This window comes from Streptomyces sp. NPDC002328 (genome assembly GCF_042890065.1).
Taxonomy (GTDB): domain Bacteria; phylum Actinomycetota; class Actinomycetes; order Streptomycetales; family Streptomycetaceae; genus Streptomyces.
Window position 1 is genome coordinate 134,571 of sequence record NZ_JBIARQ010000018.1, and the last position, 44,250, is coordinate 178,820.

Annotated in this window: 38 protein-coding genes and 5 pseudogenes; 19 read left to right on the forward strand and 24 right to left on the reverse strand. The window is 70.4% G+C overall.

What is annotated here, in order from left to right; translation table 11 throughout:
- Window positions 1-221: 221 nt before the first annotated feature.
- On the forward strand, window positions 222-1,019 hold the full coding sequence (locus ACFYX4_RS33185) for an IclR family transcriptional regulator (protein ID WP_389341196.1): 798 nt from the start codon (window positions 222-224) through the stop codon (window positions 1,017-1,019).
- A gap of 191 nt (window positions 1,020-1,210) precedes the next feature.
- Here the strand turns inward: ACFYX4_RS33185 and ACFYX4_RS33190 are convergent.
- The 8 genes and pseudogenes from ACFYX4_RS33190 to ACFYX4_RS33225 form a co-directional block, all read right to left on the reverse strand.
- Window positions 1,211-1,390: pseudogene (locus ACFYX4_RS33190) on the reverse strand (hypothetical protein); the annotation flags it as partial.
- Between the two features lie 2 nt (window positions 1,391-1,392).
- Window positions 1,393-2,054, reverse strand: a pseudogene (locus ACFYX4_RS33195) (FAD binding domain-containing protein); the annotation flags it as partial.
- On the reverse strand, window positions 2,051-2,542 hold the full coding sequence (locus ACFYX4_RS33200; protein ID WP_389341321.1) for a (2Fe-2S)-binding protein: 492 nt from the start codon (window positions 2,540-2,542) through the stop codon (window positions 2,051-2,053). The pseudogene ACFYX4_RS33195 and the gene ACFYX4_RS33200, both read right to left, overlap by 4 nt.
- On the reverse strand, window positions 2,485-3,441 hold the full coding sequence (rbsK, locus tag ACFYX4_RS33205) for a ribokinase (RefSeq protein WP_389341199.1): 957 nt from the start codon (window positions 3,439-3,441) through the stop codon (window positions 2,485-2,487). Before rbsK ends, ACFYX4_RS33200 begins: the two co-directional genes overlap by 58 nt.
- A gap of 98 nt (window positions 3,442-3,539) precedes the next feature.
- Window positions 3,540-3,896, reverse strand: a complete 357-nt coding sequence (locus tag ACFYX4_RS33210) for a cupin domain-containing protein (RefSeq protein ID WP_269248822.1) — start codon at window positions 3,894-3,896, stop codon at window positions 3,540-3,542.
- A complete protein-coding gene (locus ACFYX4_RS33215; RefSeq protein ID WP_389341202.1) occupies window positions 3,893-4,666 on the reverse strand; it encodes an HpcH/HpaI aldolase/citrate lyase family protein in 774 nt (257 codons plus the stop codon). The genes ACFYX4_RS33210 and ACFYX4_RS33215 overlap by 4 nt, the downstream gene beginning before the upstream one ends.
- Window positions 4,667-4,691: 25 nt before the next feature.
- Complete coding sequence (locus ACFYX4_RS33220; RefSeq protein WP_389341205.1) at window positions 4,692-5,855, reverse strand: amidohydrolase family protein; 1,164 nt, start codon at window positions 5,853-5,855, stop codon at window positions 4,692-4,694.
- 27 nt (window positions 5,856-5,882) lie between these two features.
- Window positions 5,883-6,743 (reverse strand): fumarylacetoacetate hydrolase family protein, encoded by an 861-nt coding sequence (locus ACFYX4_RS33225; RefSeq protein ID WP_389341208.1) that lies wholly within the window; start codon window positions 6,741-6,743, stop codon window positions 5,883-5,885.
- A 537-nt stretch (window positions 6,744-7,280) separates the two neighbouring features.
- Between ACFYX4_RS33225 and ACFYX4_RS33230 the strand changes: the two genes are divergently transcribed.
- From ACFYX4_RS33230 to ACFYX4_RS33250, 5 genes are all read left to right on the forward strand, one after another.
- Window positions 7,281-8,387: a sugar ABC transporter substrate-binding protein gene (locus ACFYX4_RS33230; protein ID WP_389341211.1), complete on the forward strand. Its 1,107-nt coding sequence runs from the start codon at window positions 7,281-7,283 to the stop codon at window positions 8,385-8,387.
- A 253-nt stretch (window positions 8,388-8,640) separates the two neighbouring features.
- Window positions 8,641-9,144, forward strand: a complete 504-nt coding sequence (locus ACFYX4_RS33235) for a hypothetical protein (protein ID WP_389341214.1) — start codon at window positions 8,641-8,643, stop codon at window positions 9,142-9,144.
- A 291-nt stretch (window positions 9,145-9,435) separates the two neighbouring features.
- Entirely contained in the window at window positions 9,436-10,101 is a 666-nt protein-coding gene (gene pnuC / locus ACFYX4_RS33240; RefSeq protein WP_389341217.1) for a nicotinamide riboside transporter PnuC, read from the forward strand.
- Between the two features lie 394 nt (window positions 10,102-10,495).
- The gene (locus ACFYX4_RS33245) at window positions 10,496-10,678 is read left to right on the forward strand and encodes a hypothetical protein (RefSeq protein WP_389341220.1); all 183 of its coding nucleotides are present in this window, start codon (window positions 10,496-10,498) and stop codon (window positions 10,676-10,678) included.
- Between the two features lies 1 nt (window position 10,679).
- Entirely contained in the window at window positions 10,680-11,240 is a 561-nt protein-coding gene (locus ACFYX4_RS33250; RefSeq protein ID WP_389341223.1) for a flavin reductase family protein, read from the forward strand.
- 993 nt (window positions 11,241-12,233) lie between these two features.
- On the opposite strand, the gene ACFYX4_RS33255 is transcribed toward ACFYX4_RS33250, so the two are convergent.
- Window positions 12,234-12,629 carry a nuclear transport factor 2 family protein gene (locus ACFYX4_RS33255; RefSeq protein WP_389341226.1) on the reverse strand — a complete coding sequence of 132 codons (396 nt, stop codon included), beginning with the start codon at window positions 12,627-12,629 and terminating at the stop codon, window positions 12,234-12,236.
- Complete coding sequence (locus ACFYX4_RS33260) at window positions 12,614-13,066, reverse strand: VOC family protein (protein ID WP_389341229.1); 453 nt, start codon at window positions 13,064-13,066, stop codon at window positions 12,614-12,616. Before ACFYX4_RS33260 ends, ACFYX4_RS33255 begins: the two co-directional genes overlap by 16 nt.
- A gap of 188 nt (window positions 13,067-13,254) precedes the next feature.
- Here ACFYX4_RS33260 and ACFYX4_RS33265 point away from each other — a divergent pair, with 188 nt between their 5' ends.
- Window positions 13,255-14,289: an aldo/keto reductase gene (locus ACFYX4_RS33265; protein WP_389341232.1), complete on the forward strand. Its 1,035-nt coding sequence runs from the start codon at window positions 13,255-13,257 to the stop codon at window positions 14,287-14,289.
- An 80-nt stretch (window positions 14,290-14,369) separates the two neighbouring features.
- On the opposite strand, the gene ACFYX4_RS33270 is transcribed toward ACFYX4_RS33265, so the two are convergent.
- The 9 genes from ACFYX4_RS33270 to ACFYX4_RS33310 all read right to left on the reverse strand — a co-directional run bounded on the left by ACFYX4_RS33270 (window position 14,370) and on the right by ACFYX4_RS33310 (window position 25,214).
- Window positions 14,370-15,284 (reverse strand): ABC transporter permease, encoded by a 915-nt coding sequence (locus ACFYX4_RS33270; protein ID WP_389341235.1) that lies wholly within the window; start codon window positions 15,282-15,284, stop codon window positions 14,370-14,372.
- Window positions 15,281-16,462 (reverse strand): ABC transporter permease, encoded by a 1,182-nt coding sequence (locus ACFYX4_RS33275; RefSeq protein ID WP_389341238.1) that lies wholly within the window; start codon window positions 16,460-16,462, stop codon window positions 15,281-15,283. The genes ACFYX4_RS33270 and ACFYX4_RS33275 overlap by 4 nt, the downstream gene beginning before the upstream one ends.
- Entirely contained in the window at window positions 16,459-18,015 is a 1,557-nt protein-coding gene (locus ACFYX4_RS33280) for an ABC transporter ATP-binding protein (RefSeq protein WP_389341241.1), read from the reverse strand. The genes ACFYX4_RS33275 and ACFYX4_RS33280 overlap by 4 nt, the downstream gene beginning before the upstream one ends.
- Before the next feature lie 40 nt (window positions 18,016-18,055).
- Window positions 18,056-19,141, reverse strand: coding sequence for a BMP family ABC transporter substrate-binding protein (locus tag ACFYX4_RS33285; protein WP_389341244.1), 1,086 nt, complete (start codon window positions 19,139-19,141; stop codon window positions 18,056-18,058).
- A gap of 77 nt (window positions 19,142-19,218) precedes the next feature.
- Window positions 19,219-19,887: a flavin reductase family protein gene (locus ACFYX4_RS33290; RefSeq protein ID WP_389341247.1), complete on the reverse strand. Its 669-nt coding sequence runs from the start codon at window positions 19,885-19,887 to the stop codon at window positions 19,219-19,221.
- Between the two features lie 13 nt (window positions 19,888-19,900).
- Window positions 19,901-21,280 (reverse strand): amidohydrolase family protein, encoded by a 1,380-nt coding sequence (locus ACFYX4_RS33295; RefSeq protein WP_389341250.1) that lies wholly within the window; start codon window positions 21,278-21,280, stop codon window positions 19,901-19,903.
- On the reverse strand, window positions 21,277-22,266 hold the full coding sequence (locus ACFYX4_RS33300) for an alcohol dehydrogenase catalytic domain-containing protein (protein WP_389341253.1): 990 nt from the start codon (window positions 22,264-22,266) through the stop codon (window positions 21,277-21,279). Before ACFYX4_RS33300 ends, ACFYX4_RS33295 begins: the two co-directional genes overlap by 4 nt.
- 285 nt (window positions 22,267-22,551) lie before the next feature.
- Window positions 22,552-23,757 (reverse strand): PucR family transcriptional regulator, encoded by a 1,206-nt coding sequence (locus ACFYX4_RS33305; RefSeq protein ID WP_389341256.1) that lies wholly within the window; start codon window positions 23,755-23,757, stop codon window positions 22,552-22,554.
- Between the two features lie 11 nt (window positions 23,758-23,768).
- Window positions 23,769-25,214 carry an aldehyde dehydrogenase family protein gene (locus ACFYX4_RS33310; RefSeq protein WP_389341259.1) on the reverse strand — a complete coding sequence of 482 codons (1,446 nt, stop codon included), beginning with the start codon at window positions 25,212-25,214 and terminating at the stop codon, window positions 23,769-23,771.
- A gap of 72 nt (window positions 25,215-25,286) precedes the next feature.
- Between ACFYX4_RS33310 and ACFYX4_RS33315 the strand changes: the two genes are divergently transcribed.
- Together ACFYX4_RS33315 and ACFYX4_RS33320 are read left to right on the forward strand one after the other, a co-directional pair.
- Complete coding sequence (locus ACFYX4_RS33315; RefSeq protein ID WP_389341262.1) at window positions 25,287-26,369, forward strand: NAD(P)-dependent alcohol dehydrogenase; 1,083 nt, start codon at window positions 25,287-25,289, stop codon at window positions 26,367-26,369.
- A 132-nt stretch (window positions 26,370-26,501) separates the two neighbouring features.
- Window positions 26,502-28,703, forward strand: a complete 2,202-nt coding sequence (locus tag ACFYX4_RS33320) for a cytochrome P450 (protein WP_389341265.1) — start codon at window positions 26,502-26,504, stop codon at window positions 28,701-28,703.
- A gap of 148 nt (window positions 28,704-28,851) precedes the next feature.
- Here the strand turns inward: ACFYX4_RS33320 and ACFYX4_RS33325 are convergent, their stop codons facing one another.
- Window positions 28,852-29,577 (reverse strand): sulfite exporter TauE/SafE family protein, encoded by a 726-nt coding sequence (locus tag ACFYX4_RS33325; protein WP_389341268.1) that lies wholly within the window; start codon window positions 29,575-29,577, stop codon window positions 28,852-28,854.
- Window positions 29,578-29,719: 142 nt separating this feature from the next.
- Here ACFYX4_RS33325 and ACFYX4_RS33330 point away from each other — a divergent pair, with 142 nt between their 5' ends.
- Window positions 29,720-30,862 (forward strand): acetamidase/formamidase family protein, encoded by a 1,143-nt coding sequence (locus ACFYX4_RS33330; protein ID WP_389341271.1) that lies wholly within the window; start codon window positions 29,720-29,722, stop codon window positions 30,860-30,862.
- Window positions 30,863-30,916: 54 nt separating this feature from the next.
- Here ACFYX4_RS33330 and ACFYX4_RS33335 read toward each other — a convergent pair whose 3' ends face one another.
- The 4 genes and pseudogenes from ACFYX4_RS33335 to ACFYX4_RS33350 form a co-directional block, all read right to left on the reverse strand.
- The gene (locus ACFYX4_RS33335; RefSeq protein ID WP_389341274.1) at window positions 30,917-31,537 is read right to left on the reverse strand and encodes a GPP34 family phosphoprotein; all 621 of its coding nucleotides are present in this window, start codon (window positions 31,535-31,537) and stop codon (window positions 30,917-30,919) included.
- 669 nt (window positions 31,538-32,206) lie between these two features.
- Window positions 32,207-33,091: a transposase gene (locus ACFYX4_RS33340; RefSeq protein ID WP_389341277.1), complete on the reverse strand. Its 885-nt coding sequence runs from the start codon at window positions 33,089-33,091 to the stop codon at window positions 32,207-32,209.
- Window positions 33,092-33,329: 238 nt separating this feature from the next.
- Window positions 33,330-33,488: pseudogene (locus ACFYX4_RS33345) on the reverse strand (transposase); the annotation flags it as partial.
- 252 nt (window positions 33,489-33,740) lie between these two features.
- Window positions 33,741-34,318 (reverse strand): annotated as a pseudogene (locus ACFYX4_RS33350) (transposase); the annotation flags it as partial.
- Between ACFYX4_RS33350 and ACFYX4_RS33355 the strand changes: the two are divergent.
- From ACFYX4_RS33355 to ACFYX4_RS33395, 9 genes and pseudogenes are all read left to right on the forward strand, one after another.
- Window positions 34,230-34,709, forward strand: a complete 480-nt coding sequence (locus tag ACFYX4_RS33355) for a hypothetical protein (RefSeq protein WP_389341280.1) — start codon at window positions 34,230-34,232, stop codon at window positions 34,707-34,709. The pseudogene ACFYX4_RS33350 and the gene ACFYX4_RS33355 overlap by 89 nt on opposite strands.
- A 224-nt stretch (window positions 34,710-34,933) precedes the next feature.
- Window positions 34,934-35,659 (forward strand): response regulator transcription factor, encoded by a 726-nt coding sequence (locus ACFYX4_RS33360; protein WP_389341283.1) that lies wholly within the window; start codon window positions 34,934-34,936, stop codon window positions 35,657-35,659.
- A gap of 217 nt (window positions 35,660-35,876) precedes the next feature.
- A complete protein-coding gene (locus ACFYX4_RS33365; protein ID WP_389341287.1) occupies window positions 35,877-37,109 on the forward strand; it encodes a cytochrome P450 in 1,233 nt (410 codons plus the stop codon).
- A gap of 58 nt (window positions 37,110-37,167) precedes the next feature.
- Window positions 37,168-37,362: a ferredoxin gene (locus tag ACFYX4_RS33370; RefSeq protein ID WP_328370297.1), complete on the forward strand. Its 195-nt coding sequence runs from the start codon at window positions 37,168-37,170 to the stop codon at window positions 37,360-37,362.
- Window positions 37,359-38,546: an NAD(P)/FAD-dependent oxidoreductase gene (locus ACFYX4_RS33375; RefSeq protein ID WP_389341291.1), complete on the forward strand. Its 1,188-nt coding sequence runs from the start codon at window positions 37,359-37,361 to the stop codon at window positions 38,544-38,546. Before ACFYX4_RS33370 ends, ACFYX4_RS33375 begins: the two co-directional genes overlap by 4 nt.
- A 183-nt stretch (window positions 38,547-38,729) precedes the next feature.
- Window positions 38,730-40,235 carry an aldehyde dehydrogenase family protein gene (locus ACFYX4_RS33380; RefSeq protein WP_389341294.1) on the forward strand — a complete coding sequence of 502 codons (1,506 nt, stop codon included), beginning with the start codon at window positions 38,730-38,732 and terminating at the stop codon, window positions 40,233-40,235.
- A 67-nt stretch (window positions 40,236-40,302) separates the two neighbouring features.
- Window positions 40,303-41,163: an SDR family oxidoreductase gene (locus ACFYX4_RS33385; RefSeq protein ID WP_389341297.1), complete on the forward strand. Its 861-nt coding sequence runs from the start codon at window positions 40,303-40,305 to the stop codon at window positions 41,161-41,163.
- 185 nt (window positions 41,164-41,348) lie between these two features.
- Entirely contained in the window at window positions 41,349-42,914 is a 1,566-nt protein-coding gene (locus ACFYX4_RS33390) for an MFS transporter (RefSeq protein WP_389341300.1), read from the forward strand.
- A gap of 343 nt (window positions 42,915-43,257) precedes the next feature.
- A pseudogene (locus ACFYX4_RS33395) lies at window positions 43,258-44,151 on the forward strand (epoxide hydrolase family protein); the annotation flags it as partial.
- Window positions 44,152-44,250 lie beyond the last annotated feature (99 nt).

Below are 44,250 nucleotides of genomic sequence, written 5' to 3' on the forward strand. Positions count from 1 at the left end.
CACCTATTTTTGGGGCCCACCCCCCCCCCGCCCCCCCGCCCCCGGGGCGCGGGGGGGGGCGCCCCCCCCCCCCGCCCGGTTCCGACGGCTCAGCTCGCGGTGGCGGAGCACCTCAGCCCTTCCCGCACATTTCCCCGACTCCCGCCGTTACGCTATTCGATACGGCGTTCCATTCAACGTCTTACCCTCTTATTGAGTACGGGACACAGGAGTAGGATTTCATGGCCACGAAGGCGCAGCCCGGCACCGGCGAACGAAGCGGTCCCGACACGACCGCGCCGACCATCCAGACGGTGCAGCGTGCGGCGCTGATCCTCGGCTCGTTCACGGTCGGCAAGCCGCACATGAGTCTCAACGAGATCACCGCACGTCTCGGGGCGAGCAAAGCGACCGCGCACCGCTACACGAAGGCACTGCGGGCGGCGAACCTGCTGCGGTACGACGAGCGCACCTCGCTCTACTCCCTCGGTTCCCAGGTGCTCACGCTCGCTGCGGCCGCGCGGGCCGGCCTGCCGATCGTCGCCGCCGCCGAGCCATACATGGAGGAGCTGGTCCGGCGTATCGACGAGACGATCGTGCTGTCGGTCTGGGACGGGGAGTCGGCGACCGTGGTGCGCTCGGTGGACAACACCGATCACATGGTGCGCATCAGCGTCCGGGTCGGCTCGCGTCTCGACCTCACGTCCTCGGCACAGGGGCGGATCTTCCTCACCTTCCTGCCCGCGGACCAGGTACCGCCGCTGCCGCGCTCGGTCCGCATGTCGGCCGAGCTCGCCGAGGAACTCGCCGCCATCCGGCACCACGGGCTGTCGGTCAACTCCCCCGCAGTCAACGGGGTCCGCACCATCGCGGCACCGATCTTCGAAGGCGACAAGATCAGCGGAACGCTCGCGGTCGTCGGCACGACGGCGACGGTCTCCGACGACGTCAAGGCGCCGATGGCCCAGGCATTGCTGGAAACCGCCCGCGCGCTGTCGCAGCGGCTTGGCCCCTCGGACGGCGAACCCAACGGCGGCTGACCCACTCACCGGAGCGACCTGGCGGCCCACCGCGGAGGGCGCGGCGGGCCGCCAGGTCGCGGCCCGCACACCACTGACGGTGCGGCACATGGCGGGGCCCTGGTCGGACCCGCCTCGTACGAACCCTCGGGGCGCCCGACCAGGGCGGCCGCGCCCACGAATGCGGCCGGCGGCTCAGTTCCTCGGCGAGGTCAAGCATCCGTGGCTCCGGGGAGGATCACGCGGTCGGGCCGAATGGGCAGATGGCGGTGGCGTACGCCGGTCGCGTGCCACACCGCGTTGGCGATCGCCGCCACCGGGTCGTCCGGGTCGGGGTCGTCCACCCAGTCCACCTCCATGAGCGGGACGTCGGCGTTGGCCGCGAAGTCGTAGGGGGTGTCGGCGGCAGGGTGACACCGGTGATCAGCCCCCCGGCGGCAGCGAGGTCTCCAGGTGCGCGGTGCCGCCCACCGGCAGATAGAACTCGGCAAGCGGCAACTCCCCCTGCCCGTCGGTCGTTTCGTACGACACCACGGCGTCGAAGGCCGTCAACGCTACGCCCATGTCCGAGGGGTGGACGGCCGCGCAGTGGCCGGAGGCGCCGAGGACCGCGTGGTTGTGGTGCTCGCCGGCGATGGCGGGGCAACCGCTGCCGGGGACGCGCTTGTCGCAGGGTGCGGTCACTTCGCCGAAGTAGCCGCAGCGGGTGCGCTGGAGGAGGTTGCCACCGACCGTGGCCATGTTGCGCAACTGCCCGGAGGCACCCGCCAGTACCGCCTGCGTCAACGCCGGGTAGCGGCGGCGGACTTCGGGGTGCGCGGCGAGGTCGCTGTTGGTCACGGTCGCGCCTATGCGCAGGCACCCCTCTTCGGTCGACTCGACCCGGTCAAGGGGCAGCGCGCGTACGTCGACGAGCCGGCCGGGCCGTTCCACACCGGTCTTCATCAGGTCGACGAGGTTGGTGCCGCCCCCGAGGAAGCGGGCGTCCGGGTCGGCGTCGAGCAGGGCGAGAACGCCAAAGACGTCGTACGCGCGCTGGTATCCGAACTCCTTCATACGGCCGTCTCCCCTCGCTCACCCTGGGCAGCGCGGACGGCCACCCGGACGATTGTCACGTACGCGCCGCAGCGGCACAGGTTGCCGCTCATCCGCTCCCGGATCTCCTCCGCGGTCAGCGGCGGCGGCCCCGATTCGGGGCGGATGTCGCCGGTGACGGCGCTGGGCCAGCCCGCCGCGTGTTCCTCGATCATCGCGACGGCCGAGCAGATCTGCCCGAGAGTGCAGTAGCCGCACTGGAAGCCGTCGAAATCGAGGAACGCCTGCTGCACCGGATGCAGTCGGTCGCCGTCCGCGAGACCTTCGACGGTGGTGATCTCGCGGCCCTGCGCCGCAACCACGAGCTGGAGGCAGGCCACGGCCCGGCGACCGTCGAGCAGAACGGTGCAGGCACCGCACTGCCCCTGGTCGCAGCCCTTCTTGGTGCCGGTCAGACCGAGACGCTCACGCAGGACGTCGAGCACGGTGGTGCGGTGGCCGACGCGCAGTGCGTTGCCCGCGCGGCGAGTTCGTCGATCTCGGTGCGGTACGGCATGGCGGCCGAGGCGCCCGGCCTCTGCACGGAGAGCGCCGCCGCGGCCGAAGCCCAGGCGAGCGCCTCCGGCATCGGCCGGCCCTCGCCGAGCGCCACGGAAAGGGCGCCCACGAACGTGTCACCCGCGCCGGTCGAGTCCACGGCGGTCACCCGCGGCGCGGGGACGGTGATCTTCCCGGTGCCCCGGGCGGCGTGGACACTGCCCGCCGAGCCCAGCGTGATCACCACCTCGGGCACCTGCTCCAGCAGGGCGTCGGCCGCCTCGTACGGGTCGGTGATGCCGGTGAGCGCGGCGGCCTCGTGCTCGTTCGGTATGAGGAGGTCGGTGGCGGCGAGGAGATCGGCGGGCAGGCGCCGGGCGGGCGCCGGGGTCAGGACGGTGCGTACGCCATGCCGGCGCGCGGCCTCCGCGGCGGCCAGGACGCCCTCCAGCGGAACCTCCAGCTGGAGCAGCAGACAGTCCGCGAGCGCGATGAGAGCCTCGTCGCCGGGGGTGAGGGCGGTGACGGTGCCGTTGGCGCCGGGGACGACGACGATCGCGTTGCCGCCCTCGTCGTCCACAACGATGTGCGCGGTACCGGAGGCGCCTTCCGTGGTGCGCAGCAGCCCGGTGCCCACGCCCGACTCGTCGAGCGCGGTCCGCAACTGAGCGCCGAAGGTGTCGGCGCCCACCGCGCCGATCATCGACACCGTGCCGCCCGCGCGGGCCGCGGCCACCGCCTGGTTGGCGCCCTTGCCGCCGGGGAACGTACGGAACTCGCGTCCGTTGACGGTCTCTCCGCGCTGCGGGGCCTTCGCGACGTACGCGACGAGGTCCATGTTCGTGCTTCCGAGCACGACGATGTGGGTCATGTGACACGCCTCCCGGCGGTGACTCGGGTGTGGGTGGGCTGAGTCAGTCCCGGCACCGGTTACCGCACGCCCCGGGTGCCGCGGCGAGCCGGCCTCGGTCAGGGAAGCAGGTCGGCACGCGGCGGGACGAAGAAGTCGATGTTCACGCAGGGGGCCTCCGTCGGCTCCACATAGTGCTCGCTGCCTCGGGGGACCAGCAGGAACGAGCCCGCGCGCATGTCGTGCGCGACACCGTCCACGTAGTAGTTCGCTCGCCCCTGGGCGATATGGACCAGCTGGTCGAACTCCTCGTGGCGGTGCGGGTTGAGCGTCATGCCGACCTCGAGCTCGTGGTGGCAGATCATCATCTCGTCCGTCGCGTAGACACGACGGCGCACCCCCGGCCGCACCTGGGTCACCGGCAGCTCGTCCCAGTTCAGGACGGTGCTGAACAATGCCGCGTTGCGTGTGGTCACTGGTTCTCCTCTCCGGTGGCGGCGCGCAGGGCTGCCGCCAGCATTTGCAGGTCCGAGCCGACGACCAGGTAGTCGGCGTCACTCAGGCCCAGGTGTCCCGCCGCGCCCCGGGTCGGCGCCCAGCCGCCGAACGCCACCGCCGCCGAGCGGGCGGCCTCGCGCGCCCGGTCCACCGCGGCGCGCAGCACCCCGGGGTCGGCCGGCAGGCCCAGGTCGACCGCGAGGTCGGTGCTGCCGACGAAGCACACGTCGAGGGGGGCGAGCAGATCCGGCAGGGGATCGGTGCGGGCCGTCTCGATCTGGCCGACCAGCACCGGCGGGTCGTCCTGCTCGGCGCCCAGGAAGGCGGCCAGCGGGAGCGCGCCGAACCGGGCGGCCCTGTTGGCCAGGCTGACCGAGCGGCGGCCGGCGGGCGCGAACCGCGTCGCGGCCACGAGTGCCTCTGCCTGGTCGACGCGGGTGAGCATGGAGAGCTGGATCCCCGCCGCCCCGGCCTCCAGCAGCCGGTTGACGGCGGCGGCGTCCACCTCGGGCACGCGGACCAGGGCCGGCAGGCCGCAGGCGTGGGCGTGGCGGACCAGGTCGACGGCGTTCTGTTCGGTGAGGGTGGAGTGTTCGAGGTCGACGACCACGAACGCGAACCCGGCCGCCTCGGCCAGTTCCACCACGTCGGGCGAGGCCAGTTTGACGAACGTCCCGACCGCGGGTCGCCCCGCCGTCAGGGCCGCGCGCAACCGGCGCCGCAGCAGGTGGACATCGCCGACGATCATCGCGTCCTCCCCGGGGGCGGGCGTCTCATGCCGACGGCAGACCGCGCCACGGCACGATGTCGACCTCGGCGCCGTTGTGCAGCACGACGGTCGGCTCCAGGCGCGGCGCGAGGATGGTGTTGCCCGCGGCGTCGGGCAGGGTGACCTCGTCGGTCCAGTCGACGACCGTGACGTCGGCCCGCCCGCCGACCGCCAGGCGCCCGTAGCCCTCGGTGTCGAGGCCGAGCAGCTGTGCGGGGGCGACGGTGGCCCGCCGTATGCACTCCCCCAGCGGCGCGCCGAGCGCGACCAGCTTGGAGACACTGGTGAGCAGGTCGAACACCGGGCCGCGCCAGTTGCGGGCGCTGGTGTCGGAGCTGAGGATGTCGGGCAGGAATCCGTCGGCGATCGCCCGGCGCGCCACCTCGAAGCTGAGGTTGCTCTTGCCGTGGGCGGAGTCGAACAGCACGCCCCGCTCGCGGGCCGCCGTGACCGCGGGGTGCACCTGGTCGCCGTCGAGGATGCCGTTCGGCTTGCCGGTGTAGCAGTGCGCGACGATGTCTCCAGGGCGCAGGTAATCCAGGACGACGGGCACCGGCTCCTCGGTTTCCCCGATGTGCACCATCAGCGGGAGTCGGGTCTGCTCGGCCAGCGCCACGGACTTCTTCAGCAGCGACTCCCAGTGCTCGCCGACGACGTCCTCGGACAGCCGGATCTTGAAGCCGCGCACGATGTCGGGGTGGGCCTCGGCGGTCGCGAGCGCGTCCTCGGGGACCAGGGTGTCGGGGTTGAGCAGCTCGCCGAACCTGAAGTCGATCAGGCCGAGCACCGAGACGTTGAGGAAGTTGACGATGCGCAGCGGGTTCGCCTCGACCACCAGCTTGCGGAAGGCCGCGAACGTCGAGGCGCCGGCGGTTCCGGCGTCCGCCGCGGCGACGACGCCACGGCGCAGGTGGGCCTCCTCGGCGGGGGCGCCGACGGCGGAGACGTACTGGAAGATGTGGGTGTGGCCCTCGACGAGGCCCGGCAGCACGGTGGAACCGGTGACGTCGATCGTGCGGGCCGCGCCCGCCGCCAGCCCTTCCCCGATCGCGGCGATACGGTCACCTGTGACCGCAACGTCGAGCCGGGCGTTGGTGTTCGACGCCGGGTCGATGACGGTGCCGCCGGCCAGGACGAGGTCGTAGGACGACGGGGAGGAGATGGGCATCGGTGTGTGCTCCAGTGTGAGGGGCGGTCAGCTGACCGGTTCGGTCAGCCGGTGGTCGTGCGGTGAGGCGCCCGAGGGACGCACGACGCGGGTGACGAGGGGCAGTACACCGTCCACCTCGACCCGTATCTCGTCGCCGTCGGCGAGGAAGCAGCCGCGGTCCTGGCCGGTGCCCGCCGGGGTTCCGGTGAGGACGACGTCGCCGGGTTCGAGTGCGGTGAACCACGAGAGCCGGCTGAGCAGATCGGTGACCGCGAAGATCATCCCGGCGCTCGTGTCGTCCTGCACGAGTTCGCCGTTGACCCGGGTCCGTACACGGATCGCGTCGCGGTCGGCGAGGTCGTCGGGGGTGCAGACGGACGCGCCGAGCGGCGTGAACCCCGGGAAGCTCTTGGCGAGGGCCGGCACCGCCGTGGTGCGCATGACGTCGCGCGCCGTCATGTCGTTGGCCGCGGTGATGCCGGCGATCGCGGGCCAGATCTGCGACTCGGACGCCTGGTACAGCGGGCGCCCGACGACGATCGCGATCTCCCCTTCGTAGTCGGGTTCGGTCGCGGCCCGTGGGATCACCACCTGTGCGCCCGGTGCCAGGACGCCGGACGACGCGGCCAGGTACAGGATCGGCTGTTCGGGCAGCCCCCGGCCGGCCCGGGCCGCCTTCGACATGTAGTTGAGGCCGATGCCCCACACCGCCCGGGGGCGGCCCAACGGCGCCACGAGCGTGGCTTCGTCGAGCGGGATCCGTCGGCGCACCGCGCTCGACTCCAGGCACCGCAGCGATCCGTGCTGTTCGAGGACCCCGCCGACGTGCGGAAAAGCCGTGTCCAGCAGGGCGATAGCCCCGTCCTCGATCCGGCCCAGGCCGGCGTCCGTCGTCACTACTCGCATGGCGGGCATCTTTCAATGCGAGATAGCATCATGTCAAGCGATACAGATATGCGAGATGCAGGCAGGCCGACATCCCGCCCGGACTAGAGATGACGGGTAGTCAGGTGCGAGATCGGAGCGCCACTTCCACGATGTCGGCCACGGCGGCACGCGAGCTGCCACCTCACCTTGCCGCCGCCCCAGCGGTCCGTGCGGCGCGTACGACACGGCCGCTGGCGGGGAACCACGGACCCCGCGGACGCGCTCGGCACCGCCACTCCGAGCGCAATACCTGGCATCGCGGGGTGGCAGGCCAAGCACGCCGACGGCCCGGTTACGCCCTTTCGCCGGCCACCCGTCGACCCCGCGGAGCAGGTACCCGCCGGGGGCGGTCCGATGGTGCAGTGCGACTGTCAGGAGTGGACATATTGCGAGATGCCATCTCTCATATCGTATGGTAGTCCCGCTCGATACCGAGGGGGCCGCCCTTCGGCCTTTCAGTCAGGTGGGCCGCAATGCAGGTACCCACGTCCGGATCGCGCCTGAAGTGAGCTCCCGATGCGTCGTATCGCCATGTCCGTAGCCACCACAACGCTCTCTGCCTCGCTCGTCAGCTGCGGCGCGCTCAACACGGCGAGGAGCAGCGGCGACGCGAGCCCGACCAAGGGCGACGACATCACCGTGGGGCTGCTGCTGCCCGAAAAGTCGAACCCCCAGTACGAGCAGTTCCACTACCCCGTGATCAAGGCGAAGGTCGCGTCCCTCACTCACGGCCAGGGCCGGGTCGAGTACGCCAACGCCGATGCGGACGCGGGCGAGCAGTCACGGCAACTGCAGCAGATGATCAACGCACAGGTCGACGTGATCCTGCTGGACCCGGTCGACACGCACGCCATCGCCAGCGGGGTGAGGAAGGCCAAGAAGGCCGGTATCGCGGTCATCGCCTACGACCGGCTGGCCGAGGGCCCGCTCGACGCGTACATCACCTTCGACAACGAGCTCGTCGGCGAGATACAGGGCCGTTCGCTGCTGGAAGCCCTCGGTGACGACGCCAGCATCTCCGACAAGATAGTCATGATGAACGGCTCGCCCACCGACCCGAACGCCGAGCAGTTCAAGGCGGGCGCGCTCCTCGCGCTCGACGGCGAGGTGACGATCGCCAAGTCGTTCGACACCGTGGACTGGAAGCCGCAGACCGCCGAGAAGAACATGACCGAGGCGATCAACGAAATCGGCAAGAACGACATCAAGGCCGTCTACGCCGCCAACGACGGTCTGGCGGGCGGCGTCATCGAAGCGCTGAAGGCCGCAGGCGTAACCGACCTGCCGCCGGTCACCGGACAGGACGCCGAGCTCTCGGCGGTGCGGCGGATCGTCGCCGGCGAGCAGTACATGAGCGCGTACAAACCGTACCCGCAGGAGGCCGAACACGCCGCGGAGATGGCCGTGGCCAAGGCACAGGGCAAAAACATACGGTTTGACGCCCTCACGCGTGACAAGGTCGACAGCCCCACTCACAAGGGCGTCCCCGCCCATCTCGTGCCCGTTGTCGCCCTGACGAAGGACAACATCAAGGACACGGTCATCAGGGACGGCATGTACACACCGTCCGACATATGCGTGCCCCAACTCGCGGCCGACTGCACGGCGGCAGGCCTGAAGTAGACCCCCGGGAACAACACCGAAGGCAGCCACGGCTCGTCCCCGCGAAATGACCATCCGCTTCGCCGTCCGGGACGACGCCACCAGCACGCCGACCAGGCTCGTCTTCGACAATGCTCGAGGAGCAGGCCGGCCAGGACCCCAAACCATGACGCCGGGAACCCCCGGTAGGCCATGACCGCATTTCATGTGCGAGCCGTCTGCGGTCACGGCCCGACACTGGACACACTGCTTCAGTCGGAGCACTCTTGAGCACATGCCACGTTTCAGGACCTTCTGGCAGATAGCCGACACGCTTCCGGACTCGCGCCTCGTGCAAGCCCGCTGGACTCCTGTGCCGAATGGCATCCGCAGCGATCACCTCTTCCTCGCGAGGCACGTGCACCCCACACTGCTGCGGGAGTTGGACGAGTTCTGTCGGCACCTGGCGCACTCGAACCTGTACGTGCTGCAACCCGAGCTGGCGGCCACCCCGCCGGAATTCCGCGGCCACTACGAGCGCGTCGACTCCGACCGGTTGCCGCTCCGCACCTTCGGCATCAGGATCAGCCGGGACCGCAAGGACTACACGTTCTGCGTCCGTGCCGACATGATGTCAGCGGCCCTGGTCCGGGAGATCAACACGGACTTCCTGCCGGCCCAGCAGGGCGCACTGCGCCTGCGGGGCAGTGTCCCCGAGACCGCCGAGCCGATCGATCTCGAGGTCCTCGGCGCGTTCTCCGGGCGGCACCGGACGGTGCACTGGGTCGCCGGAACCTGACGACGCGCCGAACGCGGCCATCTCGCCCTCCGTGGCCTGGTCAGACGCCCCGGGGCGCCCTGTCGGGCACTGCCTCGCCCAGCCTGGTCCGAGGGGGAGGCGCCGTCAGGCCGCAGGATCGTCGACCTGCCTGCCAGCCAAGGGTGACGATTTGGATCTTATTAGGTATAGACAAAACGGCCATCGGGGGTCGAAGCTCTGGCATATGCATCGCTTCCGTAGCCCGATATCCGACGACCTGCCGGACGACAGGTTCGCGCTTGACCCGTCTGAAGCCAGCCTGTCCGCCCTGTGAACGGGCTGAACTCCGAGGCGTTCGTCCTGTTCGACCAGCGCATCCTGTGGTCGGACATGACGGGCAACATCCTCGGCCTGGCCGCCCTCGCCCTCGGCTGGCGCCGCTCCCTGTGGAGCTGGCCCGTGCAGTTCCTGTCCGGCCTCATCCTCTTCGGGGCCTTCTTCGGCCACCTGGCCGGCAGCGCCGGTAAGCAGGCCGTCGTCACGACCGTGGCCCTGTACGGCTGGTGGCGATGGACCCGCGACAGAGGTCGGTCCGGAAACGGCCAGATCACCCCCCGGTTCGCCACCTGGCGCGAGCGTGCGGCGATGGTCGGCGCCGTCACCGTCTGCACGGTCGCGGTGGCCCTGCTGTTCAAGGCCTACCCGACGCTGTCCTGGGCCCCCTGGCCGGACGCCTACGTCTTCGTCGGCACGGTCGTCGCGATGTACGCCCAGGCGCGCGGCATGGTCGAGTTCTGGATCGCCTGGCTCCTGGTCGACCTGGTCGGCGTCCCGCTGGCCTTCGCCAACGGCTACGCCTTCTCCGGCTTCGTCTACGTCATCTACGGCGTGCTTGTCCTGTGGGGCATGCGCGACTGGTGGCTGCGCTCCCGCAGCGGACCGCGGGCCGCCCTGAAGCTGCCCGGTGCGCACGACCCCAGGAGAGTGTCGCAGTAGCGGGTGGTCGAGACTCGCGGTGCGGGAGCCACTCTCCACCCGCGCGGGCGGAGGCCGACGCCGTGGACGCCTCGCTGACAGCCCCAAGGTTCCACGCATGACCCAGCGACTGATCGACGTGGCCTTCTTGCGCTCGGCGAAACGACCGGCAGTGCCCGGCGCCCCTCGGCACCCGCACAACACACCGGCATGCAGGAGCCGTTGATCTTCTGGCGCGAGCCCGCCACATGGTGACCTTCCGGCCCGTTCGCACCACCGGCGGGCCGACGCCGCCGATGAGAACAACCTTGCCGAGCCCTCACGCCTGACTTACAGGACTCCATGCAAGATGGCATGTTGACATACGAGACACCTCATCTTAGCGTCGGTGCATCCCTAGCAAAGGCAAGACAAGATGAGATCCGCTTTCTCCCCGCCGGCCTCCCCGTCGGCCTCCCTGCCGAATCCCGCGACACGACGACCGTCCCGGATCACCGGCGGCGGCGGTGCCTGCGGAGCACCCGGCCGCATCCACCGAGCCACCGAGTCGACGGCCTGCGGCGCGCCGGAGTGCGCCGGCGAGATGGCGGTGGTCTGACATGTCCACCCCCTCCATGGATCACGCCGTCAAGCGCCGGCCGGTCATCCGCCAAGACCCGCAGGCGTACCGCGACGGACTGTCCTCGATGGTCACGTCTGTCTGTGTAGTAACCACCGAAGTGGACGGGCAGCGGTACGGTTTCACCGCCAACTCGGTGACCAGCGTGTCGATGGACCCGCCGCTGATTTCGGTCTGCCTGGCCGACACCGCAGACGTCCACCCGGCCTTCAGCCAGGCCGAGTCGGTCGCCGTCAACGTCCTGGCGGCCGACCAGCACCCGGTGGCGCAGACGTTCGCGACGGCCGGCGTCGACAGGTTCGCTGCGGCGCGCTTCAGTTCGGGTGAGCTCGGTCCACCCCTGCTCGACGGCGCCATCCTGTCGCTCGAGGGTGTCGTGCACCAGCGCCTCACCGCCGGCGACCACACGATCATCCTGATCGAGGTGGCCGGTGTGGTGGTCGGCGGAGGGGAGCCGCTCACCTATCAGGGTCGCCGGTTCCACACTCTGAACCCGCTGGAGCCGGCCGCCCTGCAGCCGACCGGAAAGGATCCGTCATGACCACCTGGACGACCTCGCTCCCCTCGGCCGCCCCCGGCCCCGTCGAAGACCTCGCGGGACGTTCATCGGCCTGTGGGCCTTCGCCTGAATCGGCGCGTACAGCAGCGGCAGCCTGACGCTCTCGGGACGACTCCGGCGCAGGGCTTGCGCGCTGAAGGCGATCGGAACGGTCCCCCAGGCCCCCGCCCTGCTGCCATGGTCGACGCTACGAAAGGACGTCGCCCTGCCGGCCGGTATCAACCAGCCGGTGGGTCGGTCCCGCGACCGTCGGCGCGGCGCGGACCGAGTCTCTCCACGGGAGATCCGGACGAGCTGCTGACGCCGGTCGGCCTCAGTGACTATGCCGGCAAGCACCCCGCAGAGCTGTCCGGGGGCATGCGACAGCGGTGGCCTTCGTCCGCGCCCCCGGTCTGCGGCCGGACCTTTCGCGCTCGTGGACGAGCCCTTCTCCGCAGCACCGAGTACGACACTCCCGCCGCACCGGCGCAGTGCGGACCGGGCCGCGCCGTCCGCGGGCAGGCCCGGCCGGTCCGGCGGGCGTGGCCCGTCCGGCTCAGACCAGGATCTGCCCCGCGATCATGGCGGGCTCCACTGGCAGGTCACCGTCCCTTTGACGGCGGCTTCTCTGTCGCGACAAGGCTGCCTACGGTCGAGGGCACGCCCGAGGCCCCCCGTATGCGCGGCCGGAGAGGGAGACGGTCGGCCAGGGCTGGGCACAGACGTCGACTGACAGGGGCGCCCTCGTTCTACACAGGCGCCGCAGCCCGGGTCACCCACAACCGCGCACCCCGTCGTACGGTCTCCCGATTTCCGAGGGGACGCAGGCGGGGTGCCCAGCGGTGTCTCCAGCGGTCTGCTCGCATGGCGAGCGTCTCTCATTCGAGACAGCGTCACGCTCAGAGAACTGCCAGTCAGGGAAGGCACGGACACCCCGTCCGCACGAGGGGCGGACGGGGTGTCAGGGGGCCCGGTCGCGGGCAGCGGGAAGGGGCGTCAGGCGAGCTGCCGCTGCACCTCGCCGCTGTCCCAGTAGTCCGTGCGACGCGTGATGAGGCCGCCGGCGACAGTGAACACGAAAACCCCGCGCACTCGTACGGGGCGGTCGCCCGCCGACCGCATCAGAAACGTCATGACGTACGGCACCGCGGCCGACTCGGCGTCGACGAGGACGCCCTCGGGCGCGTAGTGCAGGTCCCCGAAGTTCTCGAGGAACCCGGTCAGCGCGGCGCGGTACTCGGCGCGGCCCCTGCGGCTGTGTCCCAGCGACGACGTGTGCTCGTTGACGAAGTCCTCGGCCACGCAAGCGGCCACGGCGTCGGCGTCGTGCGCGTTCAACGCCGCGAGGTACGCCTCGACGGCGGCGCGGGTGTCCTTCAGGAGGAACCCCACTTCTCGCGGACCGAGTCGAACACCCGCTGGTCGTGGGAGATCTCGACGACGTTGCCGTCGGGATCCTTCAGAGCACAGATGTAGCCGATGGGATCGGGCATCTGCCTCGGCTCCCAGTGCAGGCAGCCGAGCTCACGGGCCCGGTCCGCGAGTGCGTCGACGTCCCCGCGCGCCGGCACCTCGATGCCGAGGTGCGCGAACGGGTGCAGCAGCCCCTGCGGGTTGCCCTTGTCCTTGTTGAACGACACCAGGACGAGCACGAACGGCGTCTCGGCCTGCTGGTCGTTGGAGAGCCAGACGCTCTCGCCGTCGGCGTCCTTGAAACGCTCGACCACGACCAGCGGAGTCAGGGTGGTGTAGAACGCGATCGCCTTGTCGAGATCGCCGGTCGGCAGCGCGACGTGAGTCCAGCGTGCCGAGGTGAGACCGGTGGCCACGGTACCTCCATCGTGAGTGGTTCGGATTTCTTCGAGACTAGGCGCGCACGCGCCCGGGGGTCGATGTGCTGCGGACACAACACGCAGGCCAGGGATGCTGGCCCCGCGCGACATCGGTTTGCGGCCTGCCGCTGTGCCAGCCTGCGAGAGGACAGCGACAGGGCGTCGGCTGGGAATACGAGGGCAGCGTGCACTACCGGATTCTGGGTGGGACGGGCATCGAGGTGAGTGAGCTCTGCCTCGGGTCGATGATGTTCGGCGCCTGGGGCAACACCGACGAGGCGGAATGCCACCGCATGGTGGCGACGGCGCTGGACGCCGGGGTCAACGTCGTCGACACCGCCGACGTGTACGCGTTCGGAGAGTCGGAGGAGATCGTCGGCCGGGCGCTGAAGGGACGTCGCGACGACGTCGTCCTGGTGTCGAAGGTCGCGAGCCGGATGCCCGCGGGCCCGCTCGACCGCAACCGGGGCGGCACCTCCCGGCTGTGGATCACACGTGCCGTGGAGGACAGCCTGCGCCGGCTGGGGACGGACCACCTGGACGTGTACCTCGTCCACCGTCCGGATCCCCACACCGACGTCGAGGAGACCCTCGGTGCGCTCAGCGACCTGGTGCGGGCGGGCAAGGTACGGGCGATCGGCTCGTCGAGCTTCCCGGCCGAGGACATCGTGGAGGCCCAGTGGGCGGCGCGGCGCGGTGGCCGTGAGCGGTTCACCGTGGAGCAGCTGTCGTACTCGGTCCTGGCCCGGCACGCGGAGGCCGCTGCCCTGCCCACCGCGCAGCGGCACCGTATGGGCGTCATGGTCTGGAGCCCTCTCAACGGAGGCTGGCTGACGGGCAAGTACCGGGCCGGCGCCGAACCGGCGGGCGACTCGCGCGCGCTGCGCAACAGCGAGCACTTCGACTTCGCCGACGAGCAGGTGCGGACGCGCAAGCTCGCCGTCGTCGAGGAGCTTGTCCGCGTGGCCGCCGAGGAGGGCTGCACGCTCGTCGAACTGGCGCTGCGCTTCGTGCTCGCCCATCCCGGCGTCACCACGGCCGTCATGGGCGCGCGCACCCACGACCAGCTCCTGTCGCAGCTCACCGCCGTGGACCGGCCGCTGTCGGCCGAGGCACTGGACCGGATCGACGAACTCGTCGCGCCAGGCAGCGTCCTCAACCCACTGGACGTCGGCCACACGCCACCGGCGCTGGAGACCGCGGCGCTGCGCCGACGCTGACTGCGATGCCGCACACCCACGGCGGACACCGGCCCCGTGCCTTCGCGGGGCCGGCATCCGCCGTCGCCGGACCTGGCCCGTCACGTCGACCCACGCTCGAAGGGACGGCCGAGCGCGCCGGGTTCCCGATGCTGCGTGGCGAACAGGAGCATGGCCAGCAGCGCCAGGAGATACGGGGCCGCGACAAGCAGCTGGGCGTTGAGGGTGACGCCGAGCGCCGGGAGCGCCAGGCGCATCGCGTCGGAGAGGCCGAAGACCAGGCAGCCGAGCATGGTCCGGCCGAGCCGCCACGCCCCGAAGATCACGGCTGCGATGACGAGGTATCCGCGCCCGGCGGTCATGTTCTGGTTGAACGATCCGACCTCGCCGACCGCGAGGTAGGCGCCACCGAGACCGGCCAGAGCGCCGGCCCACAGCAGAGCCTGCCGGCGCCGCATGTTCACCTTGATGCCCGTGACGTCGGCGGCCTGGGGGTTCTCCCCCACCGCCCGCAGTTCCAGGCCCCAGCGGCTGCGCTCCACCAGCCACCAGGTGAGCGGCACCAGCGCGAACAGCAGGAAGGCCGGCCAGCGTTCGGAGAACAGCGGTTTGCCGAGGAGGGGGATGTCCTGCAGCAGCGGGATCGACAACACCTCGACCTGGTGCGAGACGAACTCGTTCGTCGTGATCAGGTAGCTCGTCAGCCCGAGCACCAGCGCGTTCAGCACCAGGCCGACGACGAAGGTGTTGATCTGTGCCCGGTGGGAGAGGTTGCCGTGCGTGAAGCCGAGAACGAGGCCCGTCACGACGCCCGCCACGAGGCCGGCGGTGGCGCTGCCGGTCGCGCTCGCGGTGGCGATCGAGGTGAACGCGGCGCCGAGCATCATCGCCTCGACGGAGATGTTCATCGTGCCGGCGCGCTCGGCCACGTACTCACCGCAGGCGGCGAACGCCAGGGGCACGGTCAGCCGGACACCGCTGGCGAGAATGGTGGTGGTGCTGTCCAGAACGCTCACGCGGCTGCCTTCACCTTGGTCGGGACTACGGACAGGCCGGGCGTCGCCCGCGGTGTGGCACCGCGACGCCGGCGGAAGAGATCGAGGAGCACGGGAGGCGCGACGAACGCGAGGACCAGCAGTGCTTTGACGACATCGACGAGGTAGTACGGCACGCCCGTGGCCGAGAGGAAGTCGCCGCCCGCGCGCAGAACGGCGAACACCAGCGACACCGGGATCGCGACCAGGGGCCGGTTGCGTGCGACGAGCGCGACGAGCAGGCCGTCCCAGCCGAAGTTGTCCGAGAGCCCGGCCTGCAGGCGGTTGGTGCCGACCGGGCTGACCAGCAGCAGCCCGCCCGCCAGCCCGGCGAAGGCACCAGAGAGTGCCAGGGTGAAGCCGCCGAGCGCGGCCACCCTCACTCCGGTGTGCTTGGCGGTCAGCGGATTCAGTCCGAGCATGCGCACCCTGAAGCCCCACCGGCTGCGGGTGAGGACCACGGCGACACCGACAGCGGCGAGCAGGGCGATGAACAGCCCGATGTTCCACTGCACCGACGGGTACTGCCCGAAGCCGCCGAGCTGGGCGTTCGCCGGCAGTTGGTTGGACGCCGCGTCGGCGATGCCCGAGGAGCCCTGCGCGCTCTCCTGGAGGAACCAGGGGGTGCTGACCGCGAAGGTGACGAGCTGGATGGCGAGGAAGGTCATCAGCAGGGTGCTCACCGGGACGTTGACGCCGCGCAGGCGGAGCATCACCGCGCTGAGCGCGGCCCAGGCGCCGCCGCCGACGGCGGCGGCGATCAGCACCACGACCACCAGCGTCGGGCCGGGCACGGCCAGCCGCAGTCCGACCCAGGCTCCGGCCAGGCCCCCGATGAGGACCTGCCCCTCCTGGCCGATGTTGAAGGTGCCGCCCGCCGCGCAGATGCACGCACCGAGCGCGACCAGCAGCAACGGCGCCGTGTTGAGGAGCGTCGTCGTCCATCCCGTCGCGTCGGCCAGGCTCCCGGTCCATATCGCGTCCGCCGAAGCACTCGGCGAGCCACCGGTCAGTACGAGCAGCAGCGCGGAGGCGCCCGCGGCGACGGCGATCAGTACGGCGGTCAGGCCCGCCGTCATCCAGCCGTCGCGCCCGGGCCGAAGCCGGGCGAGGAAGCGCCGGGCGAGGTCGTCCCCGTCCGTGAGCGAGGCGGCACTCATGCGGCCTCACCGCCGACCAGCATGCCCAGTCGCTCGGGAGTCGCCTCCGAGACGGGGAGTGCTCCGGTGATCTGCCCGGACGAGATCACCGCGATCCAGGTTGCAAGGGCCATGACTTCCTCGAGTTCGGTGGAGATGAGCAGCACTCCGACGCCGTCGGCGGCCGCCCCGCGCAGCCGGGCGTACATGTCCTCGATGGCGCCGACGTCCAGCCCGTGGGTGGGCTGCGCGGCCACCAGGACGCTGGTGTGACCGGACAGCTCCCGGGCGAGTACGACGCGCTGCTGGTTGCCTCCGGAGAGGCTGCGCAGCGGCGCGTCGAGCGAGGGCGCGATGATGTTGAACTCGTCCGCGAGGCGACGGGCCTCGGCGTGCATCGCGCTCCGGCGCAGCAGGAACCGTCCGCTGAGCTTGTCGAGCGACTTCATCGTCAGGTTTTCGGTGACACTCATGTCGAGGACGACGCCGCTCTGGTGCCGGTCCTCCGGCACGATGCCGAGACCGGCCTTTCCGAGCGCGCCGGGCCGGGTCACGTCGACCCTGCGGCCGGCGACCTCGATGGTGCCGGCGGTCGGCAGGACCAGCCCGGCGAGGACTTCGCCGAGCATCGCCTGGCCGCTGCCCTCGACGCCGTAGAGGGCGCAGATCTCGCCCTCGCCCACGGTCAGGTCGACTCCTTGAAGAACCGTCACCCCGCCTTTTTCGACGGTGAGCCCGGCCAGGCTCAGGACGGGCGTGGGCCGGTCGTGGGCCCCGCCCCGGGCCGTGCGGGTCGTGCCGACCGGCAGGAGGCCGAGGGCGGCTCCTTCCTCGTGCAGCGACACGTCGCGGCCCACCATCTGGCGGGCCAGTTCCGGCGCGGTGGTCTCGGCGGTGACCGCCCGGAAGGCGACACCGCCCTTGCGCAGGACCGTCACGCGGTCCGTGGCCTGCACGATCTCGGCGAGCTTGTGGCTGATGAGGATGACAGCACGTCCCTCCTCCTGCACCACCCGGCCGAGCACGGCGAACAGCTCCTGCGACTCGGCCTGGGTCAACACCGAGGTGGGCTCGTCGAGAATCAGGATCTGAGGGTTGCGCCGCAGACACTTGACCACCTCGACGCGCTGCCGCTCGCCCGCCGAGAGCGCGTCGACGCGCGCCTCGGGGTCGACCGGCAGCCCGTACCGCGCGGCGACCTCGGCGATGTCGGCGCAGATGGCCTGCTTGTTCACCGCGCCGGTGTCGCCGAGTGCGACGTTCTCCCACACGGTGAGCCCGTTGATGAGGCTGAAGTGCTGGTGCACCATGCCGATGCCCAGCTCGGCCGCCTCCTGCGGGCTGTCCAGCGCGACCTGTTCACCACGCACCAGCACGGTGCCGGCGTCGCGCCGGATCAGTCCGAGCAGAACCTTCATGAGACTGGACTTGCCCGCCCCGTTCTCGCCCAGGAGACCGTGGATCTCGCCGGCGTCAACGGTGAGGTCCACGGCGTCGCAGGCCGTGACGGACCCGTAGGACTTGGTGATGCCACGCAGCTCGAGGATCCGGGCCGCTGAGGTCGTCGGTGTCATCGCGTGTGAATCTCTCCTGGGTCGTTGTCGGCACGGTCGGTCAGCCGAGGCGCTTGACCTCGGCCTCCGGGTCGATCTCCTTGTTGCCGATCTTCTTCATGAACTCCGCCAGCTGCTGGTCCTCGTCTCCCTGGCCCTTGCAGATCTTGACGGTCGGGTAGGGGTCGACGCCCAGCTGCCACACGCGCGGCGTTCCCATCTTCAGGTCGTCCTTGGCGAAGTCCTCCAGCGCGGCGCGGAAGTAGTCACCCGGGCTGAAGATCACCGAGATGTCGAACTTGGGGCTGGTCGAGGCGCACCGGTCGGTGCCCGGGGTGAGGGTCAGCACGCCGCTGGCGTTCGCCACCTGCGCCGCGGCGTCGGTCGCGCCCCCGAGGTAGGGGTAGATGACCTTGGCCCCCTGGCTGATCTGGGCCTGGATGGCTTCCTTGGCCTTCGCCGAGTCGTTGAAGTCACCGGTGTAGGTGCTCACCAGGGTGGCCTTGGGGACGACCTCCCGGATCCCGGCCAGGAATGCCTTCGCTCCCAGGACACTGAAGTCGGCCTTGATGCCGGTGACGAATCCGGCCTTGGTGTAGCCGCCTGCCTTCATCTTCAGGCCCGCGGCGTAGCCGGCGGCGAGCATCGACTGGTTGGGGTTGTCGGAGGACAGCATGATCCGCGGGGTCTGGTCGATGTTCGCCGACGACGGCACGTACCAGGCGGTCTTGGCGCAGACCGGCTCCTCGGAGGCCGGGATGGCGGCCTTGAGCTCACTCGCGGCGAGCGCGACCATGTCGACGTGCTGCTGGCACAGCGCGCGTGCGGCGCTGAGCGCGTCGCTCGCGGGCACGCTGCCGCGCTTGATGACCGTCCAGCCCTTTTCCTTGGCGAAGGCGTCCGCCGAGTCGACGAAACTCTCGTAGTAGCCGCGGTCGTTGATGTCGCCGGGGCTGAGGACACCTATGACGACCTTGCCGTCGCCGTTGACGTCGGGCTCGTTGAGGCCCGATCCGCCGCTCGCCGCGGCGGCGGTCGCCTTGGGTGCCGTCGCATCGTTGCTGGCGCAGCCGGAGAGCGCGAGGGCTGCTGTGAGGGCGAGGCCGAGCGCCGCCCTACTACGCCAGAGAGATCTGCCTGCAGTCATGTCTGCGGTTCCGTTCGCTCGGTGGCACCGCCCTGTCGAGGCGGTGGTGACTTCGGGGGGGTGACTTCTCGGGGGGGTCAGTTGGCGGACCGGTCGGCCCGGTCGAGCTCGGCGTAGGAGACACGCTCCTGGTGGAAGAGGGACTCCTCCCCCGCGGCGACGAACCACGGGAAGCCCATCCGCCCGACCGCTCGGACCCGGGTGGGGTCGACGCGGCCCGGGGCGGACATGACCGAGTCGTCGGTGGTGATGCAGACGACCTCGGCGAGGACGATGTGCACGCCCGAGAAGCAGGAGGTGTGGTCACCGCGGTCGATCACCTCGTGCACCCGGCACTCCAGGTGCGCGGGGCTGTCGGCCAGCGACGGCGTGTCGACGACCTGTGAGGGCACCGGCCGCCAGTCGGCGACGTCCATCTCGCTGACACCGCGGGGGTACTCGCGGGCCACCGCCTCGATGTGCTCGGCGATCTCGGCGGTGGTGACGTTGACGACGAACTCGCCCGTGCGCTCGATGTTGAGCCACGTGTCCTTCGGCTCCTGGGTCGCCTCCCGCTGGGCGCCGATGGTGACCGCGATCAGCGGCGGTTCGCCGCTGACCGGCATGTAGTAGCTGTACGGCGCGACGTTGATCCCTCCGTCCGGGTCGAGCGTGGTGATCATCGCGATCGGCCGTGGTACCACCAGTTGCGAGAGCAGGCCCTGCTTCTGGGCCGGGGAGCGTCCGGACATGTCGATGACGTTCAACGGCTGGTCTCCTTCACGGGGTGCCCGCCGGCTTTGCCGGCCAGGTCGGGCGGGGCGTGATGCCGGCGCGCCGCAGGAGGGCGGCGGACCGCTCGGCGGCGGCCTCGGCTACGGCGGCGAGGTCTATGCCGGTCGGCTGCCGGTCGCGGACGACCACGCGGCCGTCGACCAGCACGTCACGGACGGTGCGCGACACGTGGCCCCATACGAGCTGGCGGGCCAGGTCGCCGCGGGGCATCCAGGCGGGGTCGCTGGTGTCGAGTACGACGATGTCGGCGGCCTTGCCGACCTCCAGGGAGCCGGTTCGCCCGCCCAGACCGACCGCCTCGGCGCCGTCGACCGTCGCGAGCGCGAACGCCTGCTCGGCGCGGATGGGGTCGGGCAGGTCACGGTCGCGTTCGAGGCCGGCGAACAGATAGGCGGCCAGGAGGACGTCGGGGGCGTCGCCGGCGTTGTGGGCGTCGCAGCCCAGGGCCACCCGGCCGCCCCGGCGCACCAGCTCGGCGTGGCGCGAGGCGCGGGTATAGCCCTGGGCGAGGCGCAGGTAGGCCCCCGGGCAGGCGGCGACGGCGGTACGGGTGTCAAGGATCGCGTCGACCTCGGCGTTGTCGAGCCACACGGCGTGCCCCAGCAGCAGGCGCGGACCGAGTACGCCCAGTTCTCCGAAGTGGACCACCGGCCGGCGCCCGCAGCGCTGGGCGTATGCCTCGATGTCGGCGGGCCCGGGCGAGACGTGCCAGGTCAGTCCGGTGTCGAGCCGCTCGGCCAGGTTCGCCGCTCCGGTGAAGAGTTCGTCGCTGGCGAGGTCGTGGCCGACGAGTGTCACCCATCCGGTGACCGGCCCGCTGGCCGGCAGGGACTTGACGATGTCCTCCTGCCGGGCGAGTACCTCGTCGGCGGGCGCGCCGAACGGTACGCCCTCGGCGTCCCAGCCCCAGCCGCCGACCCGCGCGCGGATCCCCGCGGCGGACAGCCCGGCGGCGACCCGTTCCGGGTAGGCCACCGTGCCCGGTTCCAGCACGGTGGTGATGCCCCGGGACAGGCACTCGACGGCGGTGATTGTCGCCGCGAGTTCGTCGTCGTCACCGTCGGCGTGGGCGTGCAGTGGGACGATCCAGTCGAAGATCGACTCCTGCGAGCTGATGTGGTCCGGGATCGTGCTGCGTACGAGGGGGTCGACGGTCGTGTGCTGGTGGGCGTCGACGAGGCCCGGGATGACGACACAGCCCGACGCGTCGATCTCTCTCGCGTCCGGGAAACGGGCGCGCAGGTCCTCGGTGGTGCCGAGTGCGGCGATGCTGTCCCCGGACACGGCGATCGTCGCGCCGGTGAGGACCCGCCGTGCGGAGTCCATGGTGACGATGTCGCCCCCCACGATGAGCAGGTCGTTCATGGCGTGATCACGACCTTTCCTATGGTGTCGCGGGCGCCGAGCACGTCCCAGGCGTCGGCGAGATCATCGAGCGGGAAGCGGGCGGCGGTGGGCAGGTGCAGGCCGTCGGCGAAACAGGCCGAGGTGGCGGCGACGAAGTCGGCCGAGGTGTAGCCCCCGGCGCCCAGCAGTTTCAGGCCGCGGTGGAAGACCTCTCTCAGTGAGAAGGACACCTGGTCGCCGCTGGTGTTGCCCAGCAGCACCAGTCGCCCGCGGATGCCGAGGCAGTCCAGTGAGGTGCGCCAGGTGCCGGTGCCGACGTGGTCCAGGACCAGGTGCGCGCCGGCGCCGTCGGTGAAGGCGGTCACCGCTTTCGCCGGATCCGGTTCGTCGTTGCGCAGGGCCAGGTCCGCGCCGACCGCGCGGGCCGCGGCCAGCTTCGCGTCGCTGCCCGCGAACGCGACGACCGAGGCACCGGCCTGCTTGGCCAGCGCGATGGCCGCCAGGCTGACAGGACTCGCGCCCGCGTGCACCACGAAGGTCTCACCGGCGTCCAGTGCTCCGACGGTGTGTACCGCGTGCCACGCCGTCGCGAAGGCGGTGGGCAGGGTGGCGGCCTCGTCGAGCGACACCGACTTGGGGACCCGTACGATCGATTCGGCGGACGCCAGGACGTATTCGGCCAGCGCGCCCGGGATGTTGCCGCCGAGGATGCGCGGGCTGACGCAGTACGCGCGATCGCCCACCGAGCAACGGGGACAGCTCCCGCAGCCCTGGGTGGGGTCGGCGACGACCCGGTCGCCGGGGACTATGGAGCTGACCGCGGATCCGGTCGCCACCACCGTTCCGGCGAAGTCCATGCCCGGTACGTGGGGAAGACGGAAGCCGGGGATCAGACCGGGCCCCTTGCGCTGCAGCAGGTCCAGGCGGTTCAGCCCGCAGTACGCGACCTCGACGACGACATCGCGCGCACCGCACACCGGCTCCGGGATGTCCTGCGGAGACACGACTTCGGTTCCCCCGAAATCGGTCTGCACCATCGCTCGCACCGCGGCCCCTCCTCACCTCTGCCGTCTCGCATTGCGAGGCGGTGGAACGTATTGTGGGGCCACTCTGCCCATGCCGACCAGTGCTGTCAACGCTTGTATGGAAAAACTGGGTTTCGTCGGCGTTTCACCGACAGTGGTCGGCATTTCGCTTGCTGTTAAGGCTCGCAACGCAGGCCTCGGCGGCGCGTGTGCGGGTGCGGACGCATTGCGAGGCACCCCCCGGCGGCACAGTCCAATGACTGTTCAGCGTCCGGCGGAGACCGGTTCTTCGTCGTCGCCGCGCAGCCGCTGATCGTCGGCGGCGAGCAGGTCGAGCGCCGCGAGCGCCAGGTGCAACTGCGCCGAGGCGGCGGGAAGCAGGGGGTCCGTGCCGAGGAGGTTCTTGATCTGGCGGACCCGGTAGCCCACCGAGTTGCGGTGGAGATGGAGTTGTTCGGAGACGCTCTGCCGGCTGCCCCGCTCGGCCAGCCAGGCACGGAGGGTCGCCATCAGCTCCGGACGCTGCCGGATCGGCCCGAGGTGCGCCTCGGCGTACGCCTCCAGCTCCGCGCGCGGGAGGGGCAACAGCAGCTGGACCACCCCGCAGCCGGCGAAGGTGAGCAGCGGGACGCGCCGGCTCCTGGCCAGCCCGAGCAGCCGTTCGGCCTCGGTGAAGGACCGGGCCAGACCGATGGTCGAGTCGGGGTGGGAACCGCTCGCCGCGACGACGTGGTCACCGGCGGACTCGTCGCCGGTCATGAGGCGCAGCCTGCTCTGCAGACGTGCGAGCCCGACCTCGCCCGACGCCACCGTCCACGCCGTGCGCCCTTCCTGCTGCACAGGGTGCTCCAGCCAGGCGAGGGCGGTGGACCAGGCGCGCAGGCGGGAGCCGCTGTAGTGCAGTACGGCACCGGCCGGCGGTCGCCGCAGATCGATCCCCAGTCCCGCGGCCGCCGCGCACACCGAGGGGCTCACCGTCCCGGACCGCAGCGCGGCGACGACGTCGGCCGGTGTGTGCCGCGGCGAGACCTCGGCCGAGGCGTCCCCCGCGCGCACGGCGTCGATGAGGAGCGCGGTGACGGCGGCACCGGCCAGCGCCTGCACCCGCGGATCGGCGGGACCGACGGTCAGCAGCACGCCGCCCACCGTCGTCCCCGCTCGCACGGGCAGCGCCGTGGCGCACAGCCCGTCGAGCGTGTCGACCAGCGGTTCGTCCACGCCGGAGAGCACGCCGTCCGCGACCGTGGCCGCGACTCCGGATCCGCCGTCGGTGGTCGCCAGCGGCACGCCCTCGGCGGACAGCAGCCGCACCTGCCGGCCGGTCGCCCGCAGAAGCGCGCGGAGCACGTCCGAGCGCGCGGCTCCGGCGAGCACGGCGTCGGTCAGTTCCCGCTCCAGCCCGGCGGGGTCGGCGTCCGGCCCCGCCCTCTCCCGGGCCGGTCCGGACCGCGCTTCTGCGACGGTTCCCATGATGTCGACTCTCAGCGGGCCAACAACCGGATGGCCACGCCCTTCTCCTGGGTGTACTCGCGCAGCGCTCCGTACCCGCCACCCCGGCTGAAGCCGCTGTCCTTCTGCATGTTGAACGGGAAGCCGATCACTCCGGCGTCGTGGAACTGGTTGACCGCCACCTGCCCGGAGCGGACGTCCTTCGCCAGCCGCAGGGCCCGGGAGACGTCGTTGGTCCAGATGCAGGCCAGCAGGCCGAAGTCCGTGGCGTTCATCAGTTCGGTCGCCTCGGCCGTGTCGCGGAAGGACTGTACGGCGAGGACCGGGCCGAAGACCTCCTCGCGGGCGACGCGCATGCCCGCGTCCACGCGGTCGTACACGGTCGGCCGGACGAACCATCCGTCGCCGGTGGGCGCGCCACCGGTGACCAGTCGCGCGCCCTCGCGAGGCGCGTCCTGAAGGAAGCCGCTGACGCGGGCGAACTGCGCGGCGCTGACCAGCGGCCCCATGTCCAGGTCGGCGTCCCAGGGCCCCGTCTTGATCGCGGCCATGGCGGCGGCGACCCGCTCCACGACCTCGTCGTGCACCGAGGCCTCGACGAGCAGCCGGGAACCGGCATAGCAGTTCTGCCCCGCGTTCTCGGTGATCGAGGCGACGACCGCTTCGATCGCCGTGTCGAGGTCGGCATCGGCGAACAGCACATTCGGCGACTTGCCGCCGAGTTCGAGCTTCACCGGGACGAGGTTCTGCGCGGCGGCCGTCATGATCGCCCGCCCGGTGGCGGTGGAGCCGACGAAGCTGATGTGGTCGACGCCCGGGTGCGAGGTCAGTGCGGCACCCGCCTCGGGGCCGCCCGCGACGACGTTGAGCACCCCGGGCGGGAAGCCGGCGCGGCGGGCGAGTTCGACGAGTGCGAACGGGGTCAGCGGTGCGATCTCGGACGGCTTGAGGACGACGGTGTTGCCCGCGGCGAGCGCCGGCGCGACGTTCGCTGCCATGAGCACGGCCGGCACGTTCCACGGGATGACGACGGCGCACACGCCGTACGGCTCGGGCACCGTGTAGCCCAGGTAGTCGGGGCTGCGGGTCGGCAGCGTGACCCCGGTGAGCTTGTCGGCCGCGCCCGCGAAGTAGTTGACGATGTCGTGGGCGATGTAGATGTTCGTCCGGCCCCCGGACAGCGGCTTGCCCACGTCCCTCGCCTCTACGGCGGCCAGCGCCTCGACATCGGCGAGGATCAGGTCGGCCCAGCGCCGGATCAGCGCCCCGCGCTCGCTGGGGTTGGTCGCCGCCCAGCCAGGGGAGGCGCGGCGCGCCGCGGCGACCGCGTCGTCGACATCGGCTCCGCCCGACAGTGCCACCTTGGTGATCACCTGCTGGGTGGCCGGATCGACGATGTCCAGGGTGTTGCCGTCACGGGCCGCGACCCACTCGCCGTCGATGAAGTGCTGGGAAGAAGGGAAGTCAACAGCAGCCATGCGTGAACCTTGACCGACCTTGTCACGCATGTCAATATGCGATCTCGCCATGTGAGTCACCGAGGAGGCCTGGTGCGCGCCACCGCCGCTCTGCTGGAGCAAGCCGGACAGCCATTCGTCCTGACCGAGGTGGACCTGGAGGAGCCCCGTCCCGACGAGGTGCTCGTCCGCGTCGCCGGTGTCGGCATCTGCGGCACCGACCTCGAGTTCGCGACCTTCTTCCCCACGCCGGCGCTGCTCGGGCACGAGGGGTCGGGCATCGTCGAGAAGGTCGGCGCGCACGTCACCTCCGTACGCCCGGGCGACAGCGTCACCATGTCCTTCGCGTCGTGCGGCTCGTGCACGCTGTGCCGCACCGGCTCGCCCGCCTACTGCCGCGGCTTCGACGCCGTGAACTTCTCCGGCCGCCGCCCGGACGGCTCCACGGCGGTGACCCATGAAGGGCGCGAGATCAACGCCCACTTCCTGGGCCAGTCGTCGTTCGCCAGCCACGTCGTCGCACCGGAGCGGGCGGTCGTAAAGATCGACCCCTCGCTGGACCTGCGGCGGGCCGGACCCTTCGGCTGCGGATTCCAGACCGGCGCCGGCGGCGTGCTCAACGTGCTGCAGCCACGCCCCGGCTCGTCGATCGCCGTCTTCGGGGCGGGGGCTGTCGGCGTGGCCGCCGTCATCGCGGCCGCACTGAGCGGCTGCGCGATCATCGCCGCCGTCGACGTGAACCCGGCCAAGCTGGAGGCGGCCCGCGGCTTCGGCGCCACGCACACCGTCGACTCCTCGGCCGGACCGGCCGCCGAGCAGCTGGCCGCCCTCGTCCCCGAGGGATTCGACTTCGTCATCGATACCACCGGGCGCGAGGACGTCCTGCGCGTCGCGGTGGAGTCGCTCGGGCCGCTCGGCCGCGCCGGGGTCATCGGCATCGGGCCGAGCGAGTCGATGAGTTTCGAGTGGCGCAGCATCCTCAACGGGCGCAGCGTCACCGGCATCATCGCCGGGTCCAGCCTGCCGCAGGTGTTCCTGCCCCAGCTGCTCGACCTGAACGCCGAGGGCCGGTTCCCGGTCGAGAAGATGATCACCTACTTCCCGTTCGAGCAGATCAACGAGGCCGTCGCGGCGGTCCGGTCCGGCTCGGTCGGTAAAGCTGTGCTGACCTTCTGAGACGTCGCCCACCCTTCGTTGTCGCACCCCGAGGCAGCACCTTAGGGTGGCGACGCCGATGAGGCACCAGACATCCGGTGGCGCGGCCGGACAACACCGCGCAGAAGGCCGAGCACGTGGAGCGTGCCCACCATGTCCGCCGACATCGACTTCGATCACCACTCCGATGAGGCCAACGCCGATCCGGTCGCCTACTACGCGCGCTTTCGCGAGTCCTGCCCGGTAGGCCGGTCCGCCGCCTACGGCGGCTTCACCTACACGACGCGGTATGCCGACGTGGCCCGCATCGCCCGCGACGACGAGACGTTCTCCTCGGCCCGCAGCGACCACGGCGGCCCGGGGGTCGGCATCGTCATCCCCAAGGGACCGGGGCTCGATCAGTATCCGATCGAGCTCGACCCGCCGCGTTCGACCGAGTACCGGCAACTGATCAACCCGCTGCTGACCCCGGAGGCGGTCGAGCACCTGGTACCCATGATCGAGCGCCATGCCGCCCGCGTCGTGGACGACTTCATCGAGCTCGGCTCCTGCGACCTCGTGCGCGACCTCACCAACCCGCTGCCGGCCGCGGTGACCTTGGACTGGCTCGGTTTCCCCGAGGAGGACTGGGCGAAGCTGGCCGGGCCGATCCACGACATCTTCGCCGCCCCGGCCGGCAGCGAGCGAGCGGTGCGCGGGGCCGCCGGGCTGGCGTACATGGACCAGCGCATCCGCGAGCTGATCGCCGAGCGCCGCTCGGCGCCGCGGACCGACGCGGTCAGCACACTGGTGGCCGGCCGGCGTGCCGACGGCAGCGAGTTCGGCGAGGACGAGCTGGTGTCGGTGATCGGCCTGCTCATCGCCGGAGGCGTCGACACCACCACCTCCCTGACCGGATCCACGCTCGTCCACCTCGCCCGCCACCCGGAACAGCGGCAGAGGCTGATCGACTCCCTGGATCTGCTGGACACCGCGACCGAGGAGTTCCTCCGCGCGTTCGCCCCCTCACAGTCGATGGCCCGCACCGTCACCCAGGACGTCGAGGTCGGCGGCTGCCCGATGCACGCGGGCGACCGGGTGCTGATCCCGTGGGTCGCCGCGAACCACGACACCGCCGTGTTCCCCGACCCCGAACAGGTGCGGCTGGACCGCGACGCCAGCCGGCATCTCAGCTTCGGGATCGGGTCGCACCGCTGCGCCGGCGCGCACCTCGCCCGAGCCATGTTCCGCGCGATGATGACGCAGGTGCTGACCCGATTGCCCGACTACCGGGTGATCGAGGAGGGGCTCGTCGCCTACCCGACGCGCGGCAACCAGTCCGGCTGGGACGCGGTCCCGGCGGTCTTCACACCCGGTCCCCGGGCGACCGCGGCGGCGGGAACGGCCCGCGCGCTGCGCACGCCCACCCCGCTGCGGGTGACCGCGGTACGCGCCGTAGCCGAGGGTGTCGTCGCCGTCGACCTCGGCCTGCCGGACGGAGCCGAACTCCCCCCGTGGCAGCCCGGCGCGCACGTCGAGGTGCGGCTGCCCTCGGGCAGGCTGCGTCAGTACTCCCTGTGCGGTGACCCCGCCGACGCCACGACGTGGCGCATCGGCGTCCTGCGCGAGCCCCTGGGGCGGGGCGGGTCGGCCGAACTGCACGAGCTGGCCCGCCCGGGAGCCACCTTCGAGGTACGCGGGCCGCGCAACCACTTCCCGCTCGTGCCGGCGGCTTCCTACCTGTTCGTCGCCGGCGGTATCGGCGTCACACCCGTCCTCGCCATGGTCCGTGCGGCCGCTGGGCGCGGCACGCCCTTCGCCGTCGTGTACGGAGGCCGCACCCGCTCGACGATGGCGTTCGCCGACGAGCTCTCCGCCGTCGCCGGCGACGCGCTCACCCTCCTCCCGCAGGACGAGGCCGGGCTGCCCGACCTTCCCCGGCTGCTGGGCGACCTGGACGCGAACACCGCCGTCTACGCGTGCGGGCCGGCGCCGATGCTGGCGGCCGTCGAGCGTGAGTGCGCCCGCCTGGACCTCACCGACCGGCTGCACCTGGAACGCTTCACAGCCGGCGACGACCTCGAGACGGCCTTCGACGCCGCGGAGAACCGGGCCTTCACCGTCCAGCTCGCCCGCACGGGGGTCACGCTCGCCGTGCCTGCCGACCGCCGCCTCATCGAGGTCCTGCGCGGTGCCGTGAGCGGCCTGTCCTACGACTGCGAGAAGGGGTACTGCGGCGCCTGCGAGACCCGTGTGCTCGCCGGGGCACCGGAGCACCGGGACTCCGTACTCAGCGACGAGGAACGTCTTGCCGGGCGCACGATGATGATCTGTGTCGGCCGGTGTCAGGGCGACCGACTGGTCCTGGACATCTGAGCCGTCCTCGCCGACGGACCGCGGTCGGGGACCGACGGCCCGGCACCCGCGGGCTGCCGCACGGCTCCGACAGCGGACACGACGTTCGCCGTCGGAGCCGCGCCCGTGGCCGGGCCGGCGCGGCCCGGCCTTCCGCCTCCGGAAACGGTCAGCCGAAGGCGCGGATGCTCAGCCAGACGCCGGCCAGTACGCCGAAGCCGACCACGGCGGCACGCAGCACCGGCTCGCTCAGCCTCGTCGCCAGCCGGCCGCCGAGCACGCCGCCGATAAGGGACGCCGGCGCGACCACGAGCGCGATCACCCAGTGCACGGGGCCGAACAACGCGAAGACGACGAGCGACACGGTGGCCACGACCAGCTGCAACGTCCCCTTGAGTACGCTCACTTCGGCCAGCGAAGCGGACAGCGTCAGGCCGAGCAGCGCCATCAGGATGACTCCCAGCCCACCTCCGAAGTAACCGCCGTAGACCGCGCGGGCGAGCGTGCTGGCGTAGAGCTTGACGCGATGGTCACCTTCGTCGGCGCCGAGCAGTGCCCGCAACCGGGGCTGGAAGGCGAGGAGGGCACTGGCGCCGAGGACGAGGAACGGCACCGCGACCGAGAAGATTCGCGACGGAGTGAGCAGCAGCGCGCATCCGGCGGCGGCACCCACTGCCGACACGACCGCCAGCGACGTCACGGAAGACGGGCGGGAAGACCCCCTCAGCGCCGCGACATTGCCCAGGTAGCCCGGCCAGAGCGCCACGGAGTTGGTGACGTTGGCGGCCACCGTACCCAGCCCGCCGGCGACCAGCGCGGGGAAGAGGAGCAGTGACCCGCCGCCGGCTATGGAGTTGACGAATCCGCCGATGAGAACAGCGTCGCCGACATCCATCCATGCCTCCTCTGCAGCACATATGCGAGATGCCATGTTGCCATACGAGACAGCTTTACGGCGCGGACCCCCACCGGAAACACCGGTGCAACGGGACGTTCATAGCGTCGGGCCAGCCCTTCCACTCCCTGAAAGGTGGGCCATGACCGCGATCGACTCGCCCCTCCTCGACGTCGCCACCACCGGCTTCCCGATCCTTCAGCCCGGCCACGGAGCAATCGCGTCGACGACCTACGTCCCGGCCACGCCGGGGAACACCCTGTGGGGCCGCCTTCCGTGCGAGGCGGACCCACCGTGCGCCGTCGTTCAACCGGGCTCCGTCGTCACGGTCGACACGATCAGCCACGAGGGAGTGCTCGAGGACCAGGGCCGCAACCCCGTCGAGTTCTTCGGCCGTTACGGCGTCGGCGGCAGCCAGGTGCTCGACGACGCCCAGCAGGTGGCGGACTCCGGAATGCCGCACGACTTCGACGATGACGGACCGCACCTCGTCACCGGACCGATCGCCGTGGCCGGCGCCCGGCCCGGCGATCTGCTCGCGGTGACCGTCCTCAACCTCACCCCACGGGTTCCGTACGGCATGGTCTCCGCCCGCCACGGCTTCGGCGCACTCCCCGGCGAGATGCCGTCGACGCCCGGTCCCGTCTTCACCTTCGCCACGGCACACGCGGACCGCCACGGCGCATGGGGCCGGATGGCGGTGGATCCGACCGACCCCTCGCGCGGCTCACTGCGCTTCCCGCTGCGGCCTTTCCTCGGCGTGATGGGCGTGGCGGTGCCCGGGGACGAGCGACCGCACTCGGTGCCGCCGGGGCGCCACGGGGGCAACATCGACATCTCCCTGCTCGGCGAAGGCGCCACGCTGTTCCTCCCGGTGCAGGTCGACGACGCGCTGGTCTACTTCGGGGACCCCCACTTCGCTCAGGGCGACGGCGAGGTCGCGCTGACCGCATTCGAGGCATCGTTGCGCGCCACCGTGAAGCTGGATGTGGTGCCGGGCGGCGCCGCCCGACGGCCCGGCCACGGGCGCGTCGCACCGTTCGCCGAGACGGACGACTACCTGGTGCCCATCGGCCTGGACAGGGATCTGAACGAGGCGATGCGCGACTGCGTGCGCTGCGCGCTCGACCTGCTCGTGACCGACTACGGCATCGAACGCCATCTGGCGATGGCGTACCTCAGCGCGGCAGGCGACTTCGCGGTCTCCCAGGTCGTCGACGACGTGAAAGGCGTCCACGCAAGGATCCGCAAGTCCGACTTCCGCGAGGTCCGCCGACCGCACTGACCAGGGGAACACCGATTCCCGCCGCGGAAACGCGACGCGGACCAGGCGGCGGGTTCAGGTCCAGGAAGTGAGCGTTCCGAGCCACACAGAGTCGGCGACCACGGTCAGGATCTGGGCACAGACCGGGTTCGTGGACCGCAGCATCGCCTCGTACTCGTTCCACTCCCGGCCGTCCGGCGCGGCCCCGCACGCACTCGCCAGCGCGGCCAGCGCGATCAAGCGATCGGAGGAATCAGCCGTATCGCCAAGGGACCGGACCACGGCATCCCGCATCCCTCCAACCAGGACGTCGTAGCGACGCGCCCACCAGGCCGGCAACGGCAACCGTCCCCGCGTGCGAACGAGGACACACTCAGCGATCAAGCCATCCGCCAGCCGCTTGTGCGCCCCGATGCTCAATACCCTGACCCACTCCGACGCCGTACGCAGTTTGCGAGACGACCGGATCCGCACGAGCACCTCGCCGAGCACCCGGTCACGCGGCTGCGCACCGTGGACGGCGACAATACGCCCGTCCAGGACGTCGATGAAGCCACCCAGAGCGAGTTCCATCAGCATCGCGCCGCTCAGGCCGAAGCCGAGGCCGGTGCGATAGCCGGGAACACGGCCTTGCTCGTCCAGGTACACAGCCAGCATGAAGTCTCCACAAAGGCTGGAGGTGGCATCGGTCTTCATCCTGTTCTCCCCAATACGGCACTCCGGCTTCAGCTTCGGGGTCCTTCCGGACCGGGCAGGAGCCGAACGAGATCTGGAGGAGTGTTCGCAGCACTATGGCGGCCCAGAGCCCTTGCGTCAATGCAAGACATCGTCCTGGCATGCGGAACACAGCTCGCTTGTTCCGACCAGACTCCCAGATCGCCATTTCGGCGGTATGTCTTAACCCCGAGAGGCACCTCGGCAGTGACTGCGACCGCTCAGCCGCATTGCGGCACGGACATCCCCCGCCGCAGTGCCCACGATCACCGGCATCTCGGTGCTGCACCCGAAATGTGCGGTGCCCACCCGCTTGCCCGTCCTGTGGGTCCGCCGCCTCCGGCTTCGGAGCGCTCGCTGCAGTCGCTCACCTTCCTCCTCGCCGGCCAGGGCTTCCTGGACGACACCAGCATCATGCTCAGCCGGTGCGATTACAGCGTCACCTGCACGATCACCTCAGCTGGGCGTTTGTCCTCGGCGGGCTTGGTGTTCTTTGATCGACTCGGCGCGTTTGACCGTTCTACCGACGTCGTGGCGCTGGCCCGGTGCTTGTTCTTCGAGCCGGGAGACCGTCCCGGGCCCGGCTTGGACGGTTTCGGTGCGGCCGCCGGACGGGCTGGAGGCTGTCGCACGGCTCCTGCCCGGTGAAGGTCAAGAGTGCTCCTTGGGCGCGTGACTGATGATCTTGTTGATGTTGTACACCGTGCCGAGGAGCTTGACCTCGGCGTCCACCGCCTGGCGGCCTCGGTAGTTGAGGTGTCGTCCGAAGCGTTGGAAGATCTGGGCGAATCCCGGCTCGACCAGGGCACTGCGTTGACGGTACTGGGCCCGTCCTGTCGGGGTGGCGAGGCGGGCCGCCATGTCCTGTTGGCCGGCAGGGGCCTGCTGACGTTTCGTGGGAAAGCCTGCCTGGTCGGCATCGCTGGTGACCGAGACCAGTAGCGGGAGGTCGGCGAGGGCTTCGAAGGACGCGGCGGAAGCGTATCCGCTGTCGGCGAGCCAGAGTTGGATGTCGCTGGGGAGCCGTGCGGCCTGGTGATTGTGCTGGGTCTTCTTCACCATCGGAACGAGGGCCGTCCTGTCCGAGGGATTGTCGTGCGCTTCGATGGCCAGCAAGAATTGACGGCGGGCGCACACAATCTGGATGTTGTATCCCTGCAGGTAGCCGCCCCGTTCGCCTGGAATCAGCCGGGAGTCGGGATCGCTCAGGCAGGCACGGGACTCCGGGGAGGGGACCGGCCGGGGTGTGCGGGCCCGACCCAGCCAGGCCCGCATCTTCACCAGTCGCGTTCGCTGGCGAACGAGGACGGTCTTGTGCTCCATGGGGACAGGCGGCCGTCCGTTCGCTCCGCGACGTCCCGCCGCGCGGTCCTCTCGGACGCGGAGTTCGTACTTCTTCAGTTTCTCCTGGTGAGCCTCGGTCTCGGCGGCCAGGCGCTTCTCCGTGCGGGCCACCATCCGCTCGGCGGCTTCGACCTTGATCCGGATCTCGGTGGGTGAAGGCATAGCCCGTTCATGCAGTCTGTCCCTGGCCAAGTGGCCCGGGTGAGCCGGTCGCACAGCCGGGACAGGCGAGGCCAGTTGTCGCACGCGTCCTCGCCATCGCCCTGCGCTGCCGAGCCATCAGCCTCGACGCTCAGCGCGTGGTCGACTACGTCCTCCATCAGCGCGTGGATCTCTTTCTCGCACTGGGAGATGGTCTCCTCCAGGCGCTGGAGCCGCCGGTTGGCGTCGCGTGAGGCGTTCGCCTCCATCGGTGAGCCGTCCATCGTACGAACCGCGCGATGGTGGAGTGGTCCACTCGGCGGTTCGCGGTGATGATTCGGCAGCCCACGTCGTCCCAGCAAGCCTGCTCGATGCGGCGGGAGGAACGTACTCCTTTGCTGTAGCAGTACAGGAGCAATGCAATCAGGCTCGCGGGAGAGTAGGCCACCCCGCCCCGCCCGTCGTCACGATAGCTGTTCTCGAACGCGATAGGTCAAGTAGCTCGACAACGTCGAGCACCTTCCAACACAGGTGCTCCGGCGGCAGCCAGTCCCTCACATCCCGCGGCATCTCAAGATCACGTTCCCGGTCGCACGACAAGAAGTTTCGCCCCACAACCCAAGATTCAGACGCCCTCCTGGTCCTCGGAACCGAACAACGAATCGCTCTTGACCTTCACCGGGCAGGAGCCGTGCGACAGCCTCGCCGCCGTCGGGTGGACGTTGCGAAACCCCCGGCGGACGCGGGCGGGCGTGAGGCGGCGGGGCTCGGCGGGTCGCTCCCAGGGACGGCGCAGGTCCTCGGTGAGGGGGCGGCGAGGCGGAGCTGGGCGTGGGCGGCGATGATGAGCCAGGTCCACAGATGATCGGCGCTGTCGGCGTTGCGGACCTTCGGGGCCGTCCAGCCGAGCGTCTGCTTCAGGAGCCTGAAGGTGTGCTCAAGATCGAATCTGCGGAGGAAGGACTGCCACCAGCGGTCCACGTCCACCGGTGTCGCAGCGGTGGCTGAGCACCACAACCAGACAGGTTTCGGGGCGCGGTCGCCCGGCAGGCGCTTGACCTGCAGCCGTACCAACGTGCCGTGCAGGACGGGCAGTTCCTCCTCGGCATGGTTCAGCCATGGGCCGCGGTGGGTGAGCCTGGGGTGCATCCGGTCCCAGGCCATCGTCTCAGCCTTGCCGTAGCGGGTGGTGTCCCTGCCGGTGGTGACGTCGGGCTGGTGCCGGCTGTCGGGCTTGGCAAAAGTGAGGACGCCGCCGTGCCGGCGGGGCCGCCCGCTCGCGCCCCACGCCCGTGTCTACGTCGGCTATCCGGCGATCCTGCCCGCCGACGGCGCCGGCTGCGGAGGCGTCCTGCCCTTCGCGCCCGGCGACATGAGCTACCTGCGGGAGAAGGAGCAGCAGTTCAACAGCGAGCTGCGGGAGCGGGCTCACGCATCCGGAGTGTACGTCGACACGTACGGTCCGTCCGAGGGCCGCGATGCCTACTCGGCCGCGACCACCCACTGGATCGAATCCCTTGCCCCCAGCAGCCCTGCCGCGGCCCCCACCCCAACGCGCTTCAGGAAGACGTTGCCGATGCGTTTGCTGACCGGCCGCTCAGTGATGACCAGCGTGCTGGCGATGGTGGCGTTTGCGCTCTGTCGACGACGTTCGACGTCGATCTCATAACCGCTCCGGAGTCAGAGCCCGCAACTGCGTACCCCACCGCGCGAAGTCGGCGTGAATGCCGGCACCCGTCAGGGCCCGGGCACAGGCCGATCGTACCGCCACCCGACTGATGGACTCCGTCGTCGGCATACGGCTGGCACCGGTCACGCCGACGCCCTGAACCTGAACCCGAACCCTCGCGGGAATTAGTTGAGTCAGGCAAGCGGAACGGTAGGGTGGAGCGTATGCACGGCAGTGGCGCCCGAGTGAAACCGGCACTCGCCCGGGGAGCCGGTCAACACCTCCTGCTCGTCGTCCATGAGCCGGGCGTCGCCGAACTCCTCTCCACCACCCTGGAGTTGGCGGGATACCGCACCGCCCTGGCCGGGACCGGTGGTGAGGCTCTTGAGCGGCTCGAGGAACAGCGGTTCGACCTGATGGTCGTCGACGCGGCGCTGCCGGACATGGTGAGCCTGGCCCGGGAACGGCCCGTCGTGGCCCACCGCCCCCCGGTGCTCATACTGACGGAGTACGAATCCCTGAGCGACCTCGTGCCCGAACTGGGCCCGGGGGAGCGGGACTACGTCACCAAGCCCTTCCGGGTGGCCGAGGTGCTGGCCCGGGTGCAGGTCCTGCTGCGGGATGCGCGCCCTGGGCATCCGCGGGACGGCGAGCTCAGCTACCGCGACCTGGTCCTGGACGACACCCTGTGCGAGGCGCGCCGCGGCACCCGCACTCTGGACCTGACGCCGGCCGAGTACCGGCTGCTGCGCCATCTGCTGGTCAACGCGCACAGGGTGCTCTCCAAGGAGCAGATCGGACAGCACGTCTGGGGCGACCACCGCGGCGACAACTCCATCGAGCAACTCGTCTCCCGGCTGCGGCGCAAGGTCGACCATGACGCGCCCGGCCTGATTCACACACGCCGAGGGTTCGGCTACTGGCTCGGGCACGCCGACGCCGAGCACTGACCTGCCGCACCAAACGGTGCCTGCGCTTACAACTCCTCTACACAGCAGGGCATTTAGACACTTCGACGCAGATGTGATCTGGATCACGTCAGCTCTCTGTCAGGGAACTGATCGGAAGCCGTCAGCCCGCTCTGTTTGCATGTGCTCATCGAGGCCTCGACCACTTCACCCCGGCGCTCCCACTCGTCGAGCGGAGCCCCCACCACCGAGGAGAACCATGGCCGACACCCTGGCAGGACCCGTTCCCGAGGCACCGGACTCGCCTCCCGAGTTCCCGATGCCCCGGGAGGCCCGCTGCCCCTTCGACCCGCCGCCCGCCCTGAAGGACCTCCAGGAGAAGACGCCGCTGGCGAAGGTGCGGCTGTGGGACGGCAGTGAACCGTGGCTCGTGACCCGGTACGCCGACCAGCGCGCCATCCTTGGCGATCCCCGGGTCAGCGCCGACACCGACAGCCCCGGCTACCCGACCAAGGCCAGTCCCGAGGGCGGCGAGGGCAAGCTCAGCTTCATCATGATGGACGACCCCGAACACGCCCGGCTGCGCCGGATGGTGACGGCCCCGTTCGCCCTGAAGAAAGTGGAGGCCCTGCGGCCCGCCGTGCAGAGGATCGTCGACGACCTGATCGACGCGATGCTGAGCCGGCCGGGCCCGGTGGACCTCGTGGAGGAGTTCGCCCTGCCGATCCCCTCCCTGGTGATCTGCGAACTGCTCGGCGTGCCCTACGACGACCACGCGCTGTTCCAGGAGAACACCAAGACGATGGTCCGCACGACCGCGACCCCCGAGCAGCGCGGTGTAGCGACGCGGGAGATGGCCGGATACCTGGCCGGTCAGATCGCCAAGCGGCTCGCCGAGCCGAAGGACGACCTGCTCTCCAGCATCGCGGGGCGCGTCACGGCCGGGGAGATCGACCACCAACAGGCCACGGAGATGGCCCTGCTCCTGCTGATCGCGGGCCACGAGACCACCGCGAACATGATCGCCCTCGGTACCCTCGCCCTCCTCCAGAACCCCGACCAGCTCGCTCTGTTGCGCGAGAGCGACGACCCGAAGTTCGTCGCGGGCGCGGTCGAGGAACTGCTGCGCTACCTGCACATCACCCACCTGGGCCGGCGCCGCGCGGTGACCGAGGACATCGAGATCGCCGGTCAGGTCGTCAAGGCCGGCGAGGGCGTGATCATGGTCAACGAGATTGCCAACCGCGACGCCGAGGTGTTCCCCGACCCGGACCGCCTCGACCTCACCCGCGACGCCCGCCGCCACGTCGCCTTCGGCTTCGGCGTCCACCAGTGCCTGGGCCAGCCGCTGGCCCGGATGGAACTCCAGGTCGTGTACGGCACCCTCTACAAGCGCATTCCCACGCTGAAGCTGGCCTGCGCGCTGGAGGACGTCCGGTTCAAGAACGACGCGTTCATCTACGGCGTGCACGAACTGCCCGTCTCCTGGTGACAGCTCCCCGTCCCGCGAACAAGCAAGAACCACGAGCGAAGCAAGTAAGGGGAATCCCATGAAGGTGGAGCTGGAAGCCGACAAGTGCGTCGCCTCCGGGCAGTGCGTGCTCGCCGCGATGGACGTCTTCGACCAGGACGACGACGGCATCGCGATCCTCCTGGAGGAGCAGGTCGGCGACGACCGACTCGACGACGTCAAGGAGGCCATCGCGGTCTGCCCGGCCGCCGCCATCCGGCTGGTCGAGCAGTGAGGCGGATCGTCGTCGTCGGTGCCTCGGCCGCCGGACTCGCGGCGGCCGAGACCTTCCGCCGGGAGGGCTACGACGGCACGCTCACCCTGGTCGGCGACGAACCGCTCGCCCCGTACGACCGCCCGCCCCTGTCGAAGCAGATCCTGGCCGCGGAGTGGGAGCCCGAGCGGCTGGCGCTGCGCACCCCCGACGCGCTGGCCGCGCTCGACCTCGACCTGCGGCTCGGCGTGGCGGCCACCGCCCTCGAACCGGCCGACCGAACCGTCGAGTTGGCCGACGGATCCGCCCTCCCGTACGACGGGCTGGTCATCGCCACGGGGGTCCGGCCGCGTCGGTTGCCCGGCGAGGGCGCGCACGTCCTGCGCACCCTCGACGACGCGCTGGCCCTGCGGGAGCGGCTCACCCCGGGCCGACGGCTGGTCGTCGTGGGCGCCGGTTTCCTCGGCGCGGAGGCCGCCGCCGTCGCCTGGCGACTCGGCTGCGAGGTCACGCTCCTCGAACCCGCCCCGGTGCCACTGGCCCACGCCGTCGGCCGGGAGGTCGGCGAGATCCTGGCGAACGCCCATCTGGAGCGGGGCGTGAAACTGCGCTGCGGGGTCATCGTCACCGAGGTGACCGAGGACGGCGTGCGGCTCGCGGACGGCGCGCAGATCGAGGCCGACGAGGTGCTGGTCGCCGTCGGCTCCCTGCCCAACACCGAGTGGCTCGCGGGCAGCGGCCTGACCATTGGGGACGGCGTGGTGTGCGACGAGTACTGCAATGCCGCCCCGAACGTGTACGCGGCCGGTGACGTCGCCCGCTGGTACAACCCGCTGTTCGGCACCTCGATGCGCATCGAGCACCGCACCACCGCCGCCGAACAGGGCATGGCCGCCGCCCGCAACCTGCTCGCCGCCCCGCAGGCGCGCAAGCCGTTCGCGCCGGTGCCCTACTTCTGGTCCGACCAGTACGACATGAAGATCCAGGCGTACGGTTACCTCCGCGGCCATGACGAAGTCGCCGTGATGGAAGGGGACTTGGCGGATATCCGGTTCGTCGCCGCGTACCGCACCGGCGACCGTGTCACCGGCGCCCTCGCCGTCGGCATGCCGCCCAAGGCGATCCGCCAGTGGCGTCAGGCGATCGCGACCGGCGCGGCGTGGCACGACAGCGTGCGCACCACCGTCCCCGCAGTGAAGTCCTGACCTCCGACCCATGAGAACGCGGCGGCCGGGGGACGCTTCGTGCCTGATCAGGCACACATACGCCGGGCGCGACTCCGATCCCTCGCGCACGCACCGCCCAACGGCGTCCGGCCGTTCTCAGCCTCCCGAGCCGCCCCGTGCCGCACCTCGACAACTTCAGCCCCCCACATGAGGAGATAGACGATGTCCACCACTCCATCAGGTCCGCCGTCGGCAGCGTCTCCGCACGAGGAGCGCCTGCTGATCGACGGAGAGCTCCGTAGCGCCGCGGGCAGCGCCACGTTCGAGGTTCTCAACCCGGCGGACGGCACCGTTCTGGGCAAGGTCGCCGACGCCGGCCGGGAGGACATGCTCGACGCGATCGCCGCGGCCCGGCGCGCGTTCGACGAGACGGACTGGGCCGTCGACCGGCAGTTCCGCAAGCGCGCCCTGACGCAGCTCCTCGACGCGCTGGTCGAGGAGAAGGACGAGCTGCGCGAGGAACTCATCGCAGAGGTCGGAGCTCCGCGCATGCTCACCTATGGCGCTCAGCTGGAGGAGCCTCTGAACAAGTTCCAATGGCACATCGACCACATCGACCGGTTCGAGTGGGTGCGCCGACTCGACGACGTCGCCAACCGATTCACCAACGAGCCCGGCGAGAGGTGGGTGGTCAAGGAGCCCATCGGCGTCGTCGCCGCCATCACCCCCTGGAACTTCCCCTTCGGGTTGCTGCTCGTCAAGCTCGCCGGCGCTCTCGCCACCGGCAACACGGTCGTCGCGAAGCCCGCACCCGAGACACCGTGGAACGCCACTCGCATCGGCCGGCTCATCGCCGAGCGCACCGACATCCCGGCCGGCGTGGTCAACGTGGTGCCGACCAGCAACCTTGACACGGCCGAACTCCTCCTGACCGACCCGCGCGTCGACATGGTGTCGTTCACCGGCTCCACGGCCACGGGGCAGCGCATCCTCGAACTCGCCGCCCCCACCTTCAAGCGCACGATGCTGGAGCTCGGCGGCAAGAGTGCGTCGATCATCCTCGACGACGCGGACCTCACGCAGGCCATCCCGCAGGCGCTCGGCGCGCTCGCCCACTCGGGCCAGGGGTGCGCGCTGCCGACCCGGCTGCTCGTGCACCGCAAGGTTTACGACCAGGTCGTCGCCGGCCTTACGCAGGCGTTCCAGCAGGTGTCCTGGGGTGACCCTCAGGATCAGGGCACGCTGGCCGGCCCGATCGTCTCGGCCCGGCAGCGCGACCGCGTCGCCGACTACATCCGCATCGGCCGGGAAGAGGGCGCGAGGCTCGCGGTCGGCGGCGGCGTCCCCGACCGCGCGGGCTTCTGGGTGGAGCCGACACTCTTCGTCGACGTCGACAACGACTCCACCATCGCGCAGGAGGAGATCTTCGGACCGGTGCTCACCGTGACCCCGTTCGACACCGACGAAGAGGCGATCCGGCTGGCCAACGCCAGCCTTTACGGCCTCGCCGGATACGTGGCCTCGGGCTCGACGGAGCGCGCTCTGCGCATCGCACGCGCCGTCCGAGCCGGCACTTTCATGATCAACGGTGGCTCGTTCTCCGGCGGGGACGCCCCCTTCGGCGGTTACAAGGCCAGCGGCATCGGCCGCGAGGGCGGCCGCGAGGGCTTCGAGATCTACACCGAGACCAAGACCATCGGGTCCGCGCTCTCGCTCCCGCTTTCCTGACGCACCACTCCCACAGACTCGGCAGGCCCGCGCCCGCCATCGGGCGCGGGCGAGAGGAATCGGACACATGAGCGACTACCTTCAGTACGCCGGCAAGACGGCTGTCGTGACCGGCACCGCCTCCGGGATCGGCAGGGCGACGGCGAAGCGCCTCGTCGAACTGGGCGCGGAGGTCCACGCCATCGACTACGCGCCGACCGAGCTGCCGGGGCTCGCCTCCGCGATCCAGGCGGACCTGGCGCTGCGCGACGACATCGACCGGGCTTTCGCGAAGCTCCCCGAGCACATCGACGCGTTCTTCGGCGTGGCCGGGGTCTCAGGTCTCCATCATGACTGCAACACAACACTGCTGATCAACTTCGGCGCCTACAAGTACATCTCGGACGCGTACCTGGAGGCGCGGATGGGCGACGGCGGCGCCATCGTCTATGTGACCTCCACCGGCGGTATCAACTGGGAGCGCTACCAGGAGGAACTCGAAGGGCTGATCCACGTCGCCGGGTGGGATGCCATCGTCGATGCGATCGAAGGACTCGGTCTCAACGACCAGCCCGGGCCGGCCGCTTATCCACTCTCGAAGCGGGTGCTCAACCTGTTCATGGCGCACAGCGCCACCGCACTCGGGAACCGCGGCATCCGGGTGAACGCCGTGCTCCCGACGAGCACCGAGACCGGTCTGACGTCGGACTTCGCCGTGATGGCCGGCGGACGCGCGTCGCTTGAGTCGCGTGCCGGCCTCAACCAACGTCTGGCCACGCCGGAGGAGATGGCGGACCCCGTCGTGTTCCTCAACTCCCATGCGGCGCGGTACATCTCCGGGCACCCGCTCACGGTCGACTTCGGCGCCCGCAACCTGCAACTCCTCGGCCGCACGGCCGACGCGCTGGACCGCCCGCTCATCGGGAACGCACAGACCGCGCGCTCCTGACTCCCCGCACGCCTGCCTGCCGGGGGTGCGCGAAGGCCGACGCCCGTCCTGGCCCGCGCGCACCCCTCTCCCCTTACGTCAGGTGAGCGTCCTGCGTTCCAGCGCCGGCGACTGCGATGTCCTCCCTGCGCGCGTCGAGCGCGATGCACAGCAAACCGGTGACCTGAAACCCGTCGAGGAGCACAGTGAACGAGTCGACTCTCACGGAAGCGTCCCCCACGTCCCAACGGCAGGTACTGAAGGTGCTCAGCGGCCTGCTCCTCGCGCTCTTCGTCTCGACCCTCAGTAGTACCGTGGTCTCCAGCGCGCTACCGAAGATCATCGAAGACGTGCACGGGACACAGACCCAGTACACGTGGGTCGTCACCGCGACCCTCCTCACCACGACGGCGACGACTCCGATCTGGGGCAAGCTTGCCGACCTCTTCAGCAAGAAGACCCTTCTCCAGGTATCCGTCGTCATCTTCGTGCTCGGCACCGTGGCGTCCGGGATCAGCCAGACGGGCGGTCAGCTGATAGCCGCGCGGGCCCTCCAGGGCGTCGGCGTGGGAGGTGTGCAGGCGCTCGTCCAGATCGCCATCGCTGCCATGATCCCGCCTCGCGAGCGTGGCCGTTACAGCGCTTACCTCAGCGGCACCACCTCGACATCGACCATCGGTGGGCCGCTCCTCGGCGGTGTCATCGTCGACACCTCGTGGCTGGGCTGGCGGTGGAGCTTCTTCATCGCCATTCCGCTCGCCGCCATCGCGTCCTTCCTCCTCCAGCGGACGCTGAACCTTCCTCTCCTGCGCCGCGAGAACGTGCAGATCGACTATTTGGGGGCCACCCTGATCGCCGCTGGGGTCAGTGTCCTGCTCATCTGGGTGTCCTTCGTCGACAACTCCTTCGCCTGGGCCTCGTGGCAGACCGCCGCCATGCTGTCCGGCGGGCTGGCCCTGCTCGCCGCCGCCCTGTGGGTGGAGAAGCACGCCACCGAACCGATCGTCCCACTCGCAATCGTGCGGCAGCGCACCACCGCCCTGGCCATCCTCGGCAGCCTGGCCGTAGGTACGGCCATGTTCGGCGCCTCGGTCTTCCTCAGCCAGTACTTCCAGCTCAGCCGCGGCCGCACCCCCACAGAAGCCGGTCTGCTGACCATTCCGATGATGGCCGGCATCCTGATCGCCTCCATCGTCGCCGGTCGGCTGATCAGCCAGAGCGGGAAGATCAAGCCGTTCCTCATCACCGGTGCCGCACTGCTCACCGTCGGCTGCGCGGGCCTCGGGGTCATCGACAACAAGACCCCCACGGTCTTTCTGGCCGCGTCGATGCTGTGTGTCGGGATGGGCGTCGGCATGACTCTGCAGAACTTCGTGCTCGCCGTGCAGAACACCGTGCCGCTGAAGGACATCGGGGCGGCGAGCTCCACGGTGACGTTCTTCCGCTCCCTCGGCGGCACGATCGGCGTCGCCGTCCTCGGCGCCGTCCTGGCCCGCCAGGTCGAGGACGGGACCGCGAGCGGTCTTGCCTCCGCCGGGCCGTCCGGCGCGGACTCGAACTCTCCCGCAGTGCAGGAGATCATCCGCCTCGCGTACGGTGACGCGACGGCACACGTCTTCCTCCTCGCGGCCGCCGCAGCCCTTCTCGCCGTCATCGCCGCCGTCCTCCTCAAACCGGTCAACCTGCGCGACAGCCTCGACCTGCCTGAGAAGACCGATGAAGCAGTGGCCGCGGCGCCCGATCCCGACCAGGGCACGCGTTCGAACGCGTGATGCCGAGGTGCCCCGTCGCTGCCGTACCGGGAGGATCACGGAAGGCCACAGGCCGGTCGGCGTCCGGGTACCGGCCCTCGCGACCAGCACCAGACCACCTCCGGCAGCTACCGCCTTCAGTGGACGCGGACGACCTTGCGGGTGGCGGGCGTTGACCTTCTCCATCGTTCGTGCCGCATATGACCTTGCGTATCTCGACGTCGAAGAAGGCTGCCATGGGTCATGGGCTCGTCCATGGCCTGTGGTCACCCTGGCTTGACTGTTCATCACCACCCGCCACCGTCGCCGGGCGGTCGCAGCTCCGGCCTCTCCACCGCCCGGCGCGAACCAGGAAGGCCCCCACATGACCGCGATCACCCCCTTCCGCATCGACATCCCCCAGTCCCAGCTGGATGATCTGCACGACCGCCTCGACCGCACCCACTGGCCCGACGAACTCCCCGGCGTCGGCTGGGAGTACGGCATCCCCCTCGACTACGCCAAAGAGCTGGCGCACTCCTGGCGGCACTCCTACGACTGGCGCGTCCACGAGAAGCGCCTGAACTTCTTCCCACAGTTCACCACCGAGATCGACGGCCAGAACGTGCACTTCCTGCACGTCCGTTCGGCGAACCCCGACGCCCTGCCGCTGATCGCCGCCCACGGCTGGCCCGGCTCCCTCATCGAACTCCTCGACATCATTGAACCGTTGAGCGAGGCCTTCCACGTCGTCGTCCCCTCCATTCCCGGCTACGGCTTCTCGGGCCCCACCCGCGAAACGGGCTGGAACGTCGAACGCGTCGCCCGCGCCTGGGCACAGCTGATGAGCCGACTCGGCTACACCCGCTACGGCGCCCACGGCAGCGACTGGGGATCGTCCATCACCCGCGAACTGGGCCGCATCGACGCCGAACACGTCGTCGGCGTCCACGTCACCATGATCGGCGCCCCGCCTCCCCCTGACGCCGCGCCCTTCACCGACGAGGAGCAGGCACGTCTGAAGCATGGAGAGCGCTACCAGCGGGAGCTGTTCGGCTACGCGGCCGTCCAGTCCACCCGGCCACAGACGCTCGCCTTCGCCCTGCACGACTCCCCGGTCGACCAACTCGCCTGGATCGTAGAGAAGTTCAAGGACTGGACCGACTCCGTCGACGCGCCCGAGGACGCGGTGGACCGCGACCAGATGCTGACCGACGTCATGGTGTACTGGCTCACCGGCACGGCGGCCTCCGCGGCTCGCCTGTACCGCGAGTCCGCCGCCTCCTAGTAGGGCTTGGTCATCTTCACTCGTGAGTGGCGTGTCTGCTTTGTCGTCGGTGTCGTTGAGTTGGTGTGACACCTGAGGAGATGGCCTCGG

Excerpts from the sequence above, each read along its gene's own strand:
- ACFYX4_RS33275 (WP_389341238.1), bottom strand. The coding sequence starts at position 16,462 with ATGAGTGCCGCCTCGCTCACGGACGGGGACGACCTCGCCCGGCGCTTC.
- ACFYX4_RS33225 (WP_389341208.1), bottom strand. The coding sequence starts at position 6,743 with ATGCGAGTAGTGACGACGGACGCCGGCCTGGGCCGGATCGAGGACGGG.
- ACFYX4_RS33310 (WP_389341259.1), bottom strand. The coding sequence starts at position 25,214 with ATGGCTGCTGTTGACTTCCCTTCTTCCCAGCACTTCATCGACGGCGAG.
- ACFYX4_RS33280 (WP_389341241.1), bottom strand. The coding sequence starts at position 18,015 with ATGACACCGACGACCTCAGCGGCCCGGATCCTCGAGCTGCGTGGCATC.
- ACFYX4_RS33235 (WP_389341214.1), top strand. The coding sequence starts at position 8,641 with ATGCCACGTTTCAGGACCTTCTGGCAGATAGCCGACACGCTTCCGGAC.
- ACFYX4_RS33380 (WP_389341294.1), top strand. The coding sequence starts at position 38,730 with ATGTCCACCACTCCATCAGGTCCGCCGTCGGCAGCGTCTCCGCACGAG.
- rbsK (WP_389341199.1), bottom strand. The coding sequence starts at position 3,441 with ATGACCCACATCGTCGTGCTCGGAAGCACGAACATGGACCTCGTCGCG.
- ACFYX4_RS33320 (WP_389341265.1), top strand. The coding sequence starts at position 26,502 with ATGTCCGCCGACATCGACTTCGATCACCACTCCGATGAGGCCAACGCC.
- ACFYX4_RS33305 (WP_389341256.1), bottom strand. The coding sequence starts at position 23,757 with ATGGGAACCGTCGCAGAAGCGCGGTCCGGACCGGCCCGGGAGAGGGCG.
- ACFYX4_RS33250 (WP_389341223.1), top strand. The coding sequence starts at position 10,680 with ATGTCCACCCCCTCCATGGATCACGCCGTCAAGCGCCGGCCGGTCATC.
- ACFYX4_RS33330 (WP_389341271.1), top strand. The coding sequence starts at position 29,720 with ATGACCGCGATCGACTCGCCCCTCCTCGACGTCGCCACCACCGGCTTC.
- ACFYX4_RS33185 (WP_389341196.1), top strand. The coding sequence starts at position 222 with ATGGCCACGAAGGCGCAGCCCGGCACCGGCGAACGAAGCGGTCCCGAC.
- ACFYX4_RS33220 (WP_389341205.1), bottom strand. The coding sequence starts at position 5,855 with ATGCCCATCTCCTCCCCGTCGTCCTACGACCTCGTCCTGGCCGGCGGC.
- ACFYX4_RS33215 (WP_389341202.1), bottom strand. The coding sequence starts at position 4,666 with ATGATCGTCGGCGATGTCCACCTGCTGCGGCGCCGGTTGCGCGCGGCC.
- ACFYX4_RS33370 (WP_328370297.1), top strand. The coding sequence starts at position 37,168 with ATGAAGGTGGAGCTGGAAGCCGACAAGTGCGTCGCCTCCGGGCAGTGC.
- ACFYX4_RS33285 (WP_389341244.1), bottom strand. The coding sequence starts at position 19,141 with ATGACTGCAGGCAGATCTCTCTGGCGTAGTAGGGCGGCGCTCGGCCTC.
- ACFYX4_RS33385 (WP_389341297.1), top strand. The coding sequence starts at position 40,303 with ATGAGCGACTACCTTCAGTACGCCGGCAAGACGGCTGTCGTGACCGGC.
- ACFYX4_RS33245 (WP_389341220.1), top strand. The coding sequence starts at position 10,496 with ATGAGATCCGCTTTCTCCCCGCCGGCCTCCCCGTCGGCCTCCCTGCCG.
- ACFYX4_RS33295 (WP_389341250.1), bottom strand. The coding sequence starts at position 21,280 with ATGAACGACCTGCTCATCGTGGGGGGCGACATCGTCACCATGGACTCC.
- ACFYX4_RS33230 (WP_389341211.1), top strand. The coding sequence starts at position 7,281 with ATGCGTCGTATCGCCATGTCCGTAGCCACCACAACGCTCTCTGCCTCG.
- ACFYX4_RS33325 (WP_389341268.1), bottom strand. The coding sequence starts at position 29,577 with ATGGATGTCGGCGACGCTGTTCTCATCGGCGGATTCGTCAACTCCATA.
- ACFYX4_RS33335 (WP_389341274.1), bottom strand. The coding sequence starts at position 31,537 with ATGAAGACCGATGCCACCTCCAGCCTTTGTGGAGACTTCATGCTGGCT.
- ACFYX4_RS33360 (WP_389341283.1), top strand. The coding sequence starts at position 34,934 with ATGCACGGCAGTGGCGCCCGAGTGAAACCGGCACTCGCCCGGGGAGCC.
- ACFYX4_RS33365 (WP_389341287.1), top strand. The coding sequence starts at position 35,877 with ATGGCCGACACCCTGGCAGGACCCGTTCCCGAGGCACCGGACTCGCCT.